Origin of the sequence: Sedimentitalea xiamensis, assembly GCF_030164465.1 — a bacterium.
Taxonomy (GTDB): domain Bacteria; phylum Pseudomonadota; class Alphaproteobacteria; order Rhodobacterales; family Rhodobacteraceae; genus Sedimentitalea; species Sedimentitalea xiamensis.
The window spans coordinates 226,838-269,265 of the sequence record NZ_JASNJE010000002.1 but is presented as its reverse complement, the minus strand read 5'-3'; the positions used below and the strand labels follow the sequence as shown (position 1 = coordinate 269,265).

The following is a 42,428-nucleotide window of genomic DNA, read 5'->3' as shown; positions in this document are numbered from 1 at the left end:
CTCCCGCCCCCCCGCCCCCCCCGCCCCCCCCCCGGCCGGGGGGGGGGGGGGGGGGGGGCGGGGGGGGGGGGGGGGGGGGGGCCCCCCCCCCCCGCGACGGGGTCAGTGGTCCGCTGCCGCGGCGCCTGCGCCGCGCGGCACGCGGACGCTTTCCACCAGTTCGACGATGTCCTGCGGAACCGGCTTGGTCATGCCCGACACCACATAGGCGACGGCGAAGTTAATGGCCGCGCCGACCGCGCCGAACGAGGTCGACTTGATCGTGCCCAGCAGCGGATCGGCATCGCTGAAGCTGTTGGTGTCAGGGATGAAGAACCAGCCCTTGTGCAGGAAGATGTAGACCAGCGTGACGACCAGGCCGGCCAGCATGCCCGCCACGGCGCCCGCATTGTTCACCTTCTTGGAGAAGATGCCCATCATCAGGGCCGGGAAGATCGACGCCGCCGCCAAGCCGAAGGCCAGGGCCACCGTCTGGGCCGCGAAGCCCGGCGGGTTGAGACCCAGGTAGGTGGCCACGACGATGGCGATGGCCATGGCGATCCGCGCCGACAGGAGTTCGCCCTTTTCCGAGATGTTCGGGGCGAACCGGCCCTTGATCAGGTCGTGGGACACGGCGGAGGAAATCGCCAGCAGCAGACCCGCCGCGGTGGACAGCGCCGCCGCCAGACCGCCCGCAGCCACCAGACCGATGACCCAGGCGGGCAGGTTGGCGATTTCCGGGTTGGCCAGAACCAGGATGTCCTGGTTGAAGTTGGTCAGCTCGTTGCCGGCCCAGCCGTTTTCCGCCGCCTTTGTCTGCATGGCTTCGGACTTGTCGTTGTAGTACTGGATCTTGCCGTCGCCGTTCTTGTCTTCCCAGCCGAGAAGCCCAGTTTTCTGCCAGGTTTCCATCCAGTTATACCGCGGATCGCTGTCGATCTGTTCGAGCGAAACCGCCTCTGCATCGGTGCCATTGGGCCAGAACATGTCGGTGATGTTCAGGCGCGCCATCGCGCCCACAGCCGGGGCCGTCAGGTAGAGCAGCGCGATGAAGACCAGCGCCCAGCCGGCGGACCAGCGGGCGTCCGCCACGCGCGGCACGGTGAAGAAGCGCATGATGACGTGCGGCAGACCGGCGGTGCCGATCATCAGCGACAGCGTGAACAGCATCATGTTGAACGTGTCACCGTTGTGCGCCGTGTACTCATTGAACCCGAGTTCGGCCACCAGGGCATCCAGTTTCGCCAGCAGCGGTTCGCCCGTGGCGGCATAGTCGCCAAACAGCCCCAATGCCGGGATCGGGTTGCCGGTCAGTTGCAGCGAAATGAACACGGCCGGGATCGTGTAGGCCAGGATCAGAACGCAGTATTGCGCGACCTGGGTGTAGGTCACGCCCTTCATGCCGCCGAACACCGCGTAGGCGAAGACGATCACGGCGCCGATCAGCAGGCCGGCGGTGTTGGAGATTTCCAGGAACCGGCCGAAGGCCACGCCGACGCCGGTCATCTGGCCGATCACGTAGGTGGTCGAGGCGATGATCAGGCAGATCACGGCCACCAGACGTGCCGTCGGCGAATAGAAGCGGTCGCCGATGAATTCCGACACGGTGAACTTGCCGAACTTGCGCAGGTAGGGCGCGAGCAGCAGCGCCAGCAGCACGTAGCCGCCGGTCCAGCCCATCAGGTAGGTGGAGTTGTCATAGCCGGTAAAGGCAATGAGGCCGGCCATCGAGATGAAGGAGGCGGCCGACATCCAGTCCGCCGCGGTGGCCATGCCGTTTGTGACCGGGTGAACGCCGCGCCCGGCGGCGTAGAATTCCGACGTGGACCCGGCGCGGGCCCAGATCGCGATGCCGATGTAGAGCGCGAAACTCGCGCCCACGAACATCAGGTTGATGGTAAACTGATCCATGTTTCTCCGCCCTTATTCCTCTTCGACGCCGTATTGCGCGTCGAGTTTGTTCATCCGCCAGGCGTAGTTGAAGATCAGCAGCAGAAACACCAGGATCGAGCCTTGCTGGGCGAACCAGAAGCCGAGATCGGTGCCGCCGACGCTGATGCCGGACAGCATCGGGCGCAGCAGGATGCCGAACCCGAAGGAGACCAGCGCCCATACGACGAGGCTGATCAGAATGATGCGCACGTTCGCCGACCAGTAGTCCTTGTCCGACTGGGCGGTGGCCGCGGCATGAGTAGATTGGTCCGCCATGGCGGGTCCTCCTTCTTCCTCCAAAATGATGGGCGCAGCGGGTCAGGGCGGCGCCCGGTCTTGCAAGCGTGTCAGGCTGTCGCCTTTGACACGACGGCAGCCAGTTCCGCCGCGATCGCGTCGATATCGCCCATCGCATCGATGGACTTCAGGACACCCTTCTTCTTGTAATAGGCAATCAGCGGCGCGGTCTGTTCGTGATAGGCCACCAGCCGGCTGGCGACGGTTTCCGCGTTGTCGTCTGCCCGCCGTTTCATGTCGGTGCCGCCGCATTTGTCGCAGGTTCCGGCGACGGCGGGCGCCTTGAACGTGTCGTGATAGCCTTCGCCGCAGGTGCCGCAGGTGAAGCGGCCGGAGATGCGTGTGACCATCGCGGCGTCGTCGACCTCGAGGCTGACGGCGGCGTTGATGGCCTGGCCGTTTTCGGCCAGCAGCGTGTCGAGCGCCTCGGCCTGCACCGTGGTGCGGGGGAAGCCGTCGAGGATCACGCCCCGGGCGCAGTCGGGTTCCGCCAGGCGGTCGCGCAGGATCGCGATGACGATGTCGTCGCTGACCAGTTCGCCGGCTTCCATCACCGCCTTGGCGGCCTTGCCGGCCTCGGTGCCCGCCGCGACGGCGGCGCGCAGGAGATCGCCGGTGGAAAGCTGCACCAGCCCGAATGTCTCTTCCAGCATCCGGGCCTGGGTGCCTTTGCCGGCCCCCGGAGGGCCCAGCAGGATCAGGACGGCGGGTTTCGTCAGGGTTTCCGTTGTCATGGCTCCGTTACCCCGCACGGTTGGCGATCAGGTCGTCCACGACCGACGGATCGGCCAGGGTCGAGGTGTCGCCGAGGCTGCCATAGTCGTTTTCGGCAATCTTGCGCAGGATGCGGCGCATGATCTTGCCGGACCGGGTCTTGGGCAGGCCGGGGGCCCACTGGATGACGTCGGGCGATGCGATCGGGCCGATTTCCGTGCGCACCCAGGTGCGCAGTTCCTTGACCAGATCGTCGGTCGGTTCGACGCCGTTCATCAGGGTCACGTAGCAGTAGATGCCCTGGCCCTTGATGTCGTGCGGGTATCCGACCACGGCGGCTTCGGCGACCTTGGCATGGGCGACGAGCGCGCTTTCCACTTCGGCGGTGCCCATGCGGTGGCCCGAGACGTTGATCACGTCGTCCACGCGGCCGGTGATCCAGTAATCGCCGTCGGCGTCCCGCTTGCAGCCGTCACCGGCGAAGTAATAGCCCTTGTAGTCGCCGAAATAGGTCTTTTCGAACCGTTCATGATCGCCCCAGACGGTGCGCATCTGGCCCGGCCAGCTGTCCTTGAGGCAAAGCACGCCCTCGCAGGGATAGTCGTGGATTTCCTCGCCGGTATGGGGGTCGAGCACGACGGTCTGTACGCCGAAGAACGGCTTCATCGCCGAACCGGGCTTCAGCGCGTGGGCGCCGGGCAGGGGGGTCAGCAGATGGCCGCCGGTCTCGGTCTGCCACCAGGTATCGACGATCGGGCATCTTCCCTTGCCGACGACGTCGTTATACCAGTTCCAGGCTTCGGGGTTGATCGGCTCGCCGACCGTCCCGAGGATGCGCAGGGAGGAGAGATCGCATTTCTCGACGAACTGGTTGCCCTGGCCCATCAGCGCCCGCAGCGCGGTCGGCGCGGTGTAGAACTGGTTCACCTTGTGCTTTTCGCAGACCTGCCAGAAACGGCTGGCGTCCGGGTAGGTCGGCACGCCTTCGAACATCACGGTGGTCGCGCCATTGGCCAGCGGTCCATAGACGATATAGCTGTGGCCCGTGACCCAGCCCACGTCCGCGGTGCACCAGAAGATGTCGCCGTCCTTGTAGTCGAACACGTATTCATGGGTCATCGAGGCGAAGACAAGATAGCCCGCCGAGCAATGCACCACGCCCTTGGGCTGGCCGGTGGAGCCGGAAGTATAGAGAACGAACAGCGGGTCTTCGGCGTTCATTTCGACCGGCTTGGAATAATCGTCCGCTTCCAGCGACAGTTCGTTGTAGTCGAAATCGCGCCCTTCGACCCAGGTGGTCTGGCCACCGGTGCGCTTGACGACCAGGCACTTGACGCTGTCCTTGCAGTGCAGCAGCGCCGCGTCCGCGTTGGATTTCAGCGGTGTCTGGCGTCCGCCGCGCGGCGCGTAATCCGCGGTGATGACGACCTTGGCGTCGGAGCCGTTGATCCGCGCGCCCAATGCGTCCGGCGAGAACCCCGCGAAGACGATGGAATGGATCGCGCCGATCCGGGCGCAGGCGAGCATGGCATAGGCCGCTTCCGGGATCATCGGGAGATAGAGAACGACGCGGTCGCCCTTGCGCACACCCAGGTCTTCGAGGATGTTGGCCATCTTGCAGACGGCTGCGTGCAGTTCCTTGTAAGTGATATGCTTGGCGGCTTCGTTCGGATCGTCCGGTTCGAAGATGATGGCGGTCTGGTCGCCGCGGGTGGCCAGGTGGCGGTCGACGCAGTTGGCCGACACGTTCATGGTGCCGTCTTCGAACCACTTGATCGACACGTTGCCGGGTTCGAAACTGGTGTTCTTGACGATGGAATAGGGCTTGATCCAGTCGATGCGCTTGCCGTGTTCGCCCCAGAACGCTTCGGGATCGCTGATCGACGCGGCATACATCTCGTCATAGGTGGCGGCATCGATATGGGCATTGGCGACCATCTCGGCCGATGGGGGATAGACGTCCGACGCCGTCTTGTCCGATGGTGCTGTGGTGCTCATGAAAGGCTCCTCCCTCTGACTGTGTACTTTCGGCCCGGACCGGACCGGCATCGGGGAAACGAACCCCCGACGCTCCTCGGTTTGGATAATAACGTGACGTGAAAATAATGGAATAACTTACCGTAATGAAACGATTTGCTTGTAAATTTTTTTCGACAGGAGAGCTGATTTTGTAAATCCTGCTTCTCTGTTAACATTTTTTTGTTCTGACATAAGGCATTGCCTGTTAACGGAATTTCTATAGGGTTGGTCGGCGTCGTGTCAATGGAAGCTGCCGTGGCGTCATCATGCGGCTGACATCGGTGTGACATATTGTTTCGTTTCTCGGATCGGGAGGCCGGAGGGTGTCTGAACCCGCCGTTCCGGACATGCCGGCGACTCGCCGGGCGCCGCGCGCGAGTCGTCGGCGCGCGGCGGCGGGGCCGTCCGGATCGGGGGCTTGGCATCGCGGTGCGTCCGCGCTAGTTTTCCTGACAAGCGGTGCGATCAATGGCCCGCAGCAAGGGAGTGTATCATATGAACAAGATGTTGACCGGGGCCGTCGCGGCCACCGTAGCTTTGTCGTTCGTCGCGGAAGCGTCGGCCACGGAATGGAACGTTTCGGTCTGGGGCAAGCGCCGCGCCTTCACCGAGCATATCGAGAAACTGGCCGAACTGGTGAGCGAGAAGACCAATGGCGAGTTCACCATGAATGTCAGCTATGGCGGGCTGTCCAAGAACCGGGAAAACCTGGACGGCATTTCCATCGGCGCATTCGAGATGGCGCAGTTCTGCGCGGGATACCACCCGGACAAGAACCGGCTGATCACGGTTCTCGAACTGCCCTTCCTGGGCGTGTCGAACCTGAAGGAAGAAGTCGCTGTCAGCCATGCGGTCTATGCCCATCCCGCGGTTCAGGACGAGATGGCGCAATGGAACGCCAGGCTGCTGATGACCAGCCCGATGCCGCAATACAATATCGTCGGCACCGGCGAACCGCGCGACGAGCTGGCCGAATTCGAAGGCATGCGCGTCCGCGCCACCGGCGGTCTGGGCGAAGCCTTCGCGGCGGTCGGGGCGGTGCCGACCTCGGTGACATCCAGCGAAGCCTATCAGGCGATGGAATCCGGTGTCGTGGATACGGTCGCTTTCGCGCAGCATGCGCACCTGTCCTTTGGCACCATCAACCAGGCCGCATGGTGGACGGCGAACCTGAACCCCGGCACCGTCAACTGCCCGGTCGTCGTGAACATCGACGCCTATGAGGCGCTTCCGGACGCGCATCGCGAGGCGCTCGACAGTTCGGTCGACGAGGCGATCGCGCATTATCTCGCCAATTACGGCGAACTGCTCAAGAAGTGGGACAGCGTGCTCGAAGAGAAGGGCGTCGCCAAGATCGAGATCAGCGACGCGGAACTGGCGGCCTTCCGCGAAAAGGCCGCCGACCCGATCAGCAAGGCCTGGATCGCCGATATCGAGGCGCAGGGCCTGCCGGGACAGGAATTGTACGACCTGGTCGAGACAACCCTGACCGAAACCAAGGCGACCAACTGACAGGCGTCACGGCCTGAGCGCAGGAACACGTCGGGGCCGCGCCCGTTGCGCGGCCCCGAGTCATAAAAGGGGGATAGGCATATGGCGGGTTCCGCAGCGGTTCTGGAAGATTCCAGCCTGCTCAGCCGATTGGACCGGGCGCTGCTGCCGCTCGAACGGTTCTGCGCGTTGCTGAGCGGTCTGGCGATCTTTTCCCTGATGTTCCTGGCCGCCTGGTCGGTGATCGGGCGAAAGTTCTTCGGCGCGCCGATGCTGGGCTATATCGACTATATCGAGGCGGCGATGCCGATCATCGCGATCATGGGGATTTCCTATGTCCAGCGCGATGGCACCCATATCCGCATGGACATGCTGGTGGGGGCGCTGCACGGACGGGTGCTGTGGTTTTTCGAACTGGTTTCGGTGCTGCTGATCCTGGTGCTGGTCGCCGCCCTGACCTGGGGGGCGTGGGAACATTTCGACCGGTCCTTCGACTGCTCGCGCCCGCTGTGCAGCCGCGACAGTTCCATCGACATCGGATTGCCGACATGGCCCAGCAAGCTGGTCGTGCCGTTCGCCTTCGCGGTTTTGGCGCTGCGCCTGATCCTTCAGGCGGTGGGCTACAGCCGGGCGCTGATCCTGGGGCTGGAAAACCCGGTGGCGGTGCCGCTGAACCTTTCGGTCGCCGAACAGGCCCGGATCGAAGCTGACAGTCTCGCGGGGCACGACTGATGGAACCCATTGAAATCGGATTGTGGGTCAGCGCCGGGCTGCTGGTCCTGGTGCTGGCCGGGATGCGCGTCGCCTTCGCGGCGGGGCTGGCCGGTCTCGTCGGGCTGGTGCTGGTGTTCTGGGCGAAACGCGATTTCGGGGCCGAGCACTTGGGATGGGCGCTGACCGTCGGCATCAAGACTGCGGGGCAGGTGCCCCATTCCAAGGTCAGCGCGCAGGTGCTCAGCCTGATCCCGGTCTTCATCATGATCGGCTACATGGCCTATTACGCCAACCTGACCACGGCGCTGTTCGAGGCCGCCAAGCGCTGGATCGCCTGGGTGCCGGGCGGGCTGGCGGTGTCGACGGTTTTCGCGACGGCGGGGTTCGCCGCTGTGTCCGGGGCTTCTGTCGCGACGGCGGCGGTCTTTGCCCGCATCGCGATCCCCGAGATGCTGAAGATCGGCTACAACAAGCAGTTCGCCGCCGGGGTGGTGGCGGCGGGCGGGACATTGGCGTCGCTGATCCCGCCGTCGGCGATTCTCGTGATCTATGCGATCATCGTGGAACAGGATGTCGGCAAGCTGCTGCTCGCCGGGTTCATTCCCGGCATGTTCTCGGCCCTCGTCTATGCGGCACTGATTATCGGGATCGCGCTGATCTTCAAATCCGTCGGCCCGCCGGTCGGCGGTTTCACGTGGCGGCAGCGCTTTTCGGCCCTGCCGCCGGCGCTGCCCATCGTGGCGGTGGTCGTGATCATCATCTTCTTCGTCTACAACCCTTTCGGCGAAGCCTGGGGCACGCCGACCGAAGGCGGCGCTGTCGGGGCCTTCATCGTCTTCCTCATGGCGCTCTACCGCGGCATGCGCTGGTCGGAACTCAAGGCGGCGCTGCTGGAAACCGCGAAACTGACGGTGATGATCTTCACCATCATCTGGGGGGTCCTGATCTACGTGCGGTTCCTCGGGTTCGCCGAACTTCCCGCGGCTTTTGCCGACTGGATCACCTCGCTTCAGATGTCGCCGATGCTGATCCTGGTCTGCATTCTTCTGGCCTATGCGGTGCTGGGCATGTTCATGGACGCGATCGGAATGCTGCTGCTGACCCTGCCGGTGGTCTATCCGGCGGTCATGGCGCTCAACGGGGGCGAAAACGTGGCCGCCGCCGACAGCGCCTTTGGCATGTCGGGCACCATGTGCGCGATCTGGTTCGGCATCCTCGTGGTCAAGATGGCGGAGTTCTGCCTGATCACGCCGCCCATCGGACTCAATTGTTTTGTCGTGGCCGGGGTGCGGGACGACCTGACGGTGCAGGATGTGTTCAAGGGCGTAACGCCGTTCTTCATCGCCGACGGGCTGACCATCGCGATGCTGGTGGCGTTTCCGGGGATTGTCCTGTTCCTGCCAAGCCTCGCGGGTTAGCGGTCAGCGCAGCGACGCGGCGAGGAAACCGCGCAGGGCAGCGGGGTCGATCGGCTTGTGGATCAGCAGATGCCCGAGCCGGTCGCACAACTGGTCGAGACCGGTGCTGCGGTTGGCGGTGATGATGCAGGCCGGGATGTCGCCATGGACTGCGGTGACGGCCGAGATCGCGTCGATCCCCAGCCGCCCCTGTTCAAGCTGGTAGTCGGCGATGATGGCATCGGGGGCCACATCGATGTCGGCCAGCAGGCGTTCCGCTTCGTCCTGGCAGGTGCAGGGCAGAACATCCACGCCCCATTTTTCCATCGTGAGGGTCAGGGCGTTGCGCAGTTCGTCGTCATTCTCGATCAGCAGCACGATCATGTGCTGCAGCCGGTTCTGCGGGCGGTCGCGGCTGGGCCCGCCGGCGGGCTTGCCGACCGGACCCCTCGGCGCGATCGGCACTTCGACGGAAAACACCGTGCCCCGCCCGACGTCGGAAGCCAGGTGCAACGGATGGTTGAGCAGGGCGCAGGCGCGGTCCACGATGGCCAGCCCCAGACCCATGCCATCGGCGGCGCTGGCGGTGGCGTTCAGGCGCTGGAATTCGCCGAAGATCCTGTCGTGCTCGGCTTCGGCGATGCCGGGTCCGGTATCCCAGACTTCGATCCGGATGGCGTTCTTGCGCCGCCGCGCCCCGACGAGGACGCGGCCGCTGTCGGTATAGCGGATCGCGTTGGAAATCAGGTTCTGAAGGATCCGGCGCAGGTAGGTGGCGTCGCTCAGCACGTCGGCCCCGGTGCGCAGGACCCGAAGGTCCAGCCCCTTGGCGCTGGCCGTCGGCCCCAGTTCGTCGCGGAGCTGCGACAACAGAACGTCCACGGACACCGTCGAGACAAGGACGTTGGCCTGCCCGGAATCCAGTTTCGAGATGTCCAGTAGCGCGGCGAGGATGTTTTCGACGCTTTGCAGCGCATTGGCCGCCTTTGACACGATCTCGCGCGGCTGGGGCGGCAGCATGTCGCTTTCCAGCGAGGCGATGTAGAGCTTGGCGGCGGAGAGTGGTTGCAACAGGTCATGGCTTGCCGCCGCGACAAAGCGCGATTTCGACGCATTGGCGCGTTCGGCCTCGGACAGGGCATCCTCGAGATCGAGCGTGCGTTCCATCACCCGGCGTTCCAGGGTTTCGTTGGCTTCGGAAATCGCCCGGATCGCGGCGCGTTCCGCCGAGATGTCGGTGAAGCTGATGACAAAGCCGTTGTCGGGCATTTCTTGCATGAACACCGCGAGCGTGCGCTTTGAAACGTGTTCGACCTCAAACGACAGCGCCCCGCTGCGCAGCGCGCCGTTCGCCCAGTCTTCGACCAGGTCCGCCGTCGTTTCATCGAGGAACCGGAATTCGTTGCGGAACCGGTCGAAAATCGTCCGGAAACTGTTGCCGATGTTGAACCGCCCGACCGGGATCGACAGCAATTCCCCGACGCGCTGGTTCCATCCCACGAGGCGGCACATCCGGTCGAAGATGCAGACTCCCTGTTTCAGATGTTCCAGGGTGGCGCGGATCAGCAGCGCCTGGTCGTCGAGGATGCGTTCCCGTTCCTGCCGTTCCAGCCGCATGATGTCGGTGATGTCGGTTTGCAGGATGACGGTGCCGCCGTCCGGCGTGCGGTGCTCGCCGACCTGCACCCAACGGTCGCTGTCCATGCGGACATTGAAGATCACGCTGGTGTCCTTGTGCCGGTCCATCCGGCGCCTGGCCCATTGCTGCGGCGTTTCCCTGTCGGGCAGGGCGAGGTGGCTGCTGCGGCTGACCAGTTGGACATAGTCGGCGAAACGGAGTCCCGGCACCAGGCGGTCGCGGATGTCGGGCATGTGCATCCCGAACCGGCTGTTGCACATCACCATTTCCTCGTCCGGGCTGAACAGGGCGAACCCTTCCTGCACGGTTTCGATCGCGTTGGCGAGGTTGGAGCGCGCTGCCTCGGTTTCCTGATTGGCGGCGGCGAGGCGGGCGTTGCTTTCGTTCAGCAGGTCCAGCGCGCGTTCCAGGTCTCGGGTCCGGGCGCGGACCTCTTGTTCCAGCACGGCGGCGCGCTGGAACTGCGTATAGGCGGCGCCGGCGGCATCGGTGCTCTGTTCCACCCGCCCCATGAGCGCAGCCGCGATGATCGACAGTTTCTCGTTCTGCCGTTCCAGCGAATCCGCGGGGTTCACGAGCGATCCGGCCATCGGTCAGCCGTCCTCGGGCGGGTAGATCGCGACCCCCGTCAAGGTCTGGTTCACATGCATGGAGTTGAGCTGTTCGCCATAGGTGGAAAAGCCGACCACCCGGTTGCGCGCGAGAATGTCGGACAGGGCGCCGATCTTCTGTTTCTCCTGTGCTTCGAGCCGGCGCAGCAGGCAATCGCAGGCGATGATCGTGTCGGGTTCCCGCTGTTCCGACAGTTTCGCGATTTCCCGTTCCAGATGGATTTCCATGTCTTCCGGTTCGGCGAGGGTCAGGACAAGGCCGACATCGATCGCCGAAAAGAAATTGAGATTGCCGTCCGCCGTCAGTTGCTGGATCGCGCGCACGTGGTGCTGGCCGTCGATCTTGACCACGACTGGGTGCGCCGCGAAGGTGAAGGCGGTGAGCTGTTGCGGGTCCTTGCCCAGCAGCCGGGCGTATTCCAGCGCGGCGGGTTCGGCATTGATCTCGTAGACGATCCGGCGGGCCGGGTCCGCGCCGGTGACGACCATGCGCTGGTCCGTGGGGACCAGGTGGTCGGTCTTGAACACCTTGATCGGACAGCGGGTGCGGATCTGGGTCAGCACCGCCGCGTTGAGATGCGTGCGGCCGTCGTTCAGGATGAAGGTGTTGCCGAAATCGGTTCCGTCACCGGCGGAACCGCCGAACAGCGGCACCGGCCCCAGGCCGATCGAGAGATCCGACATGAACACGTCTTCCTTGACCGACATGCCGTCGATCATCAGGAAGGTGAATTCGAAATTCCAATCCGGTTTGCCGCGCGCCATGTCGTTGCGATTGTGGATCATGGTGTCGATCAGATCCTGCGCCACGTAGCTGCCGAGATCCTCGACCACAAGGGTGCGTGCAATGAAATGGCTGCGGGGCAGGCCGACGGCCAGGATCTCGCCTTCGGCATAGCCGCGGCCGGAAATTTCGCCGGCCGTGGTGCAGCCGACGACGGTGGCGGGGGCGAACAGGCGCTTGGCCCTGGCCGCGATGGCGGCGGCGTCGGCCTGGGGGGTCACGAACAGGAACACGACTTCCAGGTCGGAGGGATCGAGCGCATCGGCCAGATCGCGGACGGGGTCGGGCGCATCGTGCAGGGCATAGGCCGAGCGCACTATTCCCGTCATGCGTGACAATGCGCCGGACAGACCATCGGACCGGCCCATCGCTTCTCCTCCCATGTTTCCCCGTGTCGATGCTACGCAGGTCAGGCGCGGTCTGACAAGACGCTTCCGAAGCTGGTTTCCTTGGCGATCAGGACCGCCTGCGTGCGGCTTTGCACCCCGAGTTTCCGCATGATCGCGGTGACATGCGCCTTGACCGTGGTTTCGGCGATCGACAGGTCGTAGGCGATCTGCTTGTTCAGCTTGCCTTCGCAGATCAGTTGCAGGATCCGCGCCTGCTGGTTGGTCAGCGACGCCAGGCGGCTGACCGCATCGTCGCCGTTCTTGGCGTCCTTGTTTTCCAGCAGGACATAGCCGGGCGGCACAAAGGTCCGGCCTTCGCGCAATGTGTCGAAGGCGTTGCGGAACACGTCGCGCTGGCTGTGCTTGGGGACGAATCCCGCGGCGCCGGCGTGGATCACCGAGCTGATCACCCGGTTGTCGGCCATCGACGAGACGATGACGATGGGGGTATCGACGGCGTTGTGCAGCCGGATCAGCCCGTCCAGACCGTTCACGTCGGGCAGGTTCAGGTCGAGCACGATGACATCGGGCGCGTCGTTGTCGCGGATCCAGTCCAGCCCGTCCTGCAGGGTCGCCGCGGTGCTGATGTCGCGAATCCCGGCGACCGCCTGAAGGGTCATCGACAGGGCGTCGCAGAACAGGGGATGATCGTCGACGATCAGGGCCGACCGAAACGAGTTGGACTGGGACTGTCTGTTGGACATGCGCATGTGCCGGCTACCGTGTTGATTGCATTGAGTCTAGCAAAACGAACCCGGAGGCACACTTGGCGAAAGGTCGTAGAACCGAAAACGCGCACCCCGAGGGATGCGCGCCGGTTTTCGGGATCGGGCCGCGGTCAGTTGGCGGCCATCTGCCTGGGCAGCTTGAAGGTCCAGAGCATGCCGCCCTGGTTCAGATAGTTGACCTTCTTGGCGACTTCGCCGCCCCAGAGCGGAACCGCGCCGCCCCAGCCCGAGATGACCGAGACATACTGCTCGCCGTCCTGTTCCCAGGTGATCGGCTGGCCGACGATGCCGGAGCCGGTCTGGAAGGACCACAGTTCGTCGCCAGTCTCATCGTCAAAGGCGATGAAGCGGCCTTCGGGCGTTCCGGTGAACACAAGCCCGCCCGCGGTCGCCATGACGCCGGCCCAGAGCGGGGCTTCGTTCTTGTATTCCCACTTGATTTCGCCGGTGTCCGGGTCCATCGCCTTCAGGCTGCCGATGTGGTCCTCATACATCGGCTTGATGGTGAAGCCGGACCCGAGATAGGCCGCGCCCTTCTTGTAGGTGATCGGCTCGTTCCAGATGTCCATGCCCCATTCGTTGGATGGCACGTAGAAGTTGCCGGTCTTCTGGCTGAAGGCCATCGGCATCCAGTTCTTGCCGCCCAGGAAGCCCGGCGCCGAGAACACGACCTCGCCCTTCTTGCCATCGGCCGCCGCAGAGGGATCGCCGGGGCGGTTTTCCTCGACGAAGATCGGGCGTCCGGTGTCGTCGATGCCGCTGGCCCAGGTGATGTCCTTGACGAAGGGCGCGGCGCGCACGAATGCGCCGTCCTCGCGGTTCAGGACATAGAAGAAGCCGTTGCGGTCGGCGGTGGCGTAGCGCTTGTTGCCGTCACGGTCGGTATAGGCGACGACCTCGTTCACGCCGTCATAGTCCCAGCCTTCGCGCGGGGTGGTCTGGTAGTGCCACTTGATCTCGCCGGTCTTGGGATCGATGCCGATGCGGCTGGCGGCATAGAGGTTGTCGCCCGCATTGCCTTCGGTCGGGGTGCCGGCATTGCGCAGGTGGCTGTTCCAGGGCGCCGGGTTGCCGGTTCCGAAGACCAGCGTGTCAGTGTCGGAATCATAGGATCCGCCGAGCCAGGTCGCGCCGCCGCCGGTCTTCCACATGTCGCCGGGCCAGGTCGCGTTCAGGGTGCCGGTCATGGTGCTTTCCTCGCCGTTCAGCGTGCCCATGTGGCCTTCGATAACCGGACGGGTCCAGACCAGGTCGCCGGTTTCCGCGTCGCGCGCCTGCACTTCGCCGACGATGCCGAATTCACCGCCGGAGTTGCCGGTGATGACCAGGCCGTCCACGATCAGCGGAGCGGCGGTGTAGGAATACCCGGCCTTGTAGTCGGCGATCTTCTTGCGCCAGGCCACGTCGCCGGTCTTTCGGTCCAGCGCGACGATGACCGCGTCCAGCGTGCCGAAATAGATCTTGTCCCCGTAGATCGCCGCGCCGCGGTTCACCACGTCGCAGCAGGGCAGGATGCCTTCGGGAAGCCGCGCGTCATACTGCCAGACTTCCTTGCCGGTCTCCAGGTCGATGGCATACATCCGGCTGTAGGATCCGGTGATATACATCATGCCGTCATAGACCAGCGGCTGGGTTTCCTGGCCGCGCTGCTTTTCGCCGCCCAGCGAGAAGGCCCAGGCCGGAACCAGGTTCTGCACGTTGTCCTTGTTCAGGATGTCCAGCGGGCTGTAGCGCTGAAGGTGACGCCCCATTCCATTGGTGACGACCTGCGTGGTGATCGTCTGGTCGTTGTTCAGATCTTCCTCGGTGACCTGAGCCTGCGCAACGCCTGATGCGAATATGCCCGCAGCGGCCGCGATGATAAACCGGTTCATCGGTTTCCTCCCGTTGGTGTCCAAAATCTCAGCCGGACCACCCGGCAAGGCAGGGTTTACGGCTGCGGGTATTATCAAAGGCAAAGGCCGCAGGCGAAATTGCACAAAGGTCGTAGGGGCGCACAGAGGGGGCGGTCATGCCGGTTCCGGGACCGGCCGGGAAACGGAGCTTGCGCACCGGGTCCGGATGGCCGCGCACGGTTCCGGCACCCCGTCCGGGGAGCAATCCACGCGGAGACGGTCCCGGCCGCCGCGGGCGGCCGCCGGGCGCGGTCAGTCGGCGATCTTGCTGCCGTCCCGCGTCGTGATGCTGGCGAGATAGGCGAGGATGAAATCCTGCACGGTGCGGTCGTCGATGCCGACGTGGCGCATCTTGGTGCCGGGCATGAAGCCGTCATTGTCTTCCATCCAGGCGCGCAGGGCGGCAGGGGTCCAGACGATTCCGGAGGCTTCCAGCGCGATAGAATATTCGTAGTCGGGATAGCTTCCGGCGGCGCGGCCCAGGATGTTTTCGAGCGGCGGACCATAGCTTTCGTGATCGGCGTCGGTCGCGTGGCACCTGCGGCATTCCGCGGCGAACAGTTGAGCGCCCGCATCCACCTTGACCTTTTCAAAGGTGGATTCGGCGGCAGCGCCGGTGGCCAGACCGGACAGGGCAAGCAACAGGGCGGGAATGATCGGTTTCATGGGGTCCTCCGGGGTTCAGATCGGTCCGACCGTAACCGGTCCGCATGTCGGCTCCTATTGACAGGGATCAAGAAAAAGCGGCTTTCGGACTGTGCTTTAGTCGTAGACCGGCCGGTTTTCCGAAGCTCGGTCAGAAGGCCGGGGCGTATTTCCAGTTGTCCGCGTCCGGCGTCACCTCTTCGGGATCGTAGCCCGCCGCCTGCAATCTGAGCGCGATATCGAGACCCTGCGCCGCCGCCTTGTCGACCAGGGCGCGCCCCTGGCCGGTGTCCTGCGCGACTCCGTGACCCCGGATCAGGTCCAGCCCGTAGTTGAACTGCCCGACCGGATCGCCCGCGAGCGCCGCGCGCCGGTCCCATTCGGCGGCGGCGTCAGGGTTGTATTCCGCGCCCAGACCGTTGTTGTCGAGTTGCCCCATCCAGGTCATCGCCCCGGTGTATCCGGCCGCCGCACAGGCCGTGAACACCGACCGGGCGTCGATGTGGTCGCCTTTCTTGGTCAGGTGATATCCCGAGGCGCAGGTTATCATGTCGACCTGCCCGCGCGCGGCATTGTCCAACACCCGGTCAATGCCCATTTCGGGAGGGTTCAGCGCGCCATTGGCATCCGTATCGCCGCACCAGGCGGGGGCGGACAGCAGGCAGGCGATGGCGAAAGCGGGTTTGAACAATGGACGATCCCCCGGACCTGTCGTTCTGTTGCGGGCTTCTTCGTGCGGCGACACCGCCGCCCGGTCAGGGCCGCGTCGCCGCGCCCCAGGGAAAACGGCCGACCTTGATCGTCTTGACGGCCTCGCGGTTCGCAACGTCGATCACCGTCACGTCGCCCGAAACGCCATTGGTGGTGAACAGCAGCGAGTCGTCGGGCGAGAACGCCATGTGCCAGACCCGGCGCCCCACGAGGATGTAGTCTTCGACCTCGAAGGTTTCGGCATTGATGACGGCCACGTGATTGGACGGGCCGAGCGCCACGAAAACGGTCTTTTCGTCGGCGCTGAATTCGAACCCCACGGGTTGCACCCGGTCCGGATGCACGCCTTGCACTTCGAACCGGATCTTGGCCTTTTCCGCCTGGGTGGCCGTGTCGAACACGGTGACGGTGCCGCCGATTTCGGAACTGACCCAAAGTTCGCTGCCGCCGGCGGCGAATTCGGCATGGCGCGGACGCGCATCGACCAGGGTATTGGCGAAAAGTTCGCGGGTTTCCGTGTCGATCCAATGCGCCATGTTGGTGGTTTCGGACGTGGTGATCGCGATTTTCCCGTCCGGGCTCACCGCCATGCCTTCGGGTTCGATGCCGACATTGATCTGCGCCAGGATTGTCCGGGTTTCGGTATCGACGACCGTCGTGATCGCATCGTCTTCGTTGGCGATGTAGAGATGGCGGTCGTTCGGATGAAGGGCGAATTGTTCCGGGTCCTCGCCCGAGGGCAGGTCGTGCAGGATTTCGCCGGTGTCCGGGTCCATCACCTGCACGGTGTCGCTGTCGGAGGCGCAGATATAGACCCGTGAATAGTCGTGCGAAAAGATGATGCCGCGCGGACGTTCGCCCGTGGGAATCGTGCGGGTGACTTCCAGCGTCTGCACGTCGATGACGCTGATGGTGTCGTCCTTCTCGTTGGTGATCCAGACCTCGCCCGCCGACACTGGCGCGGCCAGCAGGATGGCGATGGGAAAATGCAAAAACCTCATTTGAACGCCTCACATCTGCTTTCGGGTTCGTCCAGCCCGAGCGTGTCCATTTCACTGCGTTGATGCAGGTATCCGTCGAGCGGCGCAAGCGCCACCAGAGCCCGGTCCGTCACCAGCGGGATGGGCTGGCGCATCTGCCCGTTCCAGGTCCGGAAGGACAGCGGCCTTCCCTTGAACCCGGCCAGTTCGAACCCGTCCGACAGCAGGAAGTCCCGCAGCGTCGCGGCATCGTCGGCATTGGTGCGCGTCATCGCTTCGCCAAGGCTGCGCATCGCGGCCCAGGCGGCATAGTCGCGCGGAGCCATGTCGCGCCCCGTCATCTCCACGAACCGGTTTTGCAATTGCGCGGCGCCCCATTGTTCGACGACCCGGTCCCAGGCCACCGGACGCAGGCCTTCCGATCCCGCCACCGGGCGCGGCACCCAGGTGTTGTAGGCGACGTATCTGCCGAAATCGTGCAGTTCATCCGCCACCAGCATCATGGCGTAGTCGCCGAAGTCCTGGGTGAACAGGGGCACCTCCTGGGCTGCATTGCGGCGCATGTCGGCGTCGAAGTCCCAGGTCTTTTCGGCGATCGTTCCGATTCCGAACTTGACGGCGCTGCGTTTCAGGGCCGTGGCAAAGGCGATGTCGTCCGGATGCGCGCCGGCGATCATCGCCAGCTTGTCCCAGCGTTTGAACACGGCGAACTGCATCAGGGCATCGGCCCGCATGGCGTCCGACGGGATGGTGTGAAACAGGTTGGCGCGGCAGCCGTCGTCGCGCAGCGTCATGTTGCCGGCCGCGGCATTGAACAGCAGCGCTCCGGCGGCTTCCGGCAGGTCGGCGACGCGCTGCGCATCGGCTGCCGGCATGTCCAGGATGAGAAAGGCGGACGTCGCGAGCGCTGTGCGCGCCGCCGACAGCAGGTCGCCGTCTTCCGGCACCTCCACGACGTCAAGATGGTAGGCATGGTTCAGGAACCGTCCGGTCGTTTCGTTTTCCGTCAGGCCGAGACGCGCGCCGGCGATTCCCAGGTTCTCCGGGTCCGGGTCGAGGTTCGACAGGACCGGCGGGCGCGGCGTCGCCTGTTGCAGGTAAGTCACCGACACCGCGAGATCGGCAAGAGCCGCCACGCCGGACAACCAGGCAAGACCGAGCCCCAGGATCGTTGATCTGAACACGTAATTCTCCTCTTTGATCGTCAATCTGAGCAACGGGCCGACGCATTGCCATTAGACCATGGTCGAAGTTCGGGGCGGATTCGTGCAATCTAGAACCAAGGTCGAATACCGCAGCGCAGCATTGGCGGGTAAAAACGCGAAACTGGATACGAAAGGGAGTAGGACATGTTGACGAGAAAACCATTGGCCGCCCTGGGTCTGATTTTGAGCGCGACGCTTGCGCAGGCGCACGGGGACGTTGCCCCGCAGCCGGTGGATACGGATGTCTTGCCCGATGTCGGCGAGGAGTGGCTGACCGAAAATCCGTATCGCGACGCGGGTATCGATGTCTGGACCGCCGCGATCGAGATCGGCGACAGCGGCTACAATCAGAACTGTGCACGCTGCCACGGACTGGGCGGCGTGTCCGGCGGGCTTGCCCCGGACCTGAGGTATCTCGAAGCCGAGGAATTCGGGGACGAATGGTTCGTCGAACGCTTTCAGACAGGCTATACCCAGAACGGCATAACGAAGATGCCGGCTTTCGGCGAACTCCTGGGGCAGAAAGCCGCCTGGGCGATCCGCACCTATGTCGAAACCCGCCCGGACGATGGGGCGCTGGACGACTATACCGCCCGACTGAAGGAGATCCGGGACGCGCTGGACGGGATGCCGGCCGACGGGGGCGAGGCGGACTCTTTGCGGGCCGAACTGGTCCTGATCGCGGAAAAGATAGAAACCGGGTCCGGCGCGCCTGTCGCCGACAGCCCCGCATTCCGGGCGGCCAACCTGATCTCGGGCGACATGCCCGACTTCAAGGCCGCCGCCGAAGCGTTGACAATCGGCCTCTCGGCCGCACACTGATCCGGGATGCGGTGGCATTTGCAGGTAATCGGATAACACCCGGCCCGGCGCCGCAGTCGCAATTCCGGCGGGCGCCGGGCCACAGGGGGGGCACATGAAAACATCCATCCGCGGCGTTCTTCTCTCCCTGGCGCTCGGATGGTCCGGCGCGACCGCGGGGCTGGCCCGCTGCGCGGATCATGTGCCCCAACCCAAACCGCAGAACGCTGACCGTGACATTGTCGGCGCGGACCTGGACACGATCCGGGACAGGGGGTTCATGACCTTTGCCGTCTATGAGGATTTTCCGCCCTGGTCCTACCTGGACAGGGGCAAGCCTTCCGGGATCGACATCGACATCGCGCGGCTGATTGCCGAGGATATCGGGGTCGAGCCGCGGTTCGATCTGGTCGCCGCCGGAGAGAACCTGGACGCCGACCTGCGAAACTGGGTCTGGAAGGGTCCGGTCGTGGGCGGACAGGTCGCCAATGTCATGATGCATGTTCCCTATGACAGCGAATTCGCCTGCCGTGTCGAGCAGGTCGTTTTCACCGGCCAGTACCATGTGGAGGAGATTGCCATCGCGTACCGCCGGGACGCCTACCCGGACGATCCTCCCGTGCCCGCCTATTTCCGTTTCGATACGGTCGGGGTGGAAAACGATTCCATCGCGGATTTCTACCTCTCGGCCTTTCCGGGCGGGCAATTGGCCGAGAACGTGACCAGGTATCCGAGCGTTCAACTGGCGATGCAGGGGCTGGCAGAGGCCGCGACCAAGGCGGCGATGGGTCCGAAAGCGCAGCTGGAATTCGGTCTGACGCCGGATCTCGACCTTCATGCCCCGCCCTTGCCGGGCTTTTCCGTCGGCAGTTGGACCGTCGGAGTCGCGGTGCATTTCGCCTATCGTCCGCTGGCCTATGCGGTGGACGATGCCATTTTCGCCGCGATGCAGGACGGCCGGATGCAACGGATCTTTGACGATCATGGCGTCACCTTCCGCCCGCCGGAACTGCGGTAACGGCACCTTGGTCCCATTGCCGGGTCTGTGATTCGGCCCTAACGTTTCGAAATCAAGCCGGAGGATCTCCCCATGCAGATGAACGAATCCCGAGAAATCGCCGCGCCGCGTGCGCAAGTCTGGCAGGCGCTGCTGGATCCCGAAGTGTTGAAGAAATGCGTGCCGGGCTGTCAGGAAATGACCGGCTCCGCCGCCGACGGTTTTGAAGCGACGGTCGTGCAGAAGGTCGGTCCGGTCAAGGCGACCTTCAAGGGAAGCGTGACGATATCCGATGTCGTCGAGGGTGAAAGCCTGACGCTGAGCGGCGAAGGCAAGGGCGGCGCCGCCGGATTCGCAAAGGGCGAGGCCAGGGTGACGCTTGCGGACAGCGACGCCGGCACGATTCTGACCTATGACGTGGAGGCGAAGGTCGGCGGCAAGCTGGCGCAGCTCGGCAGCCGCATCATCGACGGTTTCGCCAAGAAGATGGCGGAACAGTTTTTTTCGAGTTTCCAGAACGCGGTCGAAGGCCCGGCGGAACCGGGTGAAACGCCGGACGGCGAAACCGATGGCGAAGCGCCGGCGAAAAAGGGCTGGCTGAAACGGCTCGTGTCCAACTGAGCCAGAAAACGGAACGAAGAGGGGAGATTGTAATGTCTGAAGTTCGGATTGTAGTGAATGGTGTTGAGCGTTTTGGTGTTGTTGAGGGTCGGACGTTGTTGTCGGGTTTTTTGCGGGACGGGCTGGGTTTGACGGGGACGCATGTGGGATGCGACACGAGCCAGTGCGGGGCCTGCGTGGTTCATGTGGACGGTCAGGCGGTGAAGTCCTGCACGATGTTCGCGGTTGAGGCGGACGGGCGTTCGGTGGACACGATCGAGGGGCAGGCGGCGCCGGACGGGACCCTGAACGCGATCCAGCAGGCGTTCCAGGATCATCACGGGCTTCAGTGCGGTTTCTGCACGCCGGGGATGGTGATGTCGGCGGCGGCGCTTCTGAAGGAGAACCCGACGCCGGGCGAGGCGGAGATCCGGGAGTATCTGGAGGGCAATCTCTGCCGGTGCACCGGCTATCACAACATCGTCAAGGCGATCCTGGCGGCGTCGGGTCAGGACGTGGCCGCCATCGCGGCGGAATAACAGCGGGGGGCCAGCCCCCCGCAGCCCCCCGGAGTATTTTTCCAAAGATGAAGGGGGCGGGGCGCGGCCCGGATTTTCAGAGCGGCAGGGCGGGGTTCCCCCCGCCGCCCCAGGGAAGGAGAATGAGAACATGCCGAAGGATCACGGGATCGGGGCCAGCCCGAAGCGGCGCGAGGACGTGCGGTTTCTGAGCGGGACCGGCAATTATACCGACGACATCAACCTGAATGGCCAGGCCTATGTGCATTTCCTGCGCTCGGACGTGGCGCATGGGCGGATCGACAGGGTGGACACGGCGGCGGCGGCGGCGATGCCCGGTGTCGTGCGGATCTTCACCGGCGCGGATTTCGAGGGCGTCGGCGGGCTGCCCTGCGGCTGGCAGGTGACCGACCGGCACGGGCAGCCGATGGCCGAGCCGGGGCACCCGGTGCTGGCGCAGGGCAAGGTGCGCCATGTGGGCGACCCGATCGCGGCGGTGGTGGCCGACACCTATGAACAGGCGCGCGACGCGGCGGAAGCCATCGAGCTCGACATCGAGGAACTGCCCGCCGTGGTCGACATGAAGGCGGCGCTGCGGGACGGTGCGCCGAAGGTGCATGACGACCTGGCGGGCAACCTCTGTTATGACTGGGGGTTCGTCGAGGAGAACCGCGAGGCGGTGGACAAGGCGATCAAGGAAGCGGCGCATGTGACCACGCTGGAGCTGGTGAACCAGCGGATGGTGGCCAACCCGATGGAGCCGCGGGTGGCGGTCGGGGATTACAACCGGGCGACCGGGGATCACACGCTCTATACCACCTCCCAGAACCCGCATGTGATCCGGCTGTTGATGGGGGCCTTCGTGCTGGGCATTCCCGAGCACAAGCTGCGGGTGGTGGCGCCGGACGTGGGCGGCGGGTTCGGCACCAAGATCTTCCACTATGCGGAGGAGGCTTTCTGCACCTTTGCCGCCAAGGCGGTGAACCGGCCGGTCAAGTGGACGAGTTCGCGCAGCGAGGCCTTCATGTCCGACGCCCATGGGCGCGATCACGTGACGAAGATCGAGCTGGCGCTGGACGCGGAGAACAATTTCGTGGCGCTGCGCACCGATACCCATGCCAATATGGGGGCGTATCTGTCGACCTTCGCGCCCTCGGTTCCGACCTGGCTGCACGGCACGCTGATGGCGGGGAACTACAAGACGCCGCTGATCTATGTGAACGTCAAGGCGGTCTTCACCAACACGGTGCCGGTGGATGCCTATCGCGGGGCCGGGCGGCCGGAGGCGACGTTCCAGCTCGAGCGGGTGATCGACAAGGCGGCGCGCGAGCTGGGGGTCGACCCGGTCGCGCTCAGGCGGCAGAACTTCATCACCGAGTTCCCCTATGCCACCCCGGTGGCGGTGGAATACGACACTGGTGATTACAACGCGACGATGGACAAGCTGATCGAGATCGGCGATTTTGCGGGTTTCGCGGCGCGCCGGGCGGCGAGCGAGGCGAAGGGCAAGCTGCGCGGGCTGGGGGTGAACTGCTATATCGAGGCCTGCGGCATCGCGCCCTCCAACCTGGTGGGGCAGCTTGGCGCGCGCGCCGGGCTTTACGAGAGCGCCACGGTGCGGGTCAACGCCACCGGCGGGCTCGTCGTGATGACCGGCAGCCATTCCCACGGGCAGGGGCATGAGACGGCGTTTCCGCAGGTCATCGCCGAGATGATCGGGATCGACGAGAGCATGGTCGAGATCGTGCATGGCGACACGGCGAACACGCCGATGGGGATGGGCACCTACGGGTCGCGTTCCCTCGCGGTGGGGGGCAGCGCCATGGTGCGGGCGACCGAGAAGATCATCAACAAGGCGAAGCGGATCGCGGCGCATCTGATGGAGGCGTCCGAGAGCGACATCGAGCTGAAGGACGGGCAGTTTTCCGTCGCGGGGACCGACAAGTCGGTGGCCTGGGGCGATGTCACCCTGGCGGCCTATGTGCCGCACAACTATCCGCTGGAGGATATCGAGCCGGGTCTCGAGGAGACGGCGTTCTACGATCCGTCGAACTTCACCTACCCGTCGGGCGCCTATGCCTGCGAGGTGGAGGTGGATCCGGAGACCGGCCGCGTGACGATCGAGCGGATGACGGCGGCGGACGATTTTGGCAATATCGTCAACCCGATGATCGTGTCGGGCCAGGTGCATGGCGGGCTCGCCCAGGGGATCGGGCAGGCGCTGCTGGAAGGCTGCGTCTATGACGAGAACGGCCAGTTGCTGAGCGCGTCCTACATGGATTACGCGATGCCGCGGGCGGACGACCTGCCGTTCTACACGGTGGATCATTCCTGCGTCACGCCCTGCACCCACAACCCGCTCGGGGTGAAGGGCTGCGGCGAGGCCGGCGCGATCGGGTCGCCGCCCTCGGTGGTCAACGCGGTGGTCGACGCGTTGCAGTCGGCGGGCCGGGACGTGACCCATATCGACATGCCGCTGAGCCCGGCGCGGGTCTGGGCGGCGCTGCAGGGCTGATTTCAACCGTCCGGACCGGGGCTCTGCCCCGGACCCCGGAGTATTTTCAGCAAGAGGAAGGGGGCGGCCCCGGGCTCTTGGAGGAGACAGAGATGTACAGTTTTGAAGTGGACAAGCCGGGCAGCGTCGAGGCGGCGGTCGCGGCGTTGCAGATCGAGGAGGCGATGGCGCTGGGGGGCGGCCAGACGCTGATCCCGACGCTGAAGCAGCGGCTGGCGAGCCCGTCGCGGCTGGTGAGCCTTGCGGGCATCGCCGAGATGAAGGGGGTTTCCGCAGTGGATGGCGTCGTGACCATCGGCGGCGGCACGCCCCATGCCACGGTGGCGCGCGAGGCGGCCGGGGCCTATCCGGCGCTGGCGGCGCTGGCGGGCAATATCGGCGACCCGGCGGTGCGCAACCGCGGCACCATCGGCGGGTCGCTGGCCAACAACGATCCGGCGGCCTGCTATCCTTCGGCCGCGCTGGCTTCGGGGGCGACCATCGTGACCAGCAGCCGCGAGATCGCGGCGGACGATTATTTCCAGGGCATGTTCACCACGGCGCTGCACGAGGGCGAGATCGTCACCGCGGTGCGCTTTCCGGTGCCGCAGGCGGCGAGCTATCAGAAGTTCGAGCAGCCGGCGTCGCGGTTCGCGCTGGTCGGGGTGTTCTTGGCGCGCTTCGCCGAGGGCGTGCGTGTGGCGGTGACCGGCGCCTCCGAGGACGGCGTGTTCCGCTGGAGCGAAGCCGAGGAGGCGCTGAACAAGGAGTTCCGCGCCGACGCCCTCACCGGCCTCGCCATCGCCCCCGAAAACATGATCGCGGACCTGCACGGCACAAAGGAATACCGCGCACACCTCGTCTCCGTCATGACAAAACGCGCCATCAGGGCCGTGGGGTGACAGGGATACCGCCCCGCCGAACCGGCGGGGCGGTTATCTGTTGATCGATATCAAGGCCCGGAAGCGGCGGATGCACCATAGGAAGCAGACGCGTTTCTTGAGGATATCCCCATGGCGAAACCCAACAGGCAAACTCCGGACGCCGCCGCCAGCATTGCCGATGCGATCGTGCAGATGCAGAGGCACGGTCTCAATTCCATGTCCTGGATGGGGGTGGACGGGATGGAAAGGATGCGCAGCCTTGGCGACGAGGCGTTCAATTTCCTTTCCGAAAGGATGAAAGAGGACGCGACGCTGCTGCACGGGTTGCTGCATTGCCGGGATCTGGAAGAGCTTCGGCGCTTTCAGGCGGAATTCATCCGGACCGCGATCGATCAATACACGGAAGCGACCGGCCGGATGATCGAACTGGGCGCGGCCATGGTTCCGGGACGCCAGCCAAGGGATTAGATGGCGGACCAGAGGCCGAGCGCGCCGACAAGCACGAGGCTCAGCCCCCAGAGGGTTTCGAGATCGAACCAGCTGCGCGCCAGGAATTGCAAACCCAGCCAGCGGTAGACCGCGACTGCCAGGGCGCCCCCGGCGGCGAGCATGGCCAGCGTGTGGACGACGGCCACTCCCAGGGTCAGGCCGGCGTTCCGGATCATCAGGCCGGCTGCCGCGCGATGTCCGGCGTCCAGATCTTCGGTTCCGCAAAGTCCGAGATAGATCGGAACCAGCATCAGGGCCGCCCCGTGGACGATGGCCACCAGAAATGACCAGAGAACGAGCCGGGTGGGCGGTATCCGTGCCAGGAACCGGGGGTGGCGCCGGTTGAAGAGCAGCCACAGACCCATGCCGATCACCACCAGCCCGGCGGCGATCCGCAAGGGCCGTTCGTAGGACAGGAGCGCCGTCATGGCGGAGACCGGCAACAGGATGGCCATCATCGCCAGGAAATGCCCGGCTGTCAGGGCGGCGAGTGCGGAAAGCAGCGCGCCGCCGCGCCGTTCCATCAGCGCCGAGGACACCGCAAGAGGCCATCCCATGCCGGGATTCAGCCCGTGATAAAGACCGCTGATGACCACGGCCAGCCAGAGACCGGCCGTGGTGCTGAACAGGTCGCTCAAGGATCAGGCAGAAGGATAGCAGAAACTGTCGGTGGAACAGTCGCCGCCTTCCAGCCGGATCTGGTGCGATCGGTAGCCTTCGGGAAAGTCGACCCAGAAGTCTTCGGCCAGCGTCAGGCCGCCGTTTTCGCCGACATGCGCCATCACCATCGCCGCGCCCCGATCGCCCGGATAGAACTGGTCGTCCCAGGTCGAGTAGAGGGAGTTGGTCCAGTAGACCCGTTTTCCGTCACGGCTGATTTCGACCATCTGCGGGCCATAGCCGAAGGGCTTGCCGTTGGGATGGGGCGTCCTGGCGACGATCCCGCCGATTTTCACCTTGCCGGCCAGGGTCGGATTCATCGGGTCGGACACATCGTACTGATGCATTTCGCCCAGGCCCCAGCACGAGACATAGAGATACCTGTCATCCAGACTGAGATCGATGTCCGTGACCAGCGGTGGAACCGCGGAAAACCCTTTCAGAAGTTCGGGCAGATCCTCCGGATCCGCCGGCGCCGGGTCGATGGTGATCGTCTTCCTGGCCTGCCAGGTGCCGTCCTTGTCGCGCCACCAGGTGAAGATCGCCCCCTGGAGATTCGTGGTGTCCACGACCACGCCGCAGAAGCCGTATTCCTTGACCGGATCATGGGCCGGACGGATTTCGAGCGCCATCTGGTGGTTTTCCCCCAGGTCTATCGTCTGGACGTTCTTGCGGCCCCGCAGATCCCAGAAATGGATCGCGTGGCCGTATTTGTTGGACAGCAGGTCTTCGGCCACGAGGCCGTTCTCGAATTGCGGAGGCAGGGCCCATTCGGAGCTGACCATGTAGTCGCGCGGCAGGTTCCACCAGAAGTCATAGTGCTTGTCCTGGATGCCGCGGTCCATCTCATAGCGGCCGATGATGTCGAAGGTCTGGCAATCCATGATGAAGATGCCCGGAGGTCCGTCCGTGCCATCCTGTCCGCCGCCGCCGAGCGTCGATACATAGATGCCTTCGGGGCCGCAATGGATCGTATGGGGGCGCGAATAGCCGGTCTTGGCAAAGACCTCCTCGGGCTCGATGATCTTGTGGATGGAGGCTTTGAGCGGCTCCTTCACGTCGATCACGTAGATCCGGGATGAGCGGATGCCGGGGATGATCAGGTAGCGCCGTTCCAGAAAGGCATGGCCGCTGAGCGGGGACAGCGCCGACGAGCAGGCGTTCCAGCCGAAGTGGTGAAATTCGTCCCCCTTGTTGGGCATCATGACGGTATGCAGAATTTTTCCGTAACTGTCTGATTTCGGGTTTACATCCACAACAGCCAGCCCATCGGGCCGGCTTCCGTCCGGGCTGAGCAGCAGGGTATAGGCGATGGTTTCAACCGGCGCCTGCATGGCCAGTTTCGGGGATGCGTGAAATGTCGGATCGGGTCGCAAGTTCAAGGTATGTCCTCCCAGTCGATACGCTGCCGCGATCGGAGTCTCGCCGGAATTCGCCTGTTTCTTCAGCCTGCCGTCGAGCACATGGTCTGCCCGGCGCGGGATTCGGTCAAGGTTTCCTTGCCGGGGGGGACGGACAGGCGGCATTTCCCCGTTCCGGAGGCTTGACCCGCCTGATGGACGTTTCCCGGCGGTGGCGCCGTCAAGGCGGGGAAAACGCGGACCGGAACGCAAGACACCCGGCGCGGGGCCGGGTGTCGGAAGCGGGCATCGGCGCGGTGCGACAGACCTATTTGTTCGGCAGGGGGCCGATCAGCATGATCATCTGGCGGCCTTCCATCTTGGGAAAGTTTTCGACCCGGCCGACATCCTTTGTGTCTTCGGCAACGCGTTCCAGCAACTCGCGTCCCAGATTCTGATGCGCCATCTCGCGTCCGCGAAATCTCAGCGTCACCTTCACCTTGTCGCCGTTTTCCAGGAACTTGAACACATTGCGCATCTTGACATTGTAATCGTTGGTGTCCGTGTTCGGGCGGAATTTGACTTCCTTGATCTCGATGATCTTCTGTTTCTTGCGCGCTTCGGCCTCGCGCTTTTGCGTTTCGTACTTGAACTTGCCGAAGTCCATTATCTTGCAAACGGGCGGGTTTGCATTGGGCGAAATCTCGACAAGATCAAGCCCGGCTTCTTCGGCCATGACCATGGCGCGGGCGGGTGTGACGACACCTACGTTTTCTCCGTCTGCGCCGATGAGGCGGATTTCGGGAGCGCGGATGCTGTCGTTGACGCGCGGGCCGGTGTCGCGGGTCGGCGGCGCGTTGTGGGGTCTGCGGGCTATGGAATCGTTCCTTTGATCGTTGGAATTTATGAAGCGCAAACCTAGCTTTGCCCGCGTTCCTGTTCAAGTCGCAATTCGTTGCCGATAAAATCGGATGCATGGTGTCCAAAGGCGTCTGTTCGTCATATTGCCGGCTTCGGCGACAGGGAACGGGTCAGAACGCGGCGCCGGTTCGGCTTCTCCGGAAAAGCTTGGGAGATTGCCGTGAAACCGGCGATCCGGACCTGCTCAAGACGGCGTTGGCGCGGATCAGGTCGGTCTTGGGACACTGACCCGGATCGGCGCGACCTGTCCGGTTTCGTCCGGCTCGCCGGTCCGCGAGGACGGGCGTGGCGTTTGCGATTGAAAGCGCGGGCGGATCAACCGAGATGGCGGGCGACGAAGAGACGGAACTGTTCGTGAAAGATGTCGAAGGCTTCCGTGCCTTCGATCAGGATGTGGTTGGAACCGGGCAGGGCGATGAACTCGGAATTTGGCAGCAGGGCAGCCATCCGCCGGCCTTCGTCGAGCGGGATGCGCCGGTCGCCTTCGGCATGGAAGACCAGCGCCGGGGCGGTCACCTTGCGGGCCAGCGCGGACACGTCCACATGCGCGTTCATGTCGTTGATCCGCGCGGCGTTTGCCGGCGAGGTGGTCACCCGCTGGCGTTCGTCCCATTGCGCCTTTTGCTGCGGAGACGCCTCGGGGATCATCGATTCGGTGAAGACATTGCGGTAAGCCGGGTTGGCCGAGCCCCAGCCCTCGCGGATCAGGGTGTTCGTGGCTTGGTGCAGCGCCGCCTGTTCCGGCGCACCCCGGCAAAGCGCGCCGCGCGCATAGCCGCCAAGAAGCACCAGGCAGGCCACCTTGTCCGGGTTTTCGGCGGCGTAGCGGATCGAAAAGGCGCAGCCCTGCGACTGGCCGAACAGGGCGAAGCTGGCCAGCCCGGTGGCCTGCACCACCGCGTCCATATCCGAGATCATCGAATCTTCGGACAGTTCGTCCACATCCCAGTCGGACAGGCCGTTGCCGCGCTGATCGAAGCGCACCAGCCGGTGATGCCGGGCGATGCGGGCAAGCCCCGGCCCGGCGATCGGGCTGCGCCAGTCGTAATCCAGGTGATTGATCCAGTTGGGCGCCTTGAACACGGTCGGACCGCTGCCGATTTCCGCATGGGCCAGCATCACCCCGTCCGGGGCGGCGCAGAACCCGATCTTCTGGGCCTGGGCTTCGTCGTCGAACGGGCTGAAGGCCTGCTGCGGTTCCGCGCGCCACTGCCAGACGCGCACCGGGCGGGCGAGGTTGTGGACCCGCTGGATGCCGAGATCGCTGAACCCGTCCTGCAGGCCGGGGGGCAGCATCTGCCAGGCCGCGTCGGAGATGCAGAGACCGCCCGCCGCCGACAGGCTTTCCAGCCGCGCGGCCAGGTTCACCGTGTCGCCCATGAGGTCGTCGCCCTGCGGCGTGACATCGCCCGCATGCAGGCCCATGCGGTAGCGCAGCCGGGTTGTCTCGGGCCGGGCGGTCTCGGTTTCGGCCAGCGCCTGCTGCAATGCGATCGCGCATTCGATGGCCGCGCGGACCGAGGCGAATTCGGCGAGGAAACCGTCGCCGGTGGATTTCACCACCTGTCCTCCCGCATCCGAGATGGCGGGATCGATCACAAGATCACGCAGACCCTGCTGACGGTTCAGGACCGCGTCCTCGTCGGTTTCGACAAGGCTGGAGAACCCTTCGATATCCGCGATCAAGATGGCGCTGAGGCGGCGCATGTCGGCCCCTTGGAAAAACAATCCGGATCACTCTAACCGGAAAGCCCCGCCAGAATCATCTGCCAATATCCGGTTGCGCCCGACGCATGCATTCGTCAGCCGACAAAGGCCTTTTCGACCACGTATTCCTTCGGATCGGAATTCGCGCCTTCGCGCAGGCCGAAGCCTTCGAGGATTTCCTTCAGATCGACGTTGAACCCGAGCGAACCGCAGACCATCGCCCGGTCGGTGGCCGGGTTGATCGGGTCAATGCCCAGATCGGCAAATACCGTTCCGTCCTTCAGCAGGTTGGTGATGCGGCCCATCCTGGGGCTCTGTTCGCGGGTCGTCGTCGGATAGTAGCGGATCTTGTCGAGGTTTTCGCGGCCCAGAAGTTCGATCATCATCTCGTCGGACTTGAGGCTCTCGATCAGCTGGCGGCCATATTCGAGTTCCGCCACGTCGCGGCAGGTATGGGTGATGATGATCTCGTCGTAATCCTCGTAGGTCTGCGGTTCGCGCAGAAGCGAGGCAAAGGGCGCGAAGCCGGTGCCGGTCGCGAAGAACCAGATGCGATGGCCCGGCAGCAGCGCGTCATGCACCAGTGTGCCGACCGGCTTGGGGCGCAGGATGATCTGGTCGCCGGGTTCGATATGCTGCAACTTGCTGGTCAGCGGGCCGTCCTGGACCTTGATCGAATAGAACTCCAATTCATCGTCCCAGGCCGGGCTGGCGATGGAATAGGCGCGCAGCAGCGGTTTGCCATTGTCTCCGAGAAGCCCGATCATCACGAATTCGCCGGACCGGAACCGCAGGGTCTGCGGGCGCGTCACCCGGAAGGAAAACAGCCGGTCCGTCCAGTGTTTCACCCCGGTCACTGTCTGGGCATCGGGCAGGGCGGGCATCTTTACGGGCGTGGCATCGGTTGCGGCTTGGGTCACGGGAGTCATCTCTGTCATCGTTTTCATCGCCGGACTGTTTAACCGGCACCTCTGATTAATCTTTGATGTATGTCAGGGAAAGGGGACTTAGCCGCGCAGGCGCGACTGATAGTCGTGATCGCGCCAGTTCGCGCGGGCCAGCCACTGGTCTTCCGGCTGGCGGGCGGCCAGATCGTCGTCGATCTCGACCTCGTCAAAGCCCGACCGGCGGGCCATCGCGTATTGATCCGCCAGCACGTGCCCGCATGCGCGCAGCCGTCCCGCGAAGCCCCTGAGCCGCAGTTGCCGGGCGATGCTGAACCCGCGCCCGTCCGAAAAGCTCGGGAAATTCACCCGGATCATTTCCAGTCCGGGCGACAGCGGCACCTGGTCGGGATCGGTGTCCGGTTCCAGATGGAGCGCGAGCGCATCATTGGCGGCCGCGTTCGGTTTGGCATATCCGCGGTTCCAGTCATCTGCGGCAAAGCCCGCATCGGTCACGATCGTTGTCATCTTGCAGCTCCTGCCGGGACGATTTTTCCGTTTACAAAGTGAATGCCGCATTCGTCCTTGGCCTGGTCGCGCCAGCGGCCCGAACGCGGATCCTCGCCGGGGGCAACAGGGGACGTGCAGGGGGCGCAGCCGATGGACGGGTAGCCGCGCGCCACCAGCGGATGCCGCGGCAGGCGGTTTTCATCCATATAGGCGCGCACGTCCTCCGGTGCCCAATGCGCCAGCGGATTGACCTTTATCCGGTTGCTGCCCTCTTCGACCTCGAAGAAGTCGAGCGCGGCGCGGCTGCCGGACTGAAACCGCTTGCGCCCGGTGATCCAGCCGTCAAAGGTGCTGAGCGCCGCGTTCAGAGGTTCTGTCTTGCGCAGCGCGCAGCAGGCGTCGGGGTCTGTGCGATGCAGGGTTCCGTGCGGATCGCGGGCGGCGATGTCCCGTGCCCGGATAATCCGCAGGTTCCGCAGGTCCAGCCGTTCCGCCAGTTCTGTCTGGTAGACCAGCGTCTCGGTGAACAGCATCTCGGTGTCGATGAACAGGACCGGGGTGGCGCGGTCGATCACGGCCACCATGTGCAGCAGCACCACGGATTCCGCGCCGAAGCTCGACACCAGCGCGATCCGGCCCGCATCCGACAGCGCGCCCTGCAGCACGGACGTGGCGCTGTGGTGGCGGTAGCGCGCGTTCAGCCGATCAACATCGGGTCGGACGTCCCGGCCGGTGGCGGGGCCTCCGGCAGGAGTATTTGGGGCAAGAGGAAGCCCGACCGGATCATGCAGCATGGGCCCGCGCCTCGGGGTAGAGTGCCGATTTGAACGGGGCGAGTCCCGTCCGGCGGTAGGTTTGCAGGAATGTTTCGGCCGGTTCCGTGCGCAGGTCGAGATAGGCCTGCACCAGCCGTTCGATGGCCGGAACGATCTCGTCCGCGGAGAATCCGGGGCCAGCGCGTTCGCCGATCACCGCGTCTTGCGTGGCGTCGCCGCCCAGTGTGATCTGGTAGTTTTCGACTCCGGCCCGATCCAGCCCGAGAATGCCGATATGTCCCACGTGGTGATGACCGCAGGCATTGATGCAGCCCGATATCTTGATCTTGAGCGGGCCGATGTCGTTCTCGATCTTGAGCTCGTCGAACCGGGTGGCGATTTCCTGCGCGATCGGAATGGAGCGGGCGGTGGCAAGGGCGCAGTAGTCCATGCCGGGGCAGGCGATGATATCACTGATCAGCCCGATATTGGCGGTCGCGAGGCCGGCGGCCTTCAGCGCGGCATGCAAGGCCGGCAGGTCCGATTTGTGGACATGCGGCAGGATGACGTTCTGTTCGTGGCTGATGCGCAGTTCGTTATACCCGAACCGTTCCGCGAGATCCGCCATGACCCGCATCTGCTCCGAACTGGCGTCGCCGGGCGTCGCGCCATGCGCCTTCAGGCTGATCGATACGATTGCATGATCCGGGTCCCGGTGTTCGGCAAGATTGGTATCCGCCCAACTGCGGAACACGGGATCGGTCTTGCATGCGGTTTCGAACGCAGCGACCGATGCGCCGCGCAGGGCAGGCGGAGCGAAGGCGGCCTCGATGTCGTCGAGCCGCGCCTGGTCCAGCCCGACGAAGGTCGTGCGGAGCCGCTCGAACAGCGTTTCGACCCGGTCGCGGATGGCATCGATCCCGTGCTCGTGGACGGTGATCTTGATCCGGGCCTTGTATTTGTTGTCGCGTCTGCCCAGCAGGTTGTAGACGCTGAGCGCGGCTTCGAGATAGGGCAGAAGGTCGGCGCGGGGAAGGAAGTCGCGCAGCACCTTTCCGATCATCGGCGTTCGGCCGAGGCCGCCGCCAATCACAACCTGGAACCCGGTCTCGCCATCCCGTTCAAGGATGCGCAGCCCGATGTCATGGGCCTTGATGACCGCGCGGTCATTGGCGCTGCCGGTGACGCCGATCTTGAACTTGCGGCCGAGAAACTGGAACTCCGGATGGTCGGTGGACCATTGGCGGATCAGTTCGGCGACCGGGCGCGGGTCGGCGATTTCGTCCGCCGCCGCGCCGGCGAAATGGTCGGCGGTCACGTTGCGGATCGTGTTGCCGCTGGTCTGGATCGCGTGCAGGCCCACTTCGGCCAGCGAATCCAGCATGTCGGGAATATCGGTCAGTTTCGGCCAGTTGTACTGAATGTTCTGGCGTGTCGTGAAGTGGCCGTAGCCCTTGTCCCAGCGGTCCGCCAGTTCCGCCAGCTTGCGCATCTGGGCGCTGTTCAGCGTGCCATAGGGGATCGCCACACGCAGCATGTAGGCGTGCAGTTGCAGGTAGACCCCGTTCATCAGGCGCAGGGGCTTGAATTCATCCTCGGTCAGCGCCCCGGAAACGCGCCGTTCCACCTGGGCGCGGAACTGGGCGTTGCGTTCAGCCAGGAAGGCATTGTCGAATTCGGAATAGACATACATTTTGATGATCCTTTCGGGTCCGGAGCGGTCTGGACGGGCCGGTTTGCGTGGCGGTCAGCGGGTGGGCGTCCTGGGCAGGTCCTGCTGTTTGCCGTGCGGATAGTTCGAAGGTCCCCTGCGGCGGAAGTCTTCGCGGAAGTGGACCGGCTGCGGACCGGAACCGGACGGGGCGATATCGGCCAGGTAGGCGCCCACCACCTTGTTGGCCAGACGCTCGGCATCCAGCAGGCGCAGTTGGGCATGGGCCTCGTCGGTGATGACCTCGGCTTCGGCCAGGTCCCGGCTCCAGCCGTCATCGGCCTTCAGGTAGATGACATCGCCCTCAAGCAGATCGGATGCGGTCACCACTTTGGGCGTAAAATCGCGAGCCATCAGGCACGTTCCTTCTGTTGTTTTGTCTTGAAAATGCCGGGCCGCAGTGCCCCGGCGTTCCTGCGGGGGGGCAGGCCGATGAACGTCAGGGTCGGGCCGAGGATGCCGGAGGCGTCGAGATCCTGCGCCAGTGCGCCCAGGGTCGTCGCGACGACGCGTTCATCCGCGCGGGACGCGTTTTCCACCAGCGTCACCGGCGTATCCCGATCCGCGCCATGCATGATCAGCCGGCCCTGGATGAAGCGGGCGGATTTCCTGCCCATGTAGATCGCCGCGACCTCTCCGGGGCGGGCGAGGGACGTCCAGTCGTGATCCGCGAAACCCTTCATGTCATGCCCGGTCAGAAAGCGGACCGATGAGTTCCGGCCGCGCCGGGTCAGGCTTTGACCGATCGCGGCGACGGCGGCGGAGGCGGCGGTGATTCCAGGAACCACATTCCAGGCGACACCGGCGGCGTCGCAGGCCTCGATTTCCTCGTCCAGCCGGCCGAACACCGAAGAATCGCCGGATTTCAGGCGCACGACGCAGGCGCCCCGCCGGGCCTCGCGCAGGATCAGTTCGTTGATGTCCGCCTGAGGCGTGGACGCGCCGTAGCCTTCCTTGCCGACGTCGATCCTTGGCGTGCGGGCCGGGATTTCCGCCAGGATGTCGTCGCTGATCAGGCGGTCGTGAATGACCAAATCGGCGGCTTGCAGCGCCGCCAGCGCGCGGACGGTCAACAGATCTGCCGCGCCGGGTCCGGCGCCGACGAACAGGACTTTCCCTTCCGTCCGCAGCGCCGGCTTCACGCGCGCGCGAAACCACCCGCGGATCGCAAGAAGGCGCGTCGCAAGGGGTGCAAAGCTGTTTCGTAGTGGGTTCGACATGATCGCATGGACCTGTGAAGGGCTGATTTCTGAGGTGCAATATAGGAAATTGTCCTGCTATTTGACCATATGCCTTGCTAAATAAGGACAAATGTTCCAGTCTTGAAAAGAATTCGGTGAAGTTGTCTTGCGCTTGGAGGAAATTTGGAATGGCGGTGCGGATCGACGAAACGGATCGGAAAATTCTGGCTGAACTGCAAAAGGACGCTGGCCAGTCTCTGGACGATATCGCCAAGGCCGTCGGCAGTTCCAAGACCCCGGTCTGGAACCGTATTCGCAAATTGCGCGAGGCCGGGGTGATCGGCCAACACACGGTTCTGCTCGATGCCGAGGCGCTGGGATTCGAGGCCTGTTTCTTCGTGCTGATCCGTACGTCCGAACATGAAGCCGCCTGGCAGGCCGCCTTTCTCAAGGCGCTGCGCGATCGTCCCGAAGTGCAGGAAGCGCACCGCCTGGCGGGGGATATCGACTATATTCTCAAGGTGCGGGTGCGAAATGCCCGCGCCTATGACGCGTTCTACCAGGCCCTGATTTCAGAGGTCCGGGTGCACAATGTGACGGCCCTGCTGTCGATGGAGGAAATCAAGTCCACGACCATGTTGCCGCTGGAGGCGTGATCCGCGCCTTTCGACACCGCAGAGACGATCTGACCGGTGCGTCTTCGGACCGGACCGCAGCGGTGTCCGTTGGTCCGCGGGGATTGCTACGCGGCCAGCATTGTGCGCAAATCCACCGGGACGGCTGGCCCGATCGCGACCGGATCGTCGGAGGAGACCCATGCGGGACGCGCCGTTTCAACGCAGATGGATTGTGCTGGCCTTTTTGCTGGTCGTCCTTGCGCTCGCAGGGGCGGTCTGGCGATACGGATATTTGCAGGCCCTGGAACAGCTGGCGCGCCGTGCGGAAGCGGATCTTGCACTGGCGAGCGACCGGTTGAGCACGCAGTTGCAGGCCTTTCAGGAACTGGCGGTGCTGATGTCGGATCATCCGGCACTGGATTCCGTGGAAAATCTTGCGATGAGAAACGGCGCCGCGGCCTTGTTGCTGGAGGTTGCGGACAAGACTTCGGCATTGGACGTGTTGTTCGCGGACGCCAGCGGACAGGTGCTGGCCTCCGCCAACGGGCTGACGGCGGGCGACCTGTCCGGCGAGCCCTATTTTCGCCGCGCGATGCAGGGGGCATTGGGCAGCGATCATGGTATCCGGCCGCCGCTGGACGGGCGCGCCTATTTCTACGCGGCCCCTGTTTTCGCCAATGACGGACAGGTGCGCGGCGCGTTGATCGTCGTTGCCGATGTGGAAAGCATAGAACGCTCCTGGCCGAGCAGCACCCCGGCGGTGTTCTTTACGGATACCAACCGCGAGGTGTTCTTTACCAACCGCTCCGAGTTGTTGTTCTGGCGTCGCCCGGACACCGGGGCCGGGCTGGTGCCGCCGGCAGGCGATCCGCCGCCGTTTCAGGCGGAATTGACCGGATCGCATGACCTGTGGACCTTGCGCTGGGGACCCTATCTTCCGGAACATGCCCTGCATCTGCAACGTGAACTGCCGGTCATTGGCCTGACCGGAGAGGTGCTGGTGGACGCGGCCCCGGCACGGCGTCTGGCCTGGTTGCAGGCGGCGGCGGTCGCGGCGATCTGCCTGGCTTTCGGCGCCATGCTTTTTCTTGCGACTGAAAGGCGCCGCGCGCTGGCGCAGGCCAACACGGTGCTGGAAAGCCGTGTCGCGAAACGCACGCAGGAACTGTCCGACACCAATACTCGCCTGCGCCGCGAAGTGCTGGAACGAAAGGAGGCGGAGGCCGCGTTGCAGCGGGCGCAGAGCGATCTGATTCAGGCCGGCAAGCTGAGCGCGCTGGGGCAGATGAGCGCCGGGATCAGCCATGAACTGAACCAGCCGTTGATGGCGATCCGGTCCTTCGCCGAAAACGGGATGCAGTTTCTTGACCGTGGCGACACAGAAAAAGCGGCGGAAAATCTGGGCAGGATATCCGAACTGGCCCGGCGCATGGGACGGATCATCAAGAATCTGCGGGCGTTTGCGCGCCAGGAAAGCGAAGCCGCCGGCCGCGTGGATCTTGTCGCGGTGCTGAACAGCGCGGTCGAACTGACCGAAACACGCATGCGACGCGAAGGCGTGACGGTGGATTTCGAGGCGCCCGAACATCCGGTTTGGGTGCGGGGCGGAGAGGTGCGGCTGGGACAGGTCTTCGTCAACCTGTTGAGCAATGCGGCCGATGCGATGGACGGGCAGGACAGCAAACGGATTCTGGTGAAGATCCAGGTGACCGGTCCGGTGCTTGTCGCCGTCGCCGACAGCGGGCCGGGGCTCGCGATGCCGGAAAAGATCTTCGAGCCGTTTTATTCGACCAAGGTGGTCGGCGCTTCGGAAGGCATGGGGCTTGGTCTTTCGATTTCCTACGGCATCGTTCAGAGCTTTGGCGGTGAAATCAGGGGCGAGAACAGGCCGGACGGCGGCGCGGTCTTTACCGTGAGCCTGGACCCCTGGCGCGAAGAGCGGGCAGCGTGAGCGGGCCGTCCCGCGTCCTGCTTGTCGACGACGATGTCGCCGTGCGCGATGCGCTGGCGCAGACACTGGACCTCGCGGGCTTGCGGGCCACGACGGCGGGGTCCTTTGTCGCCGCCAAGGATCATATCACCCGCGATTTCGCGGGCGTGATCCTGTCGGATATCCGGATGCCGGGACGGGACGGGTTCCATCTGCTCAACTATGCGCGGGACGTCGACGACGAACTGCCGGTGGTCCTGTTGACCGGAGAAGGCGACATCCCGATGGCCGTGTCCGCGATCGAACAGGGCGCCTTTGACTTCCTGGAGAAACCCTGCGCGCCGGGGGACCTGGTTTCGGTCCTGTCGCGGGCGCTGGAGGCGCGCCGGTCGGTGCTTCAGGCCAGGGCCGAGCGGGCGCGGGCGGAAACCGGCGATCCGGCGTCGCGGATGATTTTCGGCTGCTCTGACCTTGCCGGGGCATTGCGTGCACGGGTGCGGAAATTGGCGCAGACGGATGAGGCGATTCTCGTTCACGGGCCGCCGGGCAGCGGCGCGTCCAAGGTGGCGGAAGTCATCCACCTGTGTTCCGCCAGGGCCCACGCGGCCTTTGAGAAACGCGCCGCCGCCGGGCTTGACCGGGCCGCCCTGCGTGACGCGATGCAGGTTGCGGCCCATGGGGCGCTGTTCCTGGACGAGATCGGCGATCTGCCAGCGGATTCACAGATCGCCCTGACCGAATTCCTGGATGCGGGGCACTTTGCGCGGGTCATGGCCGGCAGCACGATCGCGCTGGACGAAGCCCGGCTGAACAGCGAATTGCACTATCGCCTGCAAGGCGCGTCGGTGCGGATCCCGTCGATTGCCGAGCGCCCGGAAGACATTCCGATCCTGTTCCGGCGCTATGCGGAACAGGCGTGCGAGCAGGCGGGCCTGAAACTGCCGGAAATCACCCCGGATCACATGGCTTCGCTGATGGCGCAGGACTGGCCGGGCAATGCGCGGTCTCTGATGAGCGCCGCGATGCGGTTCGTGCTGGGCATGGCCGACGATGCGTCCGATCCGGGCGGACTTGGGTTGGCGGAACAGATGGCGCGGGTGGAACGATCGTTGCTGATCGCCGCCCTGAGCAGGCAGCAAGGCCGCGCGTCGCAGGCCGCGAAGGCGCTGAAGCTGCCCCGCAAGACATTCTATGATAAGCTTGCAAAATACGGGATTCGCCCGGAAGACTTCCGCGATTGAATTGTGTGGATTTCCGCACAAACGGCTGGGCCGCCGTGTGGATTTCCGCACAGCGCAGGAGAAGGCCGGCCGTGATGGCATTAAGATCGCGGCACAAGTCCCGCGCAATAAAAAACAAATATGAATCCTGTTTGATGGCGCGACAAACAGTTGAGCGTCGCATCGCGTTCCGCTTCACTGCGTGCAGCGTGCCATGCCCGGCACGACACTTGGGGATGAGACCCCGCCAATTCATATATTCGGGAGGAGAAACCGATGAAACTGATGACCGCTGCCGCCACGGCAATGGCCTTGTCACTGTCCGCGACCGCTGGCTTTGCAGCCTGTGACGACGGTGAAATCGTTGTCAAGTTCGCGCATGTGACCAATACGGACAAGCACCCCAAGGGCATCGCGGCGTCTCTGCTGCAAGAACGCGTCAACAATGAGATGAACGGCGTGATGTGCATGGAAGTGTTCCCGAACTCGACGCTTTACAACGACGACCAGGTTCTGGAAGCGATGTTGCAGGGCGACGTCCAGTTCGCGGCCCCGTCCCTGTCCAAGTTCGAACAGTTCACGAAAGTGTTCCGGATCTTCGACCTGCCGTTCATGTTCAAGGATATCGCTGCGGTGGATGCGTTCCAGAATTCCGAAACCGGGCAGGCGATGAAGGAGTCGATGACCCGTCGCGGGCTGCTGGGTTTGGGATTCTGGCACAACGGCATGAAGCAGATGTCGGCCAACAAGCCGCTTCTGGTGCCCGAGGATGCCAAGGGGTTGAAATTCCGGGTGCAGAATTCGGACGTGCTGAAGGCGCAGATGGCCGCCATGGGCGCCAGCCCGCAGCCGATGGCGTTCTCCGAGGTCTATGGCGCGTTGCAGACCGGCGTCGTGGACGGGCAGGAAAACACCTGGTCCAACATCTATGGCCAGAAGTTCTTTGAGGTGCAGGACGGCACGACCGAAACCAATCACGGCGTGCTCGACTACATGCTGGTGACATCGACCGACTGGTGGGACAGCCTGCCCGAAGATGTCCGGAACCAGCTGGCGACCATCGTCAATGAAGTGACGGAAAGCCGGAATGCCGCCGTGGGCGAGGTCGACGACGCGGCCCGTCAAGCCATTCTGGACGCGGGCGGCGTGATCCGCGAACTCACCCCCGAGCAGCGCAATGCGTGGCTGGTCGCCATGAAGCCGGTTTGGGACGAGTTCGAAGGCGACGTTGGTGCGGACAACATCGCCGCCGCACAATCCTTCAACGCGATGAACTGATCCGGACAATCGCAGAGGTCCGGCCCGGATGGGGCCGGACCTTGTTGTTGTATCTCACATCGGGACAGGAGGACCCCTTCATGTCGACTCGATACGAGCCGCAGACCATGCTTGGCCGCGTGGTGAACGAATTCGAAGAATCCGCGATTGCCGTGATCCTGGGGTTGATGACGCTCATCACGTTCATCAACGTGGTGCTGCGCTACGGTTTCAATACCGGCCTGATCTGGGGGCTGGAGGCCACCTCGTTCCTGTTTGCCTGGCTGGTGCTCTTCGGTGTCAGCTACGCTGTCAAGGTCACGGCACATCTTGGAGTCGACGCGGTGATCAATCTGCTGTCACCGTCGATGCGCAAAGGGTTCGCCCTTGTCGCCGCTTTCGTCTGCGTCTTCTACGCGGTTCTCGTCATGAAAGGCGCTTGGGACTACTGGGCGCCGTTCGCGGGGCTGGACGCGACGACCGGCCGGTGGTTTCCCACCGGGGTGGCGGATTCGCGCGATCAGGCCTGGTACGAGGTGGTCGACATACCGTTTCCCGAATGGCTGCGCTGGATCGAACCGATCATGAACGAAGGCGAGCATTACGAGAAACTGCCGCGTTTCATTCCCTACGCCATCCTTCCCATCGGCATGGCGCTGCTGCTGTTCCGGCTGATCCAGGCGACGCTGAGGATCGCCCGCGGCGATGCCAAGGGGCTTATCGTCAGCCATGAAGCCGAAGATGCGGTCGCGGATGTGCGCCACATGAACGCGGGAGACTGAGCGCATGGAAGTTCTTGTTCTTTTCCTGATGGTCATCGGCCTGATGCTGATCGGGGTGCCGATCGCGATCAGCCTTGGCATGTCCTCGATCGTGTTCCTGCTGGTGCTCAGCGACACGTCGCTGGCGTCGATCGCGCAGACGCTGTTTCAGGCGATGGCGGGCCACTACACGCTTCTGGCCATCCCGTTCTTCATCCTGGCTTCCAGTTTCATGTCCACAGGCGGCGTGGCAAAGCGGATCATCCGGTTCGCGATTGCCATTGTCGGACATTTTCCCGGCGGGCTGGCCATCGCGGGGGTCTTCGCCTGCATGCTTTTCGCCGCCCTGTCCGGGTCGTCGCCCGCCACCGTCGTGGCCATCGGTTCGATCGTGATCGCCGGGATGCGGCAGGTCGGGTATTCCAAGGATTTCGCCGCGGGCGTCATCGCCAACGCGGGCACGCTCGGTATCCTGATCCCGCCGTCCATCGTGATGGTCGTTTACGCCAGCGCCACGGATGTATCCGTCGGGCGGATGTTCCTGGCCGGGGTCATTCCCGGCCTGATGGCGGGCACCATGCTGATGCTGACCATCTACCTGATCGCCAAAGTCAAGAACCTGCCCAAGGGCGACTGGCTGGGCTGGGGCGAAGTCTTCGACTCCAGCCGGGACGCCGCCTGGGGGCTGTTCCTGATCGTCATCATCCTCGGCGGCATCTATGGCGGCATCTTCACCCCGACAGAGGCGGCGGCGGTCGCCGCGGTCTATGCCTTCCTGATTTCCTGCTTCGTCTATCGGGACATGGGGCCGCTCGCCGGCAAGGACGGCGGCCGCAACCTGACGCTTCTGGACAAGCCGGTGGCCCTCGTCACCGCCTTTTTCCACCGGGACACGCGCGATACGCTATTCGAGGCGGGCAAGCTGACGGTGACGCTGATGTTCATCATCGCCAATGCGCTGATCCTCAAGCACGTGCTGACCGACGAGCAGATCCCGCAGCAGATCGCCGGCTCGATGCTCGCCGCCGGTTTCGGCCCGGTGGTGTTCCTGATCATCGTCAACGTGATCCTGCTGATCGGAGGTCAGTTCATGGAGCCTTCGGGCCTGATCGTGATCGTCGCCCCGCTGGTCTTCCCGATCGCCATCGAACTGGGGATCGACCCGATCCACCTGGGAATCATCATGGTCGTGAACATGGAAATCGGGATGATCACGCCGCCGGTTGGCCTGAACCTCTTCGTCACCTCGGGCGTGGCCGGCATGCCGATGATGCGGGTGGTCCGCGCGGCTCTGCCGTTCCTGGCCGTCCTCTTCGTGTTCCTGATCATCGTGACCTATGTCCCCGTGATCAGCACCTTCCTTCCGAACACCTTCATGGGGCCGGAAATCATAGTCAAATAGCGCGCTGCCGCGCATTTCAGATCAAGCAAGCGGACAGGCGCCGTCTCCGGACCGGGGGCGGTGCCTGTTGCATCCGGTCAGGCGCTTGCCTCCAATGCGCTTACGATCGGCGAGAAATCCGCGACAGAGAGGCTGGCGCCGCCGACGAGCGCGCCGTCGACATCCGGCACCGAAAATATCTCCGCGGCGTTTGCGGCCTTGACCGACCCGCCGTAGAGAAGGCGGATGGCGGCGGCCGTTTCCGGTCCGAACCTCTGGCCCAGCGTGCTCCGGATGAATGCGTGCACTTCGCCGATCTGCGCCGCGGCGGGCACGCGCCCGGTGCCGATCGCCCAGATCGGTTCATAGGCGATGACATTGGAATGCCCGGCGATCGTATCGGGCAGGGACCCATTCAGCTGAGACGTGATCAGGTCCAGTGTGTCGCCCGCATCGCGCTGCGCCAAGGTCTCGCCCACGCAGACGATGGCGGTCAGCCCGTTCGCGATCACGGCCTGTGCTTTCGCGCGGACGCTCGCGTCGGTTTCCCCATGGTCCTGGCGTCTTTCCGAATGGCCGAGGATCACCGCGCTGGCGCCCGCATCCGCCAGCATGGCCGCGCTGACATCTCCAGTATGGGCGCCGGAAGGTTCGGCATGGCAGTCCTGGGCGCCAATCGC

39 protein-coding genes (1 of these 39 cut by a window edge) are annotated in these 42,428 nt (G+C 64.2%); 16 read left to right on the top strand and 23 right to left on the bottom strand.

The window, feature by feature from the left end:
- Positions 1 to 102: 102 nt before the first annotated feature.
- The 4 genes from QO034_RS02980 to acs form a co-directional block, all read right to left on the bottom strand.
- Entirely contained in the window at positions 103 to 1,890 is a 1,788-nt protein-coding gene (locus QO034_RS02980; protein WP_284484014.1) for a sodium:solute symporter family protein, read from the bottom strand.
- A 12-nt stretch (positions 1,891 to 1,902) separates the two neighbouring features.
- Complete coding sequence (locus tag QO034_RS02975; RefSeq protein ID WP_284484013.1) at positions 1,903 to 2,187, bottom strand: DUF4212 domain-containing protein; 285 nt, start codon at positions 2,185 to 2,187, stop codon at positions 1,903 to 1,905.
- Between the two features lie 71 nt (positions 2,188 to 2,258).
- Positions 2,259 to 2,942: an adenylate kinase gene (locus QO034_RS02970; RefSeq protein ID WP_284484012.1), complete on the bottom strand. Its 684-nt coding sequence runs from the start codon at positions 2,940 to 2,942 to the stop codon at positions 2,259 to 2,261.
- 7 nt (positions 2,943 to 2,949) lie between these two features.
- Positions 2,950 to 4,920, bottom strand: coding sequence for an acetate--CoA ligase (acs, locus tag QO034_RS02965; RefSeq protein WP_284484011.1), 1,971 nt, complete (start codon positions 4,918 to 4,920; stop codon positions 2,950 to 2,952).
- Between the two features lie 516 nt (positions 4,921 to 5,436).
- Between acs and QO034_RS02960 the strand changes: the two genes are divergently transcribed.
- The 3 genes from QO034_RS02960 (at position 5,437) to QO034_RS02950 (ending at position 8,564) form a co-directional block, all read left to right on the top strand.
- Positions 5,437 to 6,453 carry a C4-dicarboxylate TRAP transporter substrate-binding protein gene (locus tag QO034_RS02960; RefSeq protein ID WP_284484010.1) on the top strand — a complete coding sequence of 339 codons (1,017 nt, stop codon included), beginning with the start codon at positions 5,437 to 5,439 and terminating at the stop codon, positions 6,451 to 6,453.
- Between the two features lie 81 nt (positions 6,454 to 6,534).
- Positions 6,535 to 7,164 (top strand): TRAP transporter small permease subunit, encoded by a 630-nt coding sequence (locus QO034_RS02955; RefSeq protein WP_284484009.1) that lies wholly within the window; start codon positions 6,535 to 6,537, stop codon positions 7,162 to 7,164.
- The gene (locus tag QO034_RS02950) at positions 7,164 to 8,564 is read left to right on the top strand and encodes a TRAP transporter large permease (RefSeq protein ID WP_284484008.1); all 1,401 of its coding nucleotides are present in this window, start codon (positions 7,164 to 7,166) and stop codon (positions 8,562 to 8,564) included. The genes QO034_RS02955 and QO034_RS02950 overlap by 1 nt, the downstream gene beginning before the upstream one ends.
- A 3-nt stretch (positions 8,565 to 8,567) precedes the next feature.
- On the opposite strand, the gene QO034_RS02945 is transcribed toward QO034_RS02950, so the two are convergent.
- From QO034_RS02945 to QO034_RS02910, 8 genes are all read right to left on the bottom strand, one after another.
- The gene (locus QO034_RS02945; protein ID WP_284484007.1) at positions 8,568 to 10,772 is read right to left on the bottom strand and encodes a hybrid sensor histidine kinase/response regulator; all 2,205 of its coding nucleotides are present in this window, start codon (positions 10,770 to 10,772) and stop codon (positions 8,568 to 8,570) included.
- A 3-nt stretch (positions 10,773 to 10,775) separates the two neighbouring features.
- Positions 10,776 to 11,945: an FIST N-terminal domain-containing protein gene (locus tag QO034_RS02940; RefSeq protein WP_284484006.1), complete on the bottom strand. Its 1,170-nt coding sequence runs from the start codon at positions 11,943 to 11,945 to the stop codon at positions 10,776 to 10,778.
- A gap of 41 nt (positions 11,946 to 11,986) precedes the next feature.
- Positions 11,987 to 12,676, bottom strand: a complete 690-nt coding sequence (locus QO034_RS02935) for a response regulator transcription factor (RefSeq protein ID WP_407696713.1) — start codon at positions 12,674 to 12,676, stop codon at positions 11,987 to 11,989.
- Between the two features lie 128 nt (positions 12,677 to 12,804).
- Positions 12,805 to 14,568: a PQQ-dependent methanol/ethanol family dehydrogenase gene (locus QO034_RS02930; RefSeq protein ID WP_284484004.1), complete on the bottom strand. Its 1,764-nt coding sequence runs from the start codon at positions 14,566 to 14,568 to the stop codon at positions 12,805 to 12,807.
- Positions 14,569 to 14,841: 273 nt separating this feature from the next.
- Positions 14,842 to 15,255, bottom strand: a complete 414-nt coding sequence (locus tag QO034_RS02925) for a c-type cytochrome (RefSeq protein ID WP_284484003.1) — start codon at positions 15,253 to 15,255, stop codon at positions 14,842 to 14,844.
- A 130-nt stretch (positions 15,256 to 15,385) separates the two neighbouring features.
- Positions 15,386 to 15,925 (bottom strand): tetratricopeptide repeat protein, encoded by a 540-nt coding sequence (locus QO034_RS02920; protein ID WP_321169983.1) that lies wholly within the window; start codon positions 15,923 to 15,925, stop codon positions 15,386 to 15,388.
- A gap of 64 nt (positions 15,926 to 15,989) precedes the next feature.
- A complete protein-coding gene (locus tag QO034_RS02915; protein WP_284484002.1) occupies positions 15,990 to 16,946 on the bottom strand; it encodes a YVTN family beta-propeller repeat protein in 957 nt (318 codons plus the stop codon).
- A complete protein-coding gene (locus tag QO034_RS02910; protein WP_284484001.1) occupies positions 16,943 to 18,109 on the bottom strand; it encodes an ABC transporter substrate-binding protein in 1,167 nt (388 codons plus the stop codon). Before QO034_RS02910 ends, QO034_RS02915 begins: the two co-directional genes overlap by 4 nt.
- A 165-nt stretch (positions 18,110 to 18,274) precedes the next feature.
- Here QO034_RS02910 and pedF point away from each other — a divergent pair, with 165 nt between their 5' ends.
- The 7 genes from pedF to QO034_RS02875 all read left to right on the top strand — a co-directional run bounded on the left by pedF (position 18,275) and on the right by QO034_RS02875 (position 24,892).
- On the top strand, positions 18,275 to 18,952 hold the full coding sequence (gene pedF, locus QO034_RS02905) for a cytochrome c-550 PedF (protein WP_284484000.1): 678 nt from the start codon (positions 18,275 to 18,277) through the stop codon (positions 18,950 to 18,952).
- Positions 18,953 to 19,046: 94 nt separating this feature from the next.
- On the top strand, positions 19,047 to 19,949 hold the full coding sequence (locus QO034_RS02900; RefSeq protein WP_284483999.1) for a substrate-binding periplasmic protein: 903 nt from the start codon (positions 19,047 to 19,049) through the stop codon (positions 19,947 to 19,949).
- A 72-nt stretch (positions 19,950 to 20,021) separates the two neighbouring features.
- Positions 20,022 to 20,549, top strand: a complete 528-nt coding sequence (locus QO034_RS02895; protein ID WP_284483998.1) for a CoxG family protein — start codon at positions 20,022 to 20,024, stop codon at positions 20,547 to 20,549.
- A 32-nt stretch (positions 20,550 to 20,581) separates the two neighbouring features.
- Positions 20,582 to 21,067 (top strand): (2Fe-2S)-binding protein, encoded by a 486-nt coding sequence (locus QO034_RS02890; protein WP_284483997.1) that lies wholly within the window; start codon positions 20,582 to 20,584, stop codon positions 21,065 to 21,067.
- A 130-nt stretch (positions 21,068 to 21,197) separates the two neighbouring features.
- A complete protein-coding gene (locus QO034_RS02885; RefSeq protein WP_284483853.1) occupies positions 21,198 to 23,561 on the top strand; it encodes a xanthine dehydrogenase family protein molybdopterin-binding subunit in 2,364 nt (787 codons plus the stop codon).
- Between the two features lie 92 nt (positions 23,562 to 23,653).
- Positions 23,654 to 24,442, top strand: coding sequence for an FAD binding domain-containing protein (locus QO034_RS02880; protein WP_284483852.1), 789 nt, complete (start codon positions 23,654 to 23,656; stop codon positions 24,440 to 24,442).
- 111 nt (positions 24,443 to 24,553) lie between these two features.
- The gene (locus tag QO034_RS02875) at positions 24,554 to 24,892 is read left to right on the top strand and encodes a phasin family protein (RefSeq protein WP_284483996.1); all 339 of its coding nucleotides are present in this window, start codon (positions 24,554 to 24,556) and stop codon (positions 24,890 to 24,892) included.
- Here the strand turns inward: QO034_RS02875 and QO034_RS02870 are convergent.
- The 10 genes from QO034_RS02870 to cobA form a co-directional block, all read right to left on the bottom strand.
- Positions 24,889 to 25,551, bottom strand: coding sequence for a hypothetical protein (locus QO034_RS02870; protein ID WP_284483995.1), 663 nt, complete (start codon positions 25,549 to 25,551; stop codon positions 24,889 to 24,891). The two genes, QO034_RS02875 and QO034_RS02870, sit on opposite strands and share 4 nt — an antisense overlap.
- A gap of 3 nt (positions 25,552 to 25,554) precedes the next feature.
- Positions 25,555 to 26,955 (bottom strand): selenium-binding protein SBP56-related protein, encoded by a 1,401-nt coding sequence (locus QO034_RS02865; RefSeq protein WP_284483994.1) that lies wholly within the window; start codon positions 26,953 to 26,955, stop codon positions 25,555 to 25,557.
- Between the two features lie 286 nt (positions 26,956 to 27,241).
- Complete coding sequence (gene infC / locus QO034_RS02860; protein WP_284483993.1) at positions 27,242 to 27,829, bottom strand: translation initiation factor IF-3; 588 nt, start codon at positions 27,827 to 27,829, stop codon at positions 27,242 to 27,244.
- Positions 27,830 to 28,149: 320 nt separating this feature from the next.
- Entirely contained in the window at positions 28,150 to 29,541 is a 1,392-nt protein-coding gene (locus QO034_RS02855; protein WP_284483992.1) for an alpha/beta fold hydrolase, read from the bottom strand.
- A gap of 95 nt (positions 29,542 to 29,636) precedes the next feature.
- On the bottom strand, positions 29,637 to 30,479 hold the full coding sequence (locus QO034_RS02850) for a ferredoxin--NADP reductase (RefSeq protein WP_284483991.1): 843 nt from the start codon (positions 30,477 to 30,479) through the stop codon (positions 29,637 to 29,639).
- Positions 30,480 to 30,548: 69 nt separating this feature from the next.
- Positions 30,549 to 30,953: a DUF934 domain-containing protein gene (locus QO034_RS02845; RefSeq protein WP_284483990.1), complete on the bottom strand. Its 405-nt coding sequence runs from the start codon at positions 30,951 to 30,953 to the stop codon at positions 30,549 to 30,551.
- Positions 30,950 to 31,729, bottom strand: coding sequence for a phosphoadenylyl-sulfate reductase (locus QO034_RS02840; RefSeq protein WP_284483989.1), 780 nt, complete (start codon positions 31,727 to 31,729; stop codon positions 30,950 to 30,952). Before QO034_RS02840 ends, QO034_RS02845 begins: the two co-directional genes overlap by 4 nt.
- Complete coding sequence (locus tag QO034_RS02835; protein WP_284483988.1) at positions 31,719 to 33,383, bottom strand: nitrite/sulfite reductase; 1,665 nt, start codon at positions 33,381 to 33,383, stop codon at positions 31,719 to 31,721. The genes QO034_RS02840 and QO034_RS02835 overlap by 11 nt, the downstream gene beginning before the upstream one ends.
- Before the next feature lie 54 nt (positions 33,384 to 33,437).
- The gene (locus tag QO034_RS02830; RefSeq protein ID WP_284483987.1) at positions 33,438 to 33,755 is read right to left on the bottom strand and encodes a DUF2849 domain-containing protein; all 318 of its coding nucleotides are present in this window, start codon (positions 33,753 to 33,755) and stop codon (positions 33,438 to 33,440) included.
- Positions 33,755 to 34,621: a uroporphyrinogen-III C-methyltransferase gene (cobA, locus tag QO034_RS02825; RefSeq protein ID WP_284483986.1), complete on the bottom strand. Its 867-nt coding sequence runs from the start codon at positions 34,619 to 34,621 to the stop codon at positions 33,755 to 33,757. Before cobA ends, QO034_RS02830 begins: the two co-directional genes overlap by 1 nt.
- A 149-nt stretch (positions 34,622 to 34,770) precedes the next feature.
- On the opposite strand from cobA, the gene QO034_RS02820 reads away from it, so the two are divergent.
- The 6 genes from QO034_RS02820 to QO034_RS02795 all read left to right on the top strand — a co-directional run bounded on the left by QO034_RS02820 (position 34,771) and on the right by QO034_RS02795 (position 41,769).
- Complete coding sequence (locus QO034_RS02820; RefSeq protein ID WP_284483985.1) at positions 34,771 to 35,238, top strand: Lrp/AsnC family transcriptional regulator; 468 nt, start codon at positions 34,771 to 34,773, stop codon at positions 35,236 to 35,238.
- A gap of 160 nt (positions 35,239 to 35,398) precedes the next feature.
- Positions 35,399 to 37,150 (top strand): sensor histidine kinase, encoded by a 1,752-nt coding sequence (locus tag QO034_RS02815; protein ID WP_284483984.1) that lies wholly within the window; start codon positions 35,399 to 35,401, stop codon positions 37,148 to 37,150.
- Positions 37,147 to 38,370 carry a sigma-54-dependent transcriptional regulator gene (locus tag QO034_RS02810; RefSeq protein ID WP_284483983.1) on the top strand — a complete coding sequence of 408 codons (1,224 nt, stop codon included), beginning with the start codon at positions 37,147 to 37,149 and terminating at the stop codon, positions 38,368 to 38,370. The genes QO034_RS02815 and QO034_RS02810 overlap by 4 nt, the downstream gene beginning before the upstream one ends.
- A gap of 255 nt (positions 38,371 to 38,625) precedes the next feature.
- Positions 38,626 to 39,627 carry a DctP family TRAP transporter solute-binding subunit gene (locus QO034_RS02805; RefSeq protein ID WP_284483982.1) on the top strand — a complete coding sequence of 334 codons (1,002 nt, stop codon included), beginning with the start codon at positions 38,626 to 38,628 and terminating at the stop codon, positions 39,625 to 39,627.
- Positions 39,628 to 39,707: 80 nt separating this feature from the next.
- Positions 39,708 to 40,388 (top strand): TRAP transporter small permease, encoded by a 681-nt coding sequence (locus tag QO034_RS02800; RefSeq protein ID WP_284483981.1) that lies wholly within the window; start codon positions 39,708 to 39,710, stop codon positions 40,386 to 40,388.
- Positions 40,389 to 40,392: 4 nt separating this feature from the next.
- Positions 40,393 to 41,769 carry a TRAP transporter large permease gene (locus QO034_RS02795; RefSeq protein WP_284483980.1) on the top strand — a complete coding sequence of 459 codons (1,377 nt, stop codon included), beginning with the start codon at positions 40,393 to 40,395 and terminating at the stop codon, positions 41,767 to 41,769.
- A gap of 77 nt (positions 41,770 to 41,846) precedes the next feature.
- Here QO034_RS02795 and tpiA read toward each other — a convergent pair whose 3' ends face one another.
- Positions 41,847 to 42,428, bottom strand: the 3' portion of a protein-coding gene (tpiA, locus tag QO034_RS02790; protein WP_284483979.1) for a triose-phosphate isomerase. The gene runs 171 nt beyond the window's last position; the window shows 582 of its 753 coding nt (coding positions 172-753); its start codon lies beyond the right edge, outside the window — the gene reads right to left on this strand; its stop codon occupies positions 41,847 to 41,849.

Bases quoted from the DNA above. Each gene is read 5' to 3' on its own strand.
- QO034_RS02980 (WP_284484014.1), bottom strand. From the start codon at position 1,890: ATGGATCAGTTTACCATCAACCTGATGTTCGTGGGCGCGAGTTTCGCG.
- QO034_RS02975 (WP_284484013.1), bottom strand. From the start codon at position 2,187: ATGGCGGACCAATCTACTCATGCCGCGGCCACCGCCCAGTCGGACAAG.
- QO034_RS02970 (WP_284484012.1), bottom strand. From the start codon at position 2,942: ATGACAACGGAAACCCTGACGAAACCCGCCGTCCTGATCCTGCTGGGC.
- acs (WP_284484011.1), bottom strand. From the start codon at position 4,920: ATGAGCACCACAGCACCATCGGACAAGACGGCGTCGGACGTCTATCCC.
- QO034_RS02960 (WP_284484010.1), top strand. From the start codon at position 5,437: ATGAACAAGATGTTGACCGGGGCCGTCGCGGCCACCGTAGCTTTGTCG.
- QO034_RS02955 (WP_284484009.1), top strand. From the start codon at position 6,535: ATGGCGGGTTCCGCAGCGGTTCTGGAAGATTCCAGCCTGCTCAGCCGA.
- QO034_RS02950 (WP_284484008.1), top strand. From the start codon at position 7,164: ATGGAACCCATTGAAATCGGATTGTGGGTCAGCGCCGGGCTGCTGGTC.
- QO034_RS02945 (WP_284484007.1), bottom strand. From the start codon at position 10,772: ATGGCCGGATCGCTCGTGAACCCCGCGGATTCGCTGGAACGGCAGAAC.
- QO034_RS02940 (WP_284484006.1), bottom strand. From the start codon at position 11,945: ATGGGCCGGTCCGATGGTCTGTCCGGCGCATTGTCACGCATGACGGGA.
- QO034_RS02935 (WP_407696713.1), bottom strand. From the start codon at position 12,676: ATGCGCATGTCCAACAGACAGTCCCAGTCCAACTCGTTTCGGTCGGCC.
- QO034_RS02930 (WP_284484004.1), bottom strand. From the start codon at position 14,568: ATGAACCGGTTTATCATCGCGGCCGCTGCGGGCATATTCGCATCAGGC.
- QO034_RS02925 (WP_284484003.1), bottom strand. From the start codon at position 15,255: ATGAAACCGATCATTCCCGCCCTGTTGCTTGCCCTGTCCGGTCTGGCC.
- QO034_RS02915 (WP_284484002.1), bottom strand. From the start codon at position 16,946: ATGAGGTTTTTGCATTTTCCCATCGCCATCCTGCTGGCCGCGCCAGTG.
- pedF (WP_284484000.1), top strand. From the start codon at position 18,275: ATGTTGACGAGAAAACCATTGGCCGCCCTGGGTCTGATTTTGAGCGCG.
- QO034_RS02900 (WP_284483999.1), top strand. From the start codon at position 19,047: ATGAAAACATCCATCCGCGGCGTTCTTCTCTCCCTGGCGCTCGGATGG.
- QO034_RS02895 (WP_284483998.1), top strand. From the start codon at position 20,022: ATGCAGATGAACGAATCCCGAGAAATCGCCGCGCCGCGTGCGCAAGTC.
- QO034_RS02890 (WP_284483997.1), top strand. From the start codon at position 20,582: ATGTCTGAAGTTCGGATTGTAGTGAATGGTGTTGAGCGTTTTGGTGTT.
- QO034_RS02885 (WP_284483853.1), top strand. From the start codon at position 21,198: ATGCCGAAGGATCACGGGATCGGGGCCAGCCCGAAGCGGCGCGAGGAC.
- QO034_RS02880 (WP_284483852.1), top strand. From the start codon at position 23,654: ATGTACAGTTTTGAAGTGGACAAGCCGGGCAGCGTCGAGGCGGCGGTC.
- QO034_RS02875 (WP_284483996.1), top strand. From the start codon at position 24,554: ATGGCGAAACCCAACAGGCAAACTCCGGACGCCGCCGCCAGCATTGCC.
- QO034_RS02855 (WP_284483992.1), bottom strand. From the start codon at position 29,541: ATGCGCCGCCTCAGCGCCATCTTGATCGCGGATATCGAAGGGTTCTCC.
- QO034_RS02850 (WP_284483991.1), bottom strand. From the start codon at position 30,479: ATGACAGAGATGACTCCCGTGACCCAAGCCGCAACCGATGCCACGCCC.
- QO034_RS02845 (WP_284483990.1), bottom strand. From the start codon at position 30,953: ATGACAACGATCGTGACCGATGCGGGCTTTGCCGCAGATGACTGGAAC.
- QO034_RS02840 (WP_284483989.1), bottom strand. From the start codon at position 31,729: ATGCTGCATGATCCGGTCGGGCTTCCTCTTGCCCCAAATACTCCTGCC.
- QO034_RS02835 (WP_284483988.1), bottom strand. From the start codon at position 33,383: ATGTATGTCTATTCCGAATTCGACAATGCCTTCCTGGCTGAACGCAAC.
- QO034_RS02830 (WP_284483987.1), bottom strand. From the start codon at position 33,755: ATGGCTCGCGATTTTACGCCCAAAGTGGTGACCGCATCCGATCTGCTT.
- cobA (WP_284483986.1), bottom strand. From the start codon at position 34,621: ATGTCGAACCCACTACGAAACAGCTTTGCACCCCTTGCGACGCGCCTT.
- QO034_RS02820 (WP_284483985.1), top strand. From the start codon at position 34,771: ATGGCGGTGCGGATCGACGAAACGGATCGGAAAATTCTGGCTGAACTG.
- QO034_RS02815 (WP_284483984.1), top strand. From the start codon at position 35,399: ATGCGGGACGCGCCGTTTCAACGCAGATGGATTGTGCTGGCCTTTTTG.
- QO034_RS02805 (WP_284483982.1), top strand. From the start codon at position 38,626: ATGAAACTGATGACCGCTGCCGCCACGGCAATGGCCTTGTCACTGTCC.
- QO034_RS02800 (WP_284483981.1), top strand. From the start codon at position 39,708: ATGTCGACTCGATACGAGCCGCAGACCATGCTTGGCCGCGTGGTGAAC.
- QO034_RS02795 (WP_284483980.1), top strand. From the start codon at position 40,393: ATGGAAGTTCTTGTTCTTTTCCTGATGGTCATCGGCCTGATGCTGATC.